The following is a 45,936-nucleotide window of genomic DNA, read 5'->3' as shown; positions in this document are numbered from 1 at the left end:
ACCCCTTCCTGCCCAAGCCCTCCTCCGTGACCAAGGTGGTGGAGTGCATCGAGACCCACCTGGCCAACGCCCTGCCGGCCGCCACCGGCTGACGCGCCCTCCTCACGACTCCATCCCGAAACCATCCAGCCGCGACGGGAATGAAACTCCAGATTGCCACCTCCAGGATCGCCTGGGTGACCCGGCGCGAAATCATGGAAGGGGAGGTTCTGCCCTCGAACCACGCCTGGGGGACGGACCACCTCTTCGCCCAGGGAGCGCAGCGCGTGCCCACCCGCCGGCTGGCGGCGCTGGACCGCGTGGGGGAGCATCTGCGCCTGGGCCCCAACATCACCGAGCAGATCTGGCTCTTCCTCCATCTCGACCGCTACGACTTCATCATCGCCAAGGACACGGATCTGGTCTGCATCCTCTGCGGGCTGCTCTCCCTGACGGGCAGGAGGAAGCCGATCTATGCCTTCCTCCACTTCCCGCTCCGGCACTCGCTCAAGGATGCGTGGCTGGAGTCTGGATGCAGCACCCTGCTGGCCCTGAGCGCCAAGATCCAGCAACTCTCCCTGGTGGAGCACCCTCGTGCCGCAGCCCAACTGACCACCCTGCCCTGGGGCGTGGATGTGCCCTTCTACGACCGCTTGCGGATGGAGGCCGGAGGCCCGCCACCGCCGGAGAACGGCCGGCTCAAGATCCTGCTCAATGGCATCACCGGCCGGAGCTTCAGTGCCTTTGTCGAGGCACTCGCAGGTGACATGGAGGTGGAGGTGCGCGTGCTGACCGACTCGGCGGAATTCATGGCGGAGATCCAGGAGATCCCAAACTTCAGCTCCATCCGCCGTTCGCAGGGGGAGCCCGTGCCCTACCGGGATCTGGTGGATCATCTGGTGGAGTGTGATGTGGTGGCCCTGCCGCTCAATCTCCCCCGGGCGACGGATGCGGAACTGATCGCCAACCGGGCCACGCTCTGGGGGATCACCGCGCTGCTGGAGGCCGCCGCAGTGGGTCGGCCTGTGTTGATGACCCGCAACCCGCTCATCGACCTCGACCTGGAGGCGGAGCAGTGCGGCCGGTTCGTGGAAACCGCCGATGCCACGGGCTGGCGTGAATCCGTGCAGTGGTGCCTGGCCAACCGCGCCGCCCTGCCCGAGATGGGGGCGAGAGCCCGGCGGCACGTGCTGGCACACCGCTCCATGCAGGACTTTCAGAACCGGCTGCAGCAGATCGTTGAGTCCCGTCTCGACGGAAGCTGAAGCCACCCACCCGTGCAGGACCATGGAAACAACGGTCTGGATCAACGCCCGCTTCCTCCCCCGCCCCGTGACGGGAGTGGAGCGGGTGGCGCGTGAGCTGATCACCGCGTTGTGCGACCGCCTGGATGACGAGGGGGCCTGGACTGGCCCGCAAGGCCTGCGATTGCACTTCCGGCTCATCACCCCGGCAGATGACCAGACGCCCTCGCCCTGGCCCAAGCTCCCAGTGGACCGGGTGGGCCGCGGGGGCGGTCACCTCTGGGAGCAGACCAGCCTGCTGGCCGCCACCCGGGCAGGATGGCTGCTCTCTCTCTGCAACACCGGTCCCATGCTGAAGCGCCGCCAGCTGCTCTTCATGCACGATGCCCAGACCTTCGCCATCCCGGGGAATTTCACCTGGAAGTTTCGCCTCTGGTACCAGCTCCTCTTCACGGTGGCGGGACGCATCTCCAGCGCCATCCTGACGAACTCCAGCTACTCCCGCGAGGAGCTGGTGAAACGTGTGGGGCTGGACCCCGCCGCCATCACGGCCACGTGGCTGGGGGTGGAGCATGTGCTGAGGGAAGCACCGGATGAAGGCATCTTTGACCGGCACGCGCTCCCGGCCGATGGCGGCTACCTGCTGGCCGTCTCCAGCAACAACCCCAACAAGAACTTTGCGGCGGTACTGAAAGCCCTCCAGCTCCTGGGTCAGGAGGCACCGCCCTGCGTGATCGCCGGTCATCATGATGCCAGGATCTTTGGCGAACTCCCAGCGGATGATTCCCGCATCGTGCAGGTGGGCCACGTGACGGATGCGGAGCTTCATGCCCTGTACGCCCGCGCCATCGCGCTGTTGTTTCCCTCCTACTATGAGGGCTTCGGCCTCCCGCCGGTGGAGGCCATGGCGCTGGGCTGTCCCGCCATTGTGTCCAGCACCAGTGTCATGCCGGAGATCTGCGGGGATGCCGCCCTGTACTGTGATCCCGCCATCCCGGAGACCCTGGCCGCCGCCATCCGCAGGTTGCACCTTGAACCCGGTCTGAGACAGCGGCTCATTGCCCGCGGCCGGGAGCGGGTGCAGCTCTTCTCCTGGGCCAACTGTGCAGAAGCCGCCCTGCAAACGCTGGCCCGCGAGGTGCGAACCCGCCAGCGGCAGGCGGGGGTGGTCGAAGCCCCCACGCGACCCAGCAAGCCGCCTGCCCGGCCCAAGCCCCAGCCCACCGCAGACAACATCATCCTGGCGCATGACTACCTCATCCAGATGGGCGGGGCGGAGCGGCTCTTCGCCTCCCTGCACCGCGCCTGGCCCCAGGCCCCCATCTTTGTGAGCGCCACGGATTATGAGCACCTGCTGCCCGGCTTCGAGGATGCCCACATCCACAACACCTGGATGCAGAACGTGCCGGGGCTGAACCGGCATCACAAGTCGTTGTTTCCTCTGTACCCGATGGCCTTCCGCTCGTTTGGCCGGCTGGACGGGGCCGCGGCGGTCGTGAGCAGCAGCGGCTTCTCCAAGTGGCTGCGGTTCACCCCGCGCACCCGCGTGTTCTGCTACTGCCACACCCCACCGCGGTTCTTCTGGCAGACGGACCATTACTTGAAGAATGAACTGGGCAGCCGGTTGCTCAAGATCCTGGCCCGCCTGTTCATCCTCTGGCTCCGGCCCGCTGATCACGCCTGCGCCCAGCGGGTGCATCATTTCATTGCCAACTCCGAAACGGTACGCCGCCGCATCAAGGACTTCTACGGACGGGAGTCCGTCGTCATCCATCCGCCGGTGGAGGTGGAGCGCTTCCGCCCCACGGCCGATCATGACGGTTATTACCTCATCCTCTCCCGGCTCGTGTCCTACAAGGGTGTGGACCGGGCCATTGCCGCCTTCCTGGAAAGCGGGCGGCATCTGGTCGTTGCAGGAAGCGGTCCAGACCGGGGCCGCCTGGAGCGGCTGGCCCGGGGCGCGGTAAACATCGAGTTTCACGGCAGGGTGGATGAGGCCCGGGCGGTACGACTGGTGGAGAGATGCCGCGCCTTTGTGCTGCCGGGCACGGAGGACTTCGGCATCACCCCGCTGGAGGCGCAGGCCGCCGGGAAGCCAGTGCTGGCCTACGCCGATGGCGGGGCCCTCGAGACCGTGGTGGAAGGTCAGACGGGGTGCCTGTTCACCGATCCCAGTCCGGCGGGCATCAACCGTGTCGCCTCCCTCCTGGAGGCCACGGACTGGGACCCCGCGGTGATCCGTCATCATGCCGAGCATTTTGCCGAGCCGCGCTTCATCCAGGCGATGCAGCAGTATGTGGACGAGCAGTTGCATGAACCTGTGCCGGTTCTTGAGGAGCCGCATTTCGCAGCGATCCGGTCATGAAGGAAACTCCTCCGCCCTGCTTCAGCCTGATCATCCCCACCCTGCACCGGGATGCGGAAGTCGCACGGCTCTTCCAGTCCATTCGTCAAAACACCCTGCAGGATCTGGAGGTGATCCTCATTGATCAGAACGAGGATGCCCGGCTGGATGACCTCTGCGACACCTATGCCAAGGTCTTCCCGTTGCAGCGGGTGAAGATCCAGCCGGTCGGAGTTTCCCATGCCCGGAATCACGGGCTGCAATTTGCCCGCGGCAGGCTGCTCAACTTTCCCGATGACGACTGCGAGCTTACTCCCGGCCTCTTGCAGCAGGCTGCGGACCGCTTTGCCGCCGATCCCGGCCTGGATCTGTTGTTTGCTCGATCCGTGGATCCGCAATCGCTCCAGAGTTCGGTCACCCGGTTCTCCACGCGGGCGCAGGCCGTGACGCCGCGCAATGTGTACAGTACCACGGTGGAGTTCACGATGTTCCTGAAGCGGGAGATCTTTGCCCAAGTGGGCCCGCTGGATGAGCGGTTGGGCGTAGGCACCACCTATGGTGCAGAGGAAGGTGCGGACTTCGTGCTACGCGCGCTCTATCTGGGGAAGAAGCTCCACTACGACCCGGCACTGGTCTTTCACCATGCACAAAAGACGGAGGGGTACGACGCCTCCGCTCTCGCCCGTGCCTACAGTTATGGCCGCGGCTTTGGGAGGCTCTCCCTCAAGCACCTGGTGCATCACCACCAGCCGGGTGCGGCCGTGAGGTTCGTTCACTTCCAGTGCCGGGCTGCCGCGGGCATGCTGCTGCATGCCGTGCGGCGTGACCTGCCCCGGAGCCGTTTTTACCTCGAATCCATCCTCGGCCGAACTGCCGGGCTCTGGAACGCCTGGCAGGACTTCCGCCGTCAGGGGGCGGAGGCCTGGGCATTGGAAGGAAAGGCTGCATCCCCATGAAAATCACGCTGAACGGCTACTACGGCTTCTCCAACTACGGGGACGACCTCTTCAACCTCACGAGCGTGCTGGGGGCGGCTCGCTGGTGGCCGGGGCATGATGTGGACATCCTGGGGCCGCCGGTTCATGGAATTGACGCCCACTTTCGGGTGCCGTCATGGTTTCCCAATGAACTCTACACCGCCCCGGGACTGGGAGGAAAGCTGAGCCGGCTGGCCTTTCTGACAGGCGCGCTGGCCGCCCGGGATCTGCTGGTGTATGCCGGCGGCTCCACCCTCTCCCACGGCAGCCTGCTCAAGAAACTCCAGCGCGTAGCCGCCGAGCGGGGGTGGACGAAGTTCGCCGCCATAGGTGTCTCCGTGGGGCCCTTCTCCGATGCCGCGGATGAGGCGGAGGCCGCGCGATTCCTCCGGCAGTTCTCGTACGTCGCGGTGCGGGACCAGCAGTCCCTCACGATGCTGGAGCGCATGCGAGTGCCCTACCAGCCGGTCATGGCCCGGGATCTGGTGGGGGCTCTGCCCCTGCTCCTGCCCGGGAGTTTCTGGGAGGAGCCCGCTCCCGCCGCCCCACCCACGCTGGGGGTGTCCTTCCGGTTCTATGAAAGTCACTCCGGTGGTGATGTAGAACGTGAACGGGTGCGCAATGCGGCCCTCATGGAAGGGATCTGCCGCCATGCGAAAAGGAGGGGGACGAGGGTGCGCATCTTCTGCCTGAACACGCACCCGCGCTGGGGTGACATGCCCCTCTGCTGCGAGCTTCAGGACCGTCTGGCATCAGAGGGCCTGTTTGCCGAGATCATCACCAGCGATGACCACCTGCTCGGCTGCTGGCACAGCCTGGCTGCCTGCCACGCCGTGCTCTGCGTGCGCATGCATGCCGGGATCACCGCCTACCTCAACAACGTGCCCTTTGCCCTCGTGGAGTATCACGAGAAATGCACCGACTTCCTCGACGACATCGGACAGCCCTCCAGCCTCCGGGTGCTGGCTGATGCCGCGGATCCAGAGGAAGTGGCGGCATTGATCGAGCGGCTCCTGCGCAAAGAAGGACACCCCGCGCTTTCGCCGGAGACCTATGCGCTGGAGGCGGCGGCAAACTTCACGGCGGCACCGTGGGCGACCCCGGCGACACCGAGGCCGGAGGCGATGCCCGTCGCCGTACGCTGAACCACTCTGCCACTTGAAACTCCTTTCGTGCGATCATCCACGCCACCAGCAGGAAAGCCCATGCGGCAAAGGTGCGCCCGGTGGTGAGGTAAAAGATGCGCACCTGGTCCGTGAGCCCCATGAAGAGAAAGGGATAGAGGAACAACCCGGCAAGCGATCCGCGCCGGAAGGCCCGATAGAGGAGCATGACCACCCCGCCAAAGGCCGCCCAGAACACCAGCCCCGCCGGCACTCCTAAATCGGTGAACACCACAAAGATGCCCGTGGGGTTGTTGAACTCCGGATTCCCATCCTCCGCCACCAGGACGGCGGCCAGCTCCGCCGGATCATCCGAGCCGCCGAGGAGGTTCCTCAAAGGCCTGCCCAGCAGCGGAAAACGCCAGAGCCACTCCAGGGTGGCATACGGGAAATAAAGCTCGCCCATCCCGTGCCAGAGCAGGGCGCCGTTGTTCAGCGCGGTCACATAGTACCCGGACAGCCGCACCAGGCTGAAGCGCAGCAGTGAAGTCTCGCCCTGCGCCGCGTAGTAGCCCCATGACCGGAAGTACTCGCTGGCCGTAAACATCCCGTAAAGGAGCACGATGCCCAGAAACGGCACGAGCTGCAGCAGCAGCTTGCGCGCTGGCGAACTCCGGGCCACCACCCCCAGTCGCAGCCAGAGTAGGAAGCCCGGCAGCAGCATCTCGATCAAAGCGAGGCGCTCCGCCAGAAACACCGCCCTCACGAAAGTGAGCCCCAGCAGCAGGAGCATCGGCCAGCGCACCCGTCGCCACCCCAGGTGATGGGCCAGGAACACGCCCACCAGCCAGGTGCCGATGCCCGTCTGGGTGAAGCTGGTGATGCCGGTGATCGCAGCGTCCTTCCGCAGGCGGATCAGCTCAAAGATGCTCCCCTGCTCCAGGCGCAGCACGCCGACGAGAATGCCGGGCCCGGTTTCCCGCAGGATGAGGGCAAACCAGAGCAAATACGCCGCCGAGGTCACGGCCACGCCGATGTAGAACCAGAGCAGCAGCAACTGCCAGCCAGGCTCGACCTCACCGGAAGCACTGACGCGGAGACGCGGGCGGAGCATGGCCCGATCCACGGCGATGGCCACTAAGGCCCCCAGGGCAAAAGCGGCCGCCACCGCCAGGCACAGCTGGAGATCGGCACCCGTGAAAAACTTGGGCATGCGCCAGTAGGCCTGGTAGTCGGTTTCAGGAATCACCCAGGCCGCCCAGGCCACGGCCAGGAGCGGGAGCACCAGCACCCAGCAGGGATTCCACCACCACAGACCACCCGTCGTGTCCGGTGCTTTCATGAGGTAACCTGCGCCTCCGGGAGCGGGTTCCTCTGGAAAGGGTTGAGCCCCTGCCGCCACAGCAGGATGAAGACCGCAAAGGTGATAAAACCCTCCGCTGCCAGTACGGCCCAGGCGGCCCCCGCCGCCTGAAAAGCGGGCACCAGGAGAAACACGAGGCCCACGTTCAGGGCCGCCCCCGCCATGACGATCCGGTTGTAGATGCGGTCAAGGCCCAGCGGGAACATCCACCGGATGCCCATGACGCTGTTCACCGCCGCGAAAGGGCAGACCAGACCGAGCACCCGCAGCACGGGCACCGCCGCATCATAACCGGAGCCCAGGAGCCACGGCACCCACCAGGCGGCCCCCAGGGTGAGGACCAGTCCCAAGCCGGTGCCAACCACGGCCACCAGCAGTGTCCCCTGGCGCACCGTGGTGCGGGCAGCGGGCAGATCGTGTTTCACCAGCCAAGCCAGTCGCGGATACAGCACCTGATTGACCGGCCCTGTGAGACTCAGGATGCCGCGCATCATCCTCTCCGGCCCGCCGTAGAAACTCACCGCCGCGGGCGGGGCCAGGAGTCCTAGGAAAAAACTGTTGGCCCGGGTGTACACATTCACCAGTGCCGCAAAGAGGAAGAAGCTCCAGGCCTCCCGCAGAGACCGCCACGCCCCGGAGAGAGTGCCCAACCCGGCCCCGGTCTGCCGGTACATGATCCCCAGCGTGATCAAGAGGGAGCAGGACAGGGCCGCAGCCTGATACACCAGCACCATGGCCGCGTCCTCCGGCGACCTGACCCAGATGAACACCGCCAGCACATAGAGCACCCGGCACGCCACCTCCAGCACCGCAGGCAGGCGCATGCGCTCCATGCCCTGAAAGTACCACAGGGGGCTCAGCCCCTGGGCCAGCCCCAGCCAGCAAGTGCCCACCATGAGAATGTGCCCGCCAGCGCGAAACTCGGGCACACTCCACCAGAGCACGAGTGCTAATACGACGGCCAGCAGGCACAGCCCCAGGCGACCCGCCATGACCTCGGTCACGATCTGCCGCACCTTCTCCGGCTCATCCGCATGGCGGGCCACCTCACGCGTTGCGGAGTAGGTGAACCCATACTCCACCAGCAGGCCCAGCCAGATGGCCGCGGTCTGCGCAAAGAGCACCGTGCCCCACGGCCCTGGACCAAGCACCCGGGCCACATACGGGATGAGCACGAGGGGCAACAGGGCATTGGCAAACGTGACGCCATAGAGCGCCAGGGCATTCTGCACCAGTCGCTCACGGCAGAGGCGGGTGATTCGATGAAACATCGCAGCAGGGAGGGTTCTGGATGTTCACTTGTAGTTGCCGTAGCTCCCGTATCCCAGGGAGCTCCGGGGGACCTGATTGAGCACGAATCCCGCCGGAGGCCCGCCCGCTGCCCGGGTGAGCATCTGCTGCGCCCTCGCGACGGCCCGGCCGGACGTGGCCCCGGCCCGCACCACCAGGCAGGTGTGATGGGAATGCCCCACGAGCCGCAGGGTGTCACTCACCGGCAGCACGGGGGCGGAATCCATCACCACCCGGTCATAGGAAATAGCAGCCTCCTTGAGCAACTTCTCCAGAGCGGGCGATGCCAGCAGCTCGGAAGGCCCCGTGATGCTGGCCCCGGCGGTGAGCACAAAGAGATGCTCCAGCTTCGTCGGGCGCACGGCCTCCGCCAGCGTGGCCCTCCCCTGCAACACCTCCGCCACACCAGGATGGGCATCCTTCCCAAAGAGCTGCAGCCCCACCCCGGGCACTCGCAGGTCAAAATCCACCAGCAGCGTGCGGTGCCCTTCCAGCGCCAGAGACGCGGCAAAGTTCACCGCGCAGAAGGTCTTCCCCTCCCCGGGCAGGGCACTGGTGAAGATGTAGGATCGGCTGTCTCCGTTGGAGCCATGCAGACTCAGGACTGCCCGCAGGGAGCGCAGGGCCTCCGACGCAGGAGCCGCTGGCTGGTCCAGCAGAAAGATCCGGTGCTGCCCTTCACGCAGACGGGACTTGGGCACTGCGGCGATGGCGGGGATGCCCAGATGCCGCTCCGCTTCCTCCACACTGGTGAGGGGCGCATTAAACCATGCCGGGACCAGCGTGGTCAGCGTGCCTCCTGCCAGACCGAGCAACAAGGCCACGGCCAGGGCGGCCGCCTTTCGCGGACTGACAGGACGGTCCGGCACGGTGGCGGGCTCCACCACGCGTACCGCCCCCTGCTCCACCCCCTGGACGATCTGCGTTTCCTTGAACTGCTTGAGCACCGCATCATAGAGCGTGCGGTCAGACTCCACTTCTCGCACCAGGGTGTTGTACTGGATGGAGATGTGGCTCAGGTCCAGCGCCTGCTTTTCCTGGGCCTTGAGGGCCGCCTCCAGCTTCTGCTCCGTCTCCTGCGCAGCATGCAGCGAGGTCTTGAGATGCTCGGCCGCGCCTTGGGCCGCCTTGGTGAGAGACAGGTTCAACTTGGCCAGTTCACTCTGCGCCTGGAGATAAGTGGGATGCCGCGCGTCATAGCGCTCTGCCAGACTGGCCAGCGCCGCCTCCTTCTCCGCCACGCTCTGTTTCAGGGCCACCACATCAGGGAGGTTGCCGATGCCCGCCATCGCGAGCAATTGAGCCGGACGATCCTGTGCCTGGGCGACCGCGGCCACGTCCGCCTCCAGCTTGATGCGGGCGCTCCGGGCTTCACTGAGGCTCTTGTTCAGATCCTTGAGCGACTCCACCACAATGTTCTGCGTCTGCTCCAGCGACACCGCCCGTTTCTCCTCCCGATAAGCTTGCAGCTTCTGTTCCGAGTCCTCGAGCTTCCGCTTCAGGCGTTCCAGTTCACCCGTCATGTAGCCATGCGCCGGCCGGGAGGCCTCCACCTTCTGTTCAAAGTTCAGGCGCGTGTACTCCGCCACCACCGTCTGGCTGAGCTGGGCTGCGAGCGTGGGGTCCTGAGCGCTGACAGTGATGTCAATCAACCGGGTGCCGCGTCGCAATCCCACTTTCACCCGGTCATTCATGAGCCGGATCAGGCTGGCATCTGAAGGAGCCTCCGATTTCCCGCGTGGAAGCAATGCCATGAAGCGTGCCATCACCCCTGGACGTTCGTTCTTCAGCCGCGGGTCATTCAACAGATCCATGCCACGGGCGACCCGCAAAAGCAGCTCTGTGCTGCCCAGATTCTGCTCAATGGTCCGCAGGACATCCACGGTGCGGAAGTCCTCCCGCTCCACGTCCTTGCCTCCCACCAAGGTGGGGCCCTGCTGCTCCACCTGCACCACCGTCCGTGCCTCATACACCGGCGGAGTCAGAGCCAGCCACCCTACTCCCAATCCCAAGGCCAACACCACCACGGCGGCCAGCCACATCCATCTTCGTCGGAAAGCACCAGTGAGGGCCGTCCAATCCCAAGCCCATGATGGATCTCCCGGGAGATCGCCTCGCGCAGAAGGGGTGCTGGAAATCATGCAAAGGAGCCTCCAAATGCGCTGCCCGTCGTCCGACTGGAACGACAAGCATCGCGATTGGAAGAGGGGCTCCTTCCAATTGTTTTGATTTGATAAAAGATACCAAAAAAACGATCGGCGTTAAAGCGTAATCCCTCTCCTCGGATAGGGCACGTTCGGGCAGGTCCATGAGGTGCCCGACTTTCGCCCGTTTCCACGCTCGAGCGCTCGTTCTCAAAGCCGTCATAAACGGGCTTTTTACTACCCTCTGTGGGTGAATACCTGACAGCCATGTCAGGAAGCCGCGTCAGGGCATCCTGGGGCATTCCGGCCTGCTCCTTGGAGCAGCGCGCAATAGCCTGACGGACAACAGCGGGCAAAACCTGCCCCCCGGTTGTAGGCAAAACCTTGCGGGGTTTTCATCCCTGTTGACGGACAGACAAAATCCAAGGCCCGTGTTTTGTTGATGTCCTAATGGGTTTGCAGGGATCAAGGGGACAATGGCCGGCCGTTCCAGAACGGAGCCGGACGAATTGTGAACGGCGGCAGCGAACTGCCGATGCCCTCCCCGTGCCGCACCCCGATGCCGGATGGGACCACCCTGCGGCATGCCCAGCCCTCCGCAGACTCCCCGCCGGACTGCCGCGTCTTTTGTTTCCTCTAACTTCAGCCGTCCACCCCTCATGATGATGAAAGTGCCCACCTCCATCAGGCCAAATGGCAGCCCCTGCCCTCCTCAATCCCGCCCAGGCCGCTGTGCCCTGCACCCTCTGGCGGTGACACTGGTCTCGACACTGCTCCTCTTCACCGTCTCCACACCCTTGGCCGCCCATGATGCCGGCACCACCGGCACGGCCAGTACCGGAAAATCCGGCGGGAGCACCTACGGCGGCCCGTACAATCCTGAAAGCGGTGGTGTGCCGCCGATGATTGCCGAGCTGCGCAAAGCCATCGATCCAGATGAGGCGGTCGATGAAGCCCTCGGTGGGAAAACCATCCGTGGAACCCCCGTTTACCCGCGCACGGCGGAGTGCTTTCCCGCAGAGCAGCGCGATGTCTTCTGGCAGATGGACTGGGTGGCAGATCCCACCTCGGGGGTTTTGAAGCCGCTGGACTATGACGTGAACCGGGACGGCAAGGTGGATGACAAGGAGCGTAACGCGATTCGCGGACGAAACACCTGGCTGCTTTGGGGCGGCGGGAACGACACCTTCTGGGGCTGGCTGCAGGAGCAGGGCTACGGCATCACGGATTTCCTCGTCCTCATGGATTCCCGGCAGCGGAACAACCGCTTCAAGTCCGCAGGCATGATCAACCAGCCCGGTTTTCGAGGTGCTGGGCCCGATGAACGCATCCTGGGGCTGTACATCGACCGGCCAGACGGAGACAAGGCCCTGCTCCGGCCCAAGACCTTCAACGCTGAGAATGAGGAAACAACGGACGCCCAGGGCCGGGCGGTGAGCCCGCCCGTGGGCCTGCCCAAGCCGCCCTCCAGCCACCGGGGCACGGATCTCTTCAAGCCCGGCGACCCGGATCTCTACTACAAGGTGCAGGCCATGATGCCTCGCGACGGGCTCGACTACACTGTCTATGGCTACCCCAGCGGCATCTTCGGCCTGCGGCTCATGCTCAACCCGGACTTCTTCGGCGATACCGATGACGCAAAGCAGGCCCGGGCCTACTGGAAGGAGCGAGTCGAGAGCTCCACGCACTCCAGCTTCTACACTGACCCGAAGATCAACAAGGACCGGAACCTCATCCGACCCTTCCGCGTGAGCATGTCCTGCGGCTTCTGCCACGTGGCCCCACACCCGCTCAACCCACCGGCTGACGTGGAGAACCCTAAATGGGAAAACCTCTCCTCTGTGATCGGTGGCCAGTACTGGGAGGCCCAGCCCATCACGGCGAACTTGCTCCCACGCAACAACTTCCTGCACCACTTCCTGGCGAGCCAGCCCCCCGGCACCATCGACACCTCCCTGGTGAGCACGGACCAGCTCAACAACACCAACGTCATCAACGCCGTGTTTGACCTGCCGGCCCGCATTGCCCGGGCCAAGGTGAAGCCCCCGGAAAAGCAAAGCCCCACCAACCTGCTGCTGGAGAGTCTGGAGGATGGGGAGCCAGCTCGTTACACCCTTGAACCTCCACCGGCCGGCAAAGACCTGCGTCACTTTCCCATGGTGCTCTTCCCCGGTGAAGACAGCTGCGGGGTCTTCGCCGCCCTCGCCCGAGTGCCGCTGAACATCGGCGTCTTCTCGGAGCAGTGGGCCCGCTGTGACAACCCGGTGATCGGGTTCACGAAACAACGGCCCTTCTCCATTGCCACAAACCGGACCAACTCCGTGTACTGGAACGTGAACGAGAAATACCGCGTGGGCTACATGGCGGACTTCTTCCTGCTGGGAGCCAGCGGTACCGTGCCGAAGAGCACCGCGCCCATGAAGCTGAAAGACGCTGGCCCGCAATGGCTGCCCGATGGTGCGGCGACGGTGGACGGCGCAGGCAAAGCGGTCACGGAAGGCGGCAAACACCTCACCACCGATGCCAATCTCCTGGCCAAAGGACGACGCGTCTTCCTGAACAACTGCTCCATCTGCCACTCCAGCAAGCAACCTGATGGCTTTGACCTCCGTTTTGCCGAGGACTGGGAGAGCAAGCCGGTGCCCAAGCTGGATGAGCCGGCCGTGTACACACTCCCCTCCCGCTACGGGGAATGGGAGGCCTTCCGCGCCAGCCCGATGATGGCGGACTTCCGTGCCCGCATGCAGGCCCTGGCTGGTGACGGACCCGCTACCCCGGATGCCGAGGATGCGTTCATCAAGGACAACTTCCTCTCCACTGAACTGCGCGTGCCAGTGACCCTGGTAGGCACCAATTCTGCCCGCGCCATGGCCACCAATGCCATCCGCGGCAACGTCTGGGACAACTTCTCCTCGGAGTCCTTCAAAAATCTGCCTTCCGTGGGGGACATCTACTTCTACAACGTCGCCACCAAGACGCCCGATGACCGCTACAACGATGGTCGGGAAAAAGGCGGCCCAGGGTACTATCGGCCCGCCTCGCTCATCAGCGTGTGGAGCACGGCACCGTACTTCCACAACAACGCCCTCGGCCTCTACAACCAGGATCCCTCGGTGAAGGGCCGCATGGAGGCGTTCGACGACGGAATTCGCAAGCTCCTCTGGAATGAGAAACGCCCCACCTACACCACGTACGGAGATGGCAAAGCGCTCTATGTGCCGCCGGGCGACCTGCGTCGCGACGGCGGCCCCTACAAGGAGGACCCCGGCTACATCTACCGTCTGCCCAATGACACGATGGTGGAGTTTGCCCCCTCCTTTACCGAACCCCTGATCACCGGCGTGGCGGGCAAGTTTGCCTTCCGCCTGCTCAGCGTCTGGCTCTGGGTGATCCTGGCTCTGCTCTTCCTGGCCGGGTTCTTCTGGGGTCGGGCGCGTCATGCGGGCATCCTGGTGATCCTGGTGGCCGTGCTCATCGCCGGCGTGCTCGCAGGCACGGGATTGGGCGGCATGGGTGGCACCGTGCCGGGTGCCCTGATGATGGCCGCCAGCGGCATGCTGGAAATGGCCCACTGGCTCTGGTGGCTGGCAGTGGTGGCGGTGGCCGCGGTGGGCTTGTGGCTGCTACTCACCAACAAGGAGCCGCGCAAGCTGGTGAGGTGGCTCTTTGCCCTCCTCTTCATCGGCACCTTCCTGGGCGGCATTCTGGCCAACAAGTTCCTGACCGGTCGCCTGCGCGATGTGCCCCTGCCCCTGGCCGTCCTGCCAGACAGCCTGCTCAGCGGCGACTACAAGGGCGTGAACGTGGGGCCCATCCCGCGCGGCACCCCGGTGGACCTCCTCATGAACCTGGATCCGGAGAAGAAGGGCAAGCTCCCGGCCGCCATCCTGGGGCTGGTGCGCGCCACGGTGGACATCAGGAAACAACACCTGACCGGGGACGACGCCTACAAGGTCTTCAGCGAGAAAGCCCTGCCCGGCCTCGTGGAGGCGAGCAAGTGCCCGGACTACGTGCTGGATCGCGGCCACTTGTTTGGGGAGCAGCTCAAGCCTGACGAGAAAGAGGCGCTCATCGAGTTCCTCAAGACCCTCTGACCTCATTCCTCCAGATCCCGTCATCTCATCTCACCTCACGTCACGCCCCGCATGAGCCAGGAACTCCTTCAACAGGCACAAAGTCCCACCGACACCCCGTTTGACTACATCATCGTCGGCTCCGGGGCCGGCGGTGGGCCGCTGGCGTCCCGTCTGGCGCTGGCGGGCAAGCGGGTGCTGGTGCTGGAGGCGGGGCGGGACCCGCTGGAGCACAAGTCCAGCGTCTTTCCCACTGCGGGACCCGGGGAGGTCAACCAGGTCCCGGGCTACCACGGGGCGGCCACCGAGGACCTGGAGATGAGCTGGCAGTTCTCCGTGCGGCACTATGCCGATGACGCCCGGCAGAAGCTGGATGACAAATACAACCGGCTGAACCAGCCGGTGCCCAACGGCCAGGCGGCTGCGGATGCCCCCGACGGCAAACCTGCGGACACGCCTTATCCGTATCACGACCGTTTCCTCGATCCCACCGGCTGGGACAAGAAGGGCAAGGGCGGCGTCTTCTACCCCCGGTCCGCCGGCCTGGGGGGCTGCACCGGGCACCACGCCATGATCATGGCCGCGCCCAACGACAAGGACTGGGAGTACATCGCCGAACTCACGGGGGACAACACCTGGCGGGCGGAGAACATGCGGGGCTACTTCGCCCGGATGGAGCGCAACCTCTACCGCAAGGCGTATGACCAGTGGTTCCGCAAGCTGCTGGGCATCTTCTACAAGGGATACCAGTGGATCGTGCTCCAGTTCGACCCGCGCGCGGTGCTGGATGACGGCGGGCATGGCACCAAAGGTTGGCAGCCCACCAGTTTCATCGATCCCAACCTCGTCACCGGAATCGCCCGGAAGGACCGGAACTTCTTCAACGTGCTCATCGGCACCGCGCTGGCCGTCCTGCACCAGGACAAGCCGCTCATCGGCATGCTGAAGCAGGCCCTGGTGAAGCTGCGCATCGTGCAGCACATCGACCCCAACGACTACAACACCCGCCGGACCAGTCCGGAGGGTGTCTTCCTCATCCCCACGGGCATTGAGAGCAGCGATGCCATGGACTACAAGGGGCGGTTCCTCCTCGGCCGCCGCGCCGGGGTGCGGGAGCTGCTCTTGAAAACGCAGGCGCGCTTCCCCGAACGCCTCGTGATCGACCAGGGCGTACACGTGACCAAGGTTCTCTTTGAACAAGCGGAGGGCGAAGCCCCCCGGGCTGTGGGTGTGGAGCTGGCCCGCGGCGACTACCTCTATGAAGCCAGCCCCCTGCAGACCAAGGGCAACGCCCCGGGCGAACGCACCCGCTACTTCGCCGCACGGGAGGTCATCCTCTGCGGCGGGGCCTTCAACACCCCGCAGCTCCTGACCCTCAGCGGTATCGGCAATGAGCAGGATGTCAATGCGATCAAAGCCAGCCAGAAAGGCGGCAAAAACGCACTTCCCACCCCGGCGCTGACGGGGATCGACGGTCAGCCCCTCAAGAAACCGGGCAGTGCGGAAAATACCGGGTTCATCCATCTCCCCGGCGTGGGCCGGAATCTGCAGGACCGGTACGAGGTCACCATCGTGAGCGAGGTGGCGGAGGACTTCTCCACCCTGAACGGACTCTCCTTCACTCCCGGCGATGACAACGACCCGGCCCGTCTCCAATGGCTCAAGGACAAGAGCGGTCTCTACCGCACCAACGGCGGGGCGGTGGCCGTGCTGCGCCGCTCCAAGGTGGTGCAGGAGGCGGAGGAACCAGAGCCGGACCTCTTCACCTTCGGGGCACCTGCCGCCTTCCGCGGGTACTACTGGGGCTGGTCACGGGAGCTCTTCCGGCCCACCCTCGGTGCCGCGAAGGATCAGCGCAACATCTGGTCCTGGGTGATCCTGAAAGGCTACACCCGGAACAACGACGGCTACGTCAAGATTCGTTCCTTGAACCCGTTCGACGCTCCGGAGATCTGCTTTGACTCCTACAATGAAAAGGCGCGGGAATTGCAGAACCGGATGAAGGCCTATCAGGCCACCGGACTGCCCATCCCACCCGCCCTGCTGGAGCAGCAAGAGTCCATCGACCTCAACCTCAAGCAGAGCGAGCGCGATCTGGAAGCCATCGTGGATGCGGTGAAGTTCATGCGGGACATCAACCGGCGGAACCCGCGGGAGTTCGTCCACGAGATTCAGCCCGGGCTGGACAAGGAGGACGGCTCCAATGCGCTGCGGGAGTGGATTCAAACGCAGTCCTGGGGTCACCACGCCTCCTGCACCTGCCGGATCGGGGCAGATGCCTGGCAGGCGGATCCTTCCAAACTTGTGGACAAGGAGGCGGTGTTGGACAGCCACTTCCGCGTGCACGGGGTGCAGGGCCTGCGCATCGTGGATGCCTCCGTCTTCCCCCGCATTCCCGGTTATTTCATCCTCACGCCCATCTTCATGATGAGCGAGAAGGCGGCGGACACCATCCTAGCGGAGGAGGATCGCGCGAGCTACCCCGCCATTGTGGAGGACCGCGAAGCCCGCGCCATCCTGAGCCGGCGCAACAAGGCGTATCCCGACCGGCCACCGGTGCCCGTGGCTGCCAACGCCCTGGAATCTGGCAACCCTGCCAATGATGAACTGCCGGCCGTGCGCCATCCGTTGATCAAGCTGCCCAAGGACGCCGTGGGCCTGGCTTTCTCCGGCGGCGGCATCCGGAGTGCCACCTTCTGCCTGGGTGTGCTGCAGGCGCTCGCCACCCGGAACCGGGTGCGGGATCTGGACTTCCTCTCGACCGTCTCCGGCGGCGGGTTCACGGGTAGTTTCCTCGGACGCCTCTTCACCCGCCCCACCGTCAATGCTCCGCCGCCCGGGGAAACCGGTCCGGCCGACCCCTGTGGGGCCGTGCAGGATGTGTTGAAGAACACCGCCTCACCGCCGCTCTGGTGGCTGCGCACGAATGCCAACTACATCTTCGCCACAGGAGGCGAGGATCTGCGGCTGAATCTGGCCGTCTTCTGGCGCAACATCTTCACCGTTCATCTGGTGGTGGGCTCGCTGCTCTTCGGCCTCTTTGGTCTCGCGGCGCTCGTGACCAAGAAGCTGGGTCTGCCCAATGGCCCCTTTGTGCTCGTAGGCGAGCTTTCCCCCTGGTGGATCCTGCCCGCCCTGGCGCTGGCGTTGGGCGTCCTGCCCGGCACCCTGGCGTATTGGCTTGCACCCAAAGGCGGCTCCACTCGACCGTATTCACCCTACGGCCTCTTTGCCTGGCTCGTACTCCTCACCGGCTCGGTGGCCGCGCTGACGAGCCCGGAATCCCTCCCCTACGGCGCAGGTGCCGGAGCCATCCTGCTCCTCTCCTGGTTGTGGCAGGAGGTGGTCCGCTGGGGGGCAACCCGGGGTCTCCCGGCCAAAGTTGCCCCGCGCATCCTGGGCACCATCGTTCGCAATCGGCTGAGCCTGGCGCTGGGGGAGGTGGCCATCATCTTTGCCGCTGTCACGGGCTGGGCGCTGTTGGACACGGTGGCCCGGCTCGCCGCTGAGAAGACGGTGACCGTGCTCTTCGTCGGCATCATGGCGGCGGTGGGCCCCGGTTTGCCCATCCTGCGCTGGCTGGGCATGAAGGCGCTTCAGCAGGTCAGTGCGGCCGGGCGTGAAGGCCTGTCCCTGGCACGCCTTTCCAAGCTCGTCGGCATTCCCCTGGCGATCATCCTCGTCTTCATGGTGGACCTGCTCGCTCATGAGCTGGTCATGGCGGATGCGGGTATGTGGGGCGTGGGCTCCATCGTCCTGGCGCTCATCTTCTCTTTTGTGATCGGCAGGGCCTTTGATTTCCTGAACCTTTCCTCGCTCCACACGGCGTATGCAGCCCGCCTCACCCGCACCTTCCTGGGTGCCTCAAATGAAGAGAGGGTGTACGGGGGCACCGCCGATGATGCCACGGATGTGAAGCAGGCTCATCCCATGGACGACGTGCCGTACGACCTGTACCATCCCGAGCGCTCCGGGGGCCCGCTCCACCTCATCAATGTCTGCCTGAATGAGACCGTGGACCTCGCCTCAGATCGCGACATCCGCAGCCGGAAGGGACTGCCCATGTGCGTCACGCCAGAAGGGGTCACCGTAGGTCGGCGCTACTTCGCCGAATGGACGCATCCCGACGCCTGGCCGAAGTGGCAGAAACGCCGCCGCTGGCTGGAAGGTCTGGACAGCGATGATGCCAATGCCGTAGGCAAGCGCCGCAAGATCGCCCTGCGCGCTTTCCCTGTAGGCAGCAACCCCAACGCCTTTCACGTCCTGGCCAGCAAGGAGAGCGACAGCGCCGAGGTGGAGCCGCTTTCCCTGGGTGCCTGGACCGCCGTCTCCGGTGCCGCCTTCTCCACCGGATCCGGCCGCAGCACCACGTTCACCATGTCCCTCTTCCTGGGTCTGCTGAATGTGCGGCTGGGCTACTGGTGGGACTCCGGCATCCTGGCCAGTGAACGGCCCGGTCGATTCCCCGACACCATCTGGCGGCGCATCAAGAGACTGCCTGTTTCCTTGTACCGCATGCAGAGCATGCTGCTGTCTGAGTGGCGCGGCCGATTCCATGGGGCCTCGCGCTGGTTCTGGTACCTGAGCGATGGCGGTCACTTTGAGGTGACCGGGCTGTACGAACTCGTGCGCCGACGGCTGCCCTTCATGCTGCTGGTGGATGGCGGCGAGGATCCCAAGTACCAGTGGACGGATCTGGCGGATCTCACGCGGACCGTGCGCACCGACTTCGGCGCGCAGGTCGAGTGGCTAGAGCCGAATCGCGATGCCGCCTGTCCCCTGCGTCCCGCTGGCAATGGCTCACCCGGAGAAGCCGACCAGCCGATCGTGCCAGACCCCTGGGATGTGTGGGAGGATGCTGCCATCCGTCTGCCGCAACCCACCTGGGTGGAAGGATCCCCCCCGCTGCCATCAGAGATGGTCAGGGCGTGGCTGGACCCCGAAAGGCTCGGCGGCATCCGCGAACTCCAGCGCGGCAGTTCCCGCCACGCGGCACTCGCCCGCGTGACCTATGCCTCCGCACCGGGGGTGGTCTCATGGCTCGCCGTCATCAAGCCCGGTGTGGGCGGCACGCTCACGGAGGACATCCGGAACTACGGCGACCGCTACCCGGACTTCCCCCAGCAGTCCACTTTTGACCAGTTCTTCGACGATCCGCAGTGGGAGAGCTACCGGGCCCTCGGCCAGCAGGTGGCACTCCAGGTGTTGCGGTCTTGAACCCCGTCTCCGCACCGCTTCCGCCCCTCTTTAGTTTTCAGACTGAACCCTGCCTTCACATGACACCGCCCACCGGTTTCCGCCGCGCCGTCGCCGCACTCATCGCGTTGTGCCTCCTCCCTGCCTGGGGGCCGGTCCATGCCTCTGATCATGCCGACCCGCTGGACCTCAATGCGCTGAACCCGCCGAAGGATGGCGAACCGCGCATCACCGACCTCCACGTCTATCTGGACAAGGACCAGAACCCTGCCCTTCCCGAGGCAAAGAACCTCATCGTGAGCATCTGCGTCTTCCCCTCCATGGCGAGACTGGAAGAGGTGCCCAAGGACCAGGTGGACGCCCAGAAACAGAACCTCGTGATGGTGGGCACCCAGCTCCCGACCATGAACGGCGGTGACCCTGCGGCACCGAAGTACAAGCACACACAACCCCGACCGCTGAACCTGAAGAGCTACCGTTACAACATCTTCATGGACCTCAATGCGCAGCTCGGGTTCAACTCCGTGGCTGACCGCGAACGCTACGGAGCCACGATCCTGCAACCTGACGACATCTCCCCGGAGGTCGAGCTCCAGTTCACTCTGAACAACGATGGCGGCATGGACCCGGCCAACTTCAGAATCACCGGGCTGCCCGCGGGCCGGGCCGTGGTGAACGCTCCCTACCGGGACAAGGAGATCAACGTCCGCACCGGGGTGTTTGACGATCCCTTCATCTTCCCGCGCTTCTTCCGGACCAACATCATCGGCATCGTCGTGAGCATCCCGCTGGACCGGTTCGCGCCTCAACAGCGGAACTTCCTCGTCTGGGCCACCACGACCAAGGACGGGAAGCAGATCGACCACGTGGGCCGCTCCCAGCGCACCCAACTGCCCCGGTTCGATGGGCTCAACTTCCTGCCCCCCTCCAAGCATGTGGCCGATATCAACCGCCGCCACAACAACCCCACCATCCTGGAGGACTTCAACCGGACCTTCTTCTCCCCGCTCTTTGCCCGGCGACCCTATGATGCGATGCCGGACGTGCTCATCTTTTCCCGGAGCCAGCCCACCCGCTTTCCCAATGGTCGCGTGCTCTCGGATGACGTGGCGGCCCTCACAGCGATGGCGGGCGACACCCAGCTCTGGGAGGCCTCCTACACCGATGACAACCGCTACCCGCGCGTGACCATGAACGACGGGGAGTACCGCATCAATCCCGCCACGGGAGCCCCGCAGAGAAATCCCCAGGGGCAGCTGGAACAGTTTTCCCTGAAACCCTTTTCCAACGAGTTCCCCTACTTTGCCTCCCCGTGGCTGGTGGGGGAGAAGCCTGAGTACGCCCGCCCCCGGCTGGGCCGGCCCAACCTGACCAACAACACCTGGCGCATCTTCTGGCTCGTGGAGGTAGTGGGCCTGGTGGTATTGGGTGCCCTGCTCTTCTTTCTCGTACGTTCGCGGGTACTGCGAGGCTTCATCGCCCTGGTGGTGCTCTACACCCTCTGGAAGCTGGGAGGCGTGTATGCGGTCAACGATCCCATGATGCCGATGCAGGCCTCTTCAAAGCTCTGTCGGCTCATCGGCGGCGGGGGCGTGCTGGGGGCGCTGGTGCTGGGCATCTTCTATGCACTGGGCTGGCGACACGGCATCAAGCGCCCGCCTGCCGATGCCGCGCTGCCGGACAACAACCAGGACCTGACACTGCACGACCGCCAGTTCACCCGCTCCACCTTTGCCGAGGTGAAGAAGCAGCTCTTTGATCCCGCCCTGCGCGACGGTGCGAGCCAACAACCCTACTATCACACCTGGGGCGGGCCGAACGAGAAGCCCCTCCCCGTGTACTCCATCACCGCCGGCCGGCTGGTGACCAGTCTGCTCGCGGCCTCCCGCCGCACACTGCGCACACGGGCGGTGATGCGCTGGGGGGATGATCACAAGGGTTTCCGCCGTCTGCTCCACCCCAATGGCATCATCCTCTCCGGCGAGTGGAAGATCAACGACGCCCCGCCCGGGACGAACTACACGGGTTATTTCAAACCGGGCAGCCGAGCCCTCGCGCTCGCCCGCTACTCCACCACCGCCAAGGAAACGCACGCGGGCAAGTGGCGCTCCCTCGCGCTGGTGGCCAATCTCTACCCCACCACCGACCCCAACGACGCGGCGGCCTATCCCACGGCCAGCCTCATCACCCAGGAGGATCTGGGCGGCACCACCACCTACAGCATCCGCGAGGCCGTGCTGACGAACTCCCCACCTGTCACTCCATGGCGACGCGGCGCCGGCATCTTCAGCTTCATCATCACAGCGCTGAAGCTCTTGCGCGCAGACAAACAGCCGCTGGAGCGCCAGCTCTATGAAATCTCCGAGTTCACCACCGGTGCACCGGTGTCGAATCCGTCCTGCCCACGCTTCATCAAGCTCACCACCGCCAAAGGAACGGTCGAGGTGGGCGGTGAAGGAGTGGACTTCCGCGATGAGATCCTGGCCATCATGTACGACCGCGGCGACGCCACGCCCAAGCGACCGCTGGTGTTTGACGTGGCGGTCTCTGACGTGGGCGAGCGCTCCAACATCACCCAGCGCGTCCACGGGCAGAAGTGGACCACCATCGGCACGCTGACCTTCACAGAAGCGGTGGCCTCCTACAATGGCGACTACGTCTTCCATGTTCCGCATCCGCGCTGGCGGGATGATCGCAACGATCCGAAGTCCGTGGCCCGCGAAGACCTGCGCTGACCGCCCTCATTCCCACCCACCCCACTGCTGCCGCCCATGCAAGTGTCCATCACCCATCTCTCCACCGCCGGGGTGCTGCTGGAGATTGGCTCCTTGAGAATCGTCACCGATCCCGTGCTGGACACAGGCATGAGGCGCTACCCGGCGGGCCTGGGCCTGCATCTCACGCGCTACCGAGGCACCTCCCTCACCGCCGCGGAGCTGGGCCCGCTGGACGCCATCCTGCTGAGCCATCCGCATCATGTGGACAATCTGGACGACGGCGGCCGGGCCTTGTTCACCCAGACACGGGAGGTCATCACCAACCCCCACGGCAAGCACCATCTCAAGGGGGTGTCGAACGTCACCACGCTGGCAGACTGGAGCACCACCACGCTCTTTGGGCAGGATGGGTTCAAGCTCACCGTCACTGCCACCCCGGCCCTGCATGGGCCCCGGTGGCTGCCCGGCACCCGTCATGTGTCAGGCTTCGTGCTGCAGTGGGAGGGGCAGAAGCACGGCGTGCTCTACCTGTCTGGAGACACCGTCTTCTTCGACGGGATCCGGGAGGTGGCCAATCGGTTCGAGGTGCACACCGCCGTGTTGCACCTCGGTGGCGTGAACCTGTGGCCCCCGCTGCCGCCAGCGATCAAGTTCACGCTGACGGCCAAGCAGGCCGTTCAGACCATCCAGATGCTCACTCCGCGCCAGGTCATCCCCATCCACTACGAGCAGGCGGTGTGGGCGCACTTCAAGGAGGACATCTCCGCTTACGTCCAGGCCTTTCAGACTGCAGGCGTGGATCATCTGGTGCGCTGGATCCCAAACGCCTTTTCCTGGCCCGCCGCCGATGGTTCCGATGATCGCCGCTATGTGTTTGAGATTTGAGATCTGAAAATGGAGATCACTCCACCTCGATCTCCACAGCCAGACGCCAGGTCTCTCCCGCAGGCAGGGTCACGGCATCGTCCGCTGCGAAGCCGGTCTCCACGCAGGCAAAGTAGGGCCACTGGTCCTCCCCCAGATCTTTCAACGCCCGCGCTTTCTCCGTCCAGGGATTCCAGACAATGGTACTCTTCCATCCTTCCAGACCGGTGAGGCGGATCACGCGAGCCCCCTCGCGCAAAGTCAACGGTCCGGGTGAATCCACGAAAAGACGATCCGTCTCTTCAGCGAACACCAGGTCCCCTTGCTGAACCTTGCGACGAAAGCCTTCCGTCTGGTCCAGATAGGTCTTCCCATCCAGTCCCTCCACACTGGCCTGCTGCACATCCCCAAGAGCGAAATAGGAATGCAGTGCGGTTTCAAACGTGAACGGAAACTCGCCCGTGTTCTGCACCCGGAAGTCCATCAACAGCCCTTTCTTGAGCAGTTGCAGGCGATACGTCACCACAAAGGCGTGCGGCCACATCGCAAGCGTCTTCTCGTTGGACTCCAGCTCCAGCACCGCACAGTCACCTGCCGACTCCTTCAGCGTCCACACCGAGGTCCTGGCAAAGCCGTGCGAAGGCAGGTCAGGATTCGTCGCATGCGCATTGAACCACGGAAAACACACCGGAATCCCGCCGCGGATCGCCTTGCCCGACTCAAACACCGCCCGGGGACTGAGAAACAACACCGGCTTCCCATCAAGTTCCCACGTGGCAAGATGCGCCCCCTGCAGATGGAGCGTGGCTGTGGCGTTGGACCGGTGAAGGGTGAGCGTATTCATGTCAGGCGACGGAGCTGAAAAGGAAGCGAATCCCGTGCCGCAGGCAATCTACAATTATTTAACCACAGAGGCACAGGGAGCGCAGAGCAAAAATTAGGAATTAGGAATGAGTTGCCCAGCCCACAAGCGAGGGTCTTCGGATGATTCATTCATAATTCCTAATTCATCATTCCAAATCTTAGGAACTCCCTCTGTGCCTCTGTGGTTAAATTGATTTTAGGCTCCTGACATACTGTTGTCACCAGCCCGTTGCATACTGTGTCCATCATGAACATGAACACCCGTTTGCAGTCCCTCCAAAAGTCCTTCCTTGCGCTGATTCCCGTGATCGCGTTCACGTTGCTCATCTCCGCCGTGCCGGGATCTGACCCCGGCCCGTCCACCAAGGGCAAGATTCACCACACGGGCTACATCTGGCTGAAGGAGCCGGGGAACAAGGAGCATCAGCAGCGGATCATCGATGCGGCACACCGCTTCGCCGCCCAGATTCCCGAAGTCAAAGGCCTTTCCGTCGGTAAATCCGTGCCAAAAGGCAGCGCCCTCATGGACACCACCTTCGACATCAGCCTGACCATGCACTTCGACGACCAAGCCGCCATGGACCGCTACAACAAGCATCCCGTGCACGAGAAAGCCGCCAAGGAAGACTTCCTGCCGCTGTCAGCAAAGATCCTGTTCTACGACTTCGTCAGCGAATGAACCAAGCTTCCAAAAATTAGGAATGTTGAATTAGGAATTATGAATGAATTTCCTTGGGGGGGCAGCAGATCTAGTCTCCGTCGTGCCACCTCATCGCAGAAGCTCCATTTCTAATTCATAATTCATAATTCATAATTTTTTCCTACTGGATTCTCACTCTGACTCCCGCCGTCACCAGCGGTCTAAGTGCCGCAGCGTCCCAGTTGGAAAGGCGGATGCAGCCGTGGCTGCCGGAGCGGCCGATGGTTTCAGGAGTGGACGTGCCGTGGATGCCCACGCCGGGGCGGTTGAGTCCCATCCAAACGACGCCGACCGGGCTGTTCGGGCCGGGAGGCAGGTTGTAGAAGTTTTCCGTGCGCTCGCCGCGCTTCAGCACGCCCTCATCCCAGCGATACCAGGGAAAGGTGGTGATGCCGACGATCTTCCAGTCGCCTTGCGGGGCAGGATGTTCTGAGGATCCGGGGGTGATGGGGAAGGCGGCGATGAGGGGGCCGCCTTCCGCGTCATAGACCTCCAGCATCTTCACCCGCAGATCCACCACGATGAAACGATTCGCCAGCGCAGGGTCCTGCACCCGGGCGGTCTTGGAGGTGGCGGGAATCTCTGTGACAAACAACGGCCGGGCGACATTCGGCACTGTCAGGCTGGCACCCGCGGGTGCGGCGTCCACATTGACACCGGGGTTCAGTCTGGCAACAAAGGCCTTGGAGGTGTGGAACCGCTCCGCCAGCAGCTCCGTCAGTGACGTATAGGGCTGTGTCTTCTGAAGCACCACCACGGAGGGGCTGCCGCCCTGCACTCCAATCTTGCTCACATCATCCGCCGTGACGGTGTAGGTGGTGTACGCCTCAATCGAACCCAGATCCGGGAAGGCATCGCCCGCCAGACCGTGTGCGGTGTTGTAGCGGGCCAGAGCCTTCTTGGTGAACTCGCCTTCACGCCCGTCCACGATGCCGGGTCCAAAGGACTGGTTGTCGAGGTGGATTTGCAACTTGACCACATCATCCTGCACCATGTCCTCCGGACGCGGCGCCGTGGCCACACGGGGTGCAGTGGTGCTGCAGCTGGCGCTGATCAAAGTCCAGCCGGCGAGCAACGTCGCAGCCCACAGGCAGGGTGTGATTTTGGAGAGGCGATGGCCTGAAGCAGGAGCAGCGGTCAAGGAAGGGAGCGGAGAGCCTAAAGTCATGAGGGGGGTCTAGGGGGATAGAACGATGAACAGGCAAAAAACGAAGCCCGGCGGCTGGGTGCCGTCGGGCCTCAGGGTGAACTACGATCCGGACGGCGGTGCCGGTTGCATCACGTGCGGGGTGCGGGTGGTGGCGACGACGAGGCTGGCCTGGACGGTGACTGACTTCAGTGCGAGCCCGAGCTGGCGCGGGTCTTCGAGATTTCCTTGAACCGGAGGACAGAAGATGACCAACAGATCATCGTTCTCACCCGGCACAGGCCTGCGCCGGCCCTGACCATCCTTCGGTGCAAAGACCCAGTGCCCGGGCCGGGAGGCGTCTTTCTCGATTACGAGGGGGGTGCGGTTCCACCAGAGCCGGATCTCTCGTGCTTTCAGCGGGCGGGCCTCGATGAACTCCAGGGTGACCTGGGGCACCTGATCCATCGGCTTGAACCGCCAGAGGCTGATGGGCGCGGTCCATCGGAAGTCGGTGCCCTCATGGTGCTCCAGTGCATGACAGCCTGCCAGAAAGGCAGCATCCATCTCACCCACATGGCAGGGTTGGCTCGCCTCGATCCGGCGCGGCAAGGGGTGGGCCTCATCGCGCAGAGGTCCCTGTAGGGCGACTGAAAGGTCGCCATAGGTCTGCCACACCCTTTTGAAGATCGCATAGGCTGCCTCTTCACTGAGTCCGGGGTTCTTGAACTTAAGCCAGGTCGCGACAAACTTGAAAGCGATCCGGGGTACTTGCATCATCCGCTGCCAGAGCAGGAGACCTTTCCCGGGGATCGGCGGGAGATCCGCCATGTGGGCCATTTCCTTGCGGGTCACCAGATCCCGCACATGACGGCGCATCGCGTTGGAGGCGGCAAAGGCCTCCGCCAGGCCGGGATCCGCTTCGGCGCGGGAGATCGTTCCCCTCGCCACCTTGCGCGTGCGGGCGACCTCCCTCTCCTTTCTTCTGAACTCCCACACGTATCCCAGGAGCTCACCCATGTCGGTGGGATTGTAGTGCGTGATGGCGGCGTCGGGGGTGTAGCCCAGCGTCAGCCCCATCTCATGCAGTCTGGCCGCGAGCGTGGTTTCACCGTACCTGAGATGTCCCTTCGGGAATCCTCCCGCCGCAAGGTAAGCCGACTTCTTTACGAGCGTGCCCCGCTTGGTGAACTTCCTCCAGTCGCCCTCCTTCGTCCAGATCGCGGCGGCTTCCTCATACAGGATCGCCTCCATGCGGATCATGCGGTGCCTGTCCAGCGGTGTCGGCAGCGTACGCACACAGGCACCTGCCAGGTCATGCGTCTCGCTGTACCGGATCAGCGTGGCCAGGCACTCGGGCTCGGCCACACAGTGCGGTTCGGTGAACATGATCCAGGTCCCTTTGGCCGCCTGCACCCCGGCATGATACATGGCCATTTCATCCCGCGTCTTCAGCCGGATGATCTGGTCTTGCGGGCGCAGGATTGCTGGCACCTGACGCTCAAACCAGCGATGACGGCCCGAGGCGACCACGATCAGCTCAGTCTGGGCCCCTTCTGGCAAGGTCTGCTGGATCCAGCTCTCCAGGCACTCCACGGGCCTCTCTCTGGGGTACTCCAGAGTGGTCACGATGGAAACCAAGGGGGCGGGGGCGGTCATGCGCGCCCACTCAAAAAGCACTCCCTGCTTTCTGCAAGGCAAAACGGAGACACCCGCCCGCCGCTCCGGCGCACTTCCCGCTTGATCCTGACCCGGCCTCCCGGCAAAGGTTGGCCCCATGGAACCCTGCACCCATGCCCTAGAAGGCTCGCTGGTCATCACCCCGGCCGAGCTGGATGCAAAGGCCCTGTCCGCAGAGCACCTGCGCCAGGCCGCCCTCCTGCTCCATACGCGAGGGTACGTCATCCTGAAGGGGGCCATGCCCCTGCTGATCGCCCACGCGGCGCGGGACGAGTTTTCCCGCATTTTTCAAGACTGCGTGGCCAGCAAGGAGGGAGACGGCTGGTACCAGGTGGCCCGCGAGACCCAGGCGGTCTTCTGGGAGCGCAACTTCCGCTGGCGTATTTTCCCGAAACTGCGCGGCACCTTCAGCGATGCGTGGATCGTGGCCAACCCGCTGGCCATGCAGGTGGTGAACCATCTCCTGGGCAGTGAGCTCTACTGCAAGTTCGTCTCCAGCGATACCTGTCTGAAGGGCGCCGTCATCCAGTCTCCCCACCGCGAGCTCGGCAGCGGTGATCAATGGAGCCCCCGCGCCTATGTGGTGAATGTGCCGCTCGTCCACTGCGGGCTGGAAAACGGCCCGCTGGAGGTGTGGTACACCGGGAGCCATCTCTGGCGCAACGAGGTGCTGCGCGGTCTAAGCTATGATGATGATGTGCAGGACGGCCGCAACCCTCAAGCAGAGGAACTGGCCGACCTGTTCCCCTCCCGCCGGGTGGTGCTGGAGCTGGGCGATGTCTTGATCCGGGACCCTGGCCTGCTGCATCGGGGCACGGTGAATTTCACCGATGACCCACGCTCCATGCTCACCGTCTGCCTCATGCGGCAGGGCGAAAGCCACAGCTATGGGGAGGCCACCTACAGCCTGGATCGTGAAATGTGGCAGGCGCTGGACCCAGCGGTGCAGCCGCTCTTTGCCCATGCTTTCCGCGAACCCGAGCCAGTCACGCCGGCTGAGCTGCCCGCACCGGCATCGGCCCCCACTCCGTCTCCTAGGGAGACCAAGAAGCCCGCCAAGGAAAAAGCCTCTGGCAACAAAAAGGAAAAGACCCAAAAGGCCAAACCCCGGCGCGGACTCCGGGCCTGGTGGCCCTGGACACGTGGTTAGAGGAAGAACTCCTGCGTCCTCATCCCGGCTGCCAGCCTTACGCTTGCGGCCGGCGGATCAGCAGCACCAGCGCCCCTTTCAGAAATCCCCACGCGTACCACAGCCGGATGAACCACGTGGGGCGCTCATTGCGGTACTTCACACACCCCAGCCAGAAGCGCCGGAGCACGGTCATCAGATCCTGCCAGGCCCACCCAACCGCCCTGGCGCGGTTGGCCAGGGTGAAGGGTTGGCGATCCCCCAGCAGTCGGAGATAGGCTTCTACTTCGCCAAAGCCCTGGTGCAGAGGGAGCAGATGCCGCAGGGGCATGCGCTCCTTGGGGATCCAGTGACGCAGCTTCAGATCGGGGCAATACCACATCGTCCCGCCCGTATTGCGGACGCGCAGTTGCACCTCCGTGTCCTCCCCGGCCATCAGCGACCGGCCCCGGCGACCGCTGAGATGCCCCAGTTCCAGGTAGCCGCTCTTCACCACGGCCTGCCGGTTCAAGACCAGGCCCGCCCCGCAGAATGCCCGCTTTCCTTCATCGGGCACCTGCATGGGTTCATCCCCCCAATCCTGCCGGGCCAGACTCTCCCCATAGGCCTCGCAAAGGGCTGAAGGAGGCTCCTCCCACAGCAGCACATTGCGTCCGCCGATGACTCCCACGTGAGGATGCTCCGTCACAAAGCGTGAGGCATGCACCAGCCAGTCGGCCTCCATCAAACAGTCATCGTCCACAAACACCACCCAGTCTCCCCGGCTGGCAGCGATCCCACTGCGGCGCGCATACGCCGTCCCCAGTCGGGGTTCGTGATGCAGCCTCAGTTCCGGTGTTTCACTGCCTCCTGCCGTCGCCAGGCTCCACTCGGCTTGCAGTCGCCGGATGAGTTCGCTCGTCCCGTCGTGGCTGGCATTGTCCACCACCAGCACCTCCCAGGTCACCCCGGCCGGACGCTCGAGCTTCATGAGTTCGCGTACACATCGCTCCACCAGAGGACGGCGATTGTGCGTGCAGATCATGAAGGTAAACAGCATGGGGGTGCGGCTCTTCGGTCTTTTTTTGTGCGGCGGCGCCCACACTGGACCAGCCCTGGCGCTCCTGCATGCAGGATCTCGTCATTTCCACCATCCCTGCACCCAGCCGTGCTCCGGCACCGATTGCATTTGGAAAAATCCATGCTGACGTTTAGGCTTCATCCACTTCCGGCGGGCCCAAAAAACACCCCTGCGACCCTCCTGGTTGACTGAATCACCGATTTACTGATCCACCGACATGCTCACCACCTCCACTTACGATCAACTGTGCACCGCCGCCCGTGAAGTCTCCCTGCTCCACGGAGCCTCCGCCGTGTTGGGCTGGGATCAGGAAACTTACATGCCGCCCAAGGGCGTGGAGCACCGCTCCCGCATCCTCGCCCAGTTGAGCGGGCAGGCGCATGAGCAGTTCACCTCCCGTCGTTTCCGGAACCTTCTGGAGAAGGCCGAGGACGAGGTGGACGATCAGGCCGCTGCCCGCACTTCCATCGTGAAGGCCAACATCGAGCAGCTGCGCCGGGAACTGGACCGTGCGCTGAAGCTCCCCAAGAAACTCGTGGAGCAGAACAGCCAGGCCATCTCGCTCGGTCAGGCCGCCTGGGCCAAAGCCCGCGCCGCCTCGGACTTCGCCTCCTTTGCCCCGCATCTGGAGCGCCTCGTGGGTCTCGCCCAAGAGATGGCCGCCCGCTGGGGCGGGAAGAACGAGCCCTATGACGCCCTGCTGGATCAGCATGAGCGCGATGCCACCGCGCAGGACATCGACAAGCTCTTCACCGCCCTCCGCCCCTCCGTGGCCAAGATTGCCAAGGATGCCGTAGCCCGCTCCGCAGCCGAGGCTCCCCCTCTGAAGGCCATGCTGGGCAACTGCCCGGTGGAGAAGCAGCAGATCCTGAACCGCGAGGTCGCCGAGGCCGTGGGCTTCGACTTCGACGCCGGCCGCATCGACACCACCTCGCACCCCTTCTGCTCCGGCTTCGGCCCCGGCGATGTGCGCCTCACCACCCGCTACGATGAGCGGGACTTCCTCTCCTCCCTCTTCGGCGTGCTGCATGAGACCGGTCACGGCCTCTATGACCAGGGCCTGCCCGAAGGCGAGTGGGGCCTGCCCTCCGGCAGCGCCGTCTCCCTCGGCATCCACGAGTCCCAGTCCCGCCTCTGGGAGAACCACGTGGGCCGCTCCCGCACCTTCTGGGAGCGCTGGTTCCCCCGCGCCGTGTCTCTCTTCCCGCACCTGAAAAAGCTCACACTCGACCAGTTCCTGCTGGGCGTGAACCGCGCCGAGTACTCCTTCATCCGCGTGGAGTCAGACGAGGCCACCTATGACCTCCACATCATGCTGCGCTTCAGCCTCGAGCGTCAGCTCTTCAGCGGCAAGCTGAAGGTGTCCGACATCCCTGATGCCTGGAACGCCGAGTTTGAGTCCTCCTTCGGCCTCACCCCGCCCAACGATGCCCACGGCTGCCTCCAGGACATCCACTGGTCCATGGGTGGCTTCGGTTATTTTCCCACCTACACCCTCGGCAACCTCAACGCCGCCCAGCTCTTCGCGGCAGCGATGAAACAACGCGCCATCAAGAACGCCACGACCAAGGCCGAGTACGCCCCGCTCCTGAAGTGGCTGCGCGACAACGTCCACGCCGCCGGCTCCTGCCTCTCCCCCGCCGAGCTCATGGAGCACGCCACCGGGAAGACGACAGAGTCAGGGCCTTATCTGAAGCATTTGAAGGCTCGGTTTGTGGGGTGATCCCAAGTTCTTCCTGGAAAAACGTTATTAATTCTGGAACTGCGTCCTCGAATCTGATTTGATACTAGGACGCAAGTCTCCCGATCAAAAACTGTTCACGGAAACATTGTAAAATTGTGCAAGAAGCTTCTTGTCCACCAAGGAGGATGTCGCCTGTCGCAAACAACTCGAAACCCAGGGAGTACAGCTCCGAAGCCTGTCTGGTTAGTGATCTTGAGGCCATCATCCGCAGCGGCACCGGCCCAGTTTTTTGTTCTTCCGTCGTCCCAGAGTTTGATTTTGTCTCAGGAAGAACGGATCTCGTAGGCCTAAATCCAGACTCGACCCTCCACGCGTTTGAAGCAAAACTTCAAAAATGGAAAAGAGCTCTAGAACAAGCGAGACGAAGCCGCAATTTCGCCCACTACTCATATGTCGTGCTTCCTCAATGTGCCGCCCAACCGGCATTGAAGGCCAGAGATGAATTTGTCCGTCAGGGAGTCGGTCTCGTCATTGTTGTGGAAAAAAAAGCTAGACTTGAAATTGTTCCGAAGCGAAAAGATCCGCTTATGCCTTGGTTAACGGCCAAGGCGCTTACCCGACTTTCTGACGATGGATCCAAACCACATCGCAGCAGCAGAAGAAGTGGCCCTTAAGCTGGGTCTAAAACTGATTTCCTTTTGCGGCGCTGGGGCATATAAAGTCACCTACAAAACTGCCACAGCTGAAGGCCAAATCGTAGCCCTTAAGCTGGCGGATCGATCCAAATGCACAAGAGAACGAACAGAGAGGGAGACTGAAGCACTTAAGAAATGCTCAAGTGAGTTTGTTGCAAAAGTCATCAGCGTCTCCGAACACACATCCGACAGAGGGACATTTGATGTAATTGTAGAGGAGTATCTTGATGGGGGCACGCTGGACGAAAGACTACTGACAGAAAAGCTTGGACGGCAAGACATTGTCGAGCTTCTGAAAGGGCTGGTTCACGCGCTGGCCGTACTACGAGAAGCCAGGCTTGTTCATCGCGACATTAAACCAACAAACGTGATGTTTAGAAGTGGGCATCACGCTCCTGTACTGGTGGATTTTGGCCTAGTAAGAGATTTATCCCAATCTTCCATGACAGTATCGTGGATGCCCAATGGACCAGGCACTCCATATTATTCGTCACCCGAACAGCTTAACAATGACAAAGCACTAATCGGCTGGCATTCCGATCAATTTTCAGTTGGCGTAATGATTGCAGAACTGATTCTAGATCGGCACCCCTTTCAATCGCTTTCTATGACCTCCGCTGAAGCAATTCAGTCTGTTGTGGATAGAAAATTCATACCTCCTTGTTCGGCTGCTGCTTTTGAGAAAATGCGTATGCGTTGCCTAGTTCAAATGCTCAAGCCATGGCCAGCACTCAGATACCAACGACCTGAAGATCTAATCAATGCAATAGAAATAGAATAGGAGCTTCAATATGGGAAGTTACATGCAGATGGGAGCGAATACCGCAGGCCTTGTTTCCGAAGAAGGGCTAGATGGCTATAGCGGCGTCATTCTCAGCCCGGTAAACCAATCACAAGCTGACCTAAGAGACCATGTCAGCAAGTTTTATGATAAAGGCGTAGCGGACATTCGACTTGACCCTCAACTTTACTCCCCGAAAGCCGCCTACCGTCACCTCCCGACCCACGACTATTTTCCTTCAGACATCGAGAGCCAGGAGATATCCACTACCTCTTGGTGGAAAAAATTAGGAAAGCAGGTAGCCAACTATGCGGCAATGGAAATTGGCTGCACAAGCGTGTGTTCGCCAGCAATACTTCCGAAGAAATGGACCGATGACTACTACCTCCGATGCTTTGAGGGCTACGAAAGCCTTACGGACTCGTTATCTACAACCAAATTGAAATCCATCTTGACCGTATGTGTGGGTTACGAACAGCTTTCTACCGCCGACGACGCCCTTCGCATCGGATCCCTTGTTGCTCAAACCAAAGCAGAAAATTGTTATTTGGTTATTGTATCCGACGTCGAGCCCAGACGTGAATTTTCTAGCGTGGAGAGCCTAAGCGCCATTCTGGCTCTTATTTACCTTCTCGAAAAAATGTCATGCAAGGTTACTGTATCTCATTGCGGTTCCGACATGATGTTATTTAAGTCCGCACAGGCGACAAATTGCGCAACGGGAAAATGGTGGAACCTCCGCAGATTTGCGAAGTCCAGATTCGAAGAGAGCGATGACGAAGGGCGTCAAATTGCCTACTGGTTCGAACACAAACTTGCAGCATCGATAAGGACCGCTGACATTCTCCTGCTCCAGCGCGACAGTCCCAAAAGCTTTGGATCCGATTTGTCGGTCAACTCGTTTGGAAATGCAATCCTGAGCCAATTTCAGTCCGAACCTGCAAACCCTTGGATTGGTTTGGGATGGCGCCAATATTTGCGCTGGTTCTATGACACGGAGTCCACGCTGAACAGTCCCGAATCCCTTGAGATAGTACGAGGTTGGCTTAAAGATGCAGAGCAAGAATGGGAACACATGGAAGACAAAGATGTAATACTTGAAGAGTCACGAAACGATGGTCGCTGGATACGTGCCTGGCGGAAGGCGTTGTCGGAGTTCACCAAAATCACAAAGGGATGGTAAGATTGACCTTCGATCAATCCACTCTGCTCATCATCGATCTCGAGGCCACCTGCTGCGATCGCGGTAAGGTGCCTCGGGATGAGATGGAAATCATCGAAATCGGGGCCGTGCTTCTGGACGGCAAGACCATGGAGACGGTGTCGGAGTTCTGCACCTTCATCAAACCGGTACGGCATCCGGTGCTGACGCCGTTCTGCACGAAGCTGACCACCATCACCCAGGCTGATGTCGATGGTGCGCCGGAATTTCCTGAAGCCCTGGCCAATCTCAAGGCCTGGCTGGAGCCTTATCCCGACTGCTTGTTTTCGTCATGGGGTGCTTATGACAAAGGCCAGTTCCAGCAGGACTGCGCCTTTCATGGTCTGCCCTACCCTTTCGCTGAAGCGCACCTGAACCTGAAGAAAGCCTTCGCCGAAGCCAAGGGGCTCAAGAAACGCCCCGGCATGGGTCAGGCCTTGGGTATGCTCGGGCTGGAACTGGAAGGCACGCATCATCGTGGGATCGATGATGCGCGGAACATGGCGAGGATTGTCAGGGGGCTCGGTAAGGGGTAAGTGGTGGCAAAGTGGAGGGATTTCTCCGTTCACCTGTATGTTTTGTGAGTACTTGTCGCTATGACAACTCTGCGCACATCTACCGGCCCAACCCGCGGCCAGTTGGAGATTCAGTTCGAGGTGGACGATGAAATTGCCGAGTCTGGAGGATGGTTGGTGGACTACCTCAACCACTCGATCCACACCGGAACACTATATCAGGCCGGAGAAACCATCCAGATCGGATGGATGATTGCATTACTGGATCACGGTGCCCTCACTGAAGAGTCCCCATGTCTTGAGCTCTGGGAGCCAGATTTTCAAACCGTTCCCATCCAATGGCAGCGAGGTTTGAATCAAACATTCAGGCACCTTGTCTTGCAGAGTTCGGTTTGTGAGTCACTCCAGTGCGAACCGATGTTTCCTGAGATTCGCTCTGCGGGAATTGTTTCACCAAGTTTTCCGCATAGCCAGCAATTTGCCATGTGGCGGGAAGAGACAAGCGGGTCAGACAGTGGCTGGATGTTTGATCACTTCACGCAAGACAGCAGCCAGGGTGAGTTCCAATCGCTGTACCACATTGTCCTGGCTAAGCCTGAGATCGTTCCCTTCCTTGCTCTGCCTGTGGGATCGTTGATCACTTGGAACGAAATCGGCGTGGTAGTTCAACTAGAGGAGAAACGAATCAGTTCTAGTGACGCCCCCGTGCTCGACGGATGGTTTCGCAAGCACACCTCGGCGTGATGAGTTCGGTGAGAAGTTGAATGTACTTCCAGTCTCGAAAGGCGCATGCATGTCAGATTAATAATGCACCTCACTTCGCCATGAAGCATCTCGCCACCCAGCGCGCTGTAGGGCAAGCGCTCCGCTTGCCGCGCGCCACCCCTGACGCAGCAGACCTCAGCTCACCCAAGCGCCCATCGCGCTGCATTCCTCCGCTCCCGAAGCCGGTTGGCACAACCGGACTACGCCGCAGGCGGCAGCTGAAAGTAGTGCAGAGTCCCGCATACGGGATCGGTATTGGAAGACGTGGGTAGCGCGACCGACGATCCCGTGACTGCGGGACTCTGCACTACTTTGCTCCGTCCCCGATTCGGTCGCCCTACAACCCGGGGCGGCGAAACATCAGGTGGAGCTAGAGGCCTCCCGGGACGTGCGCGTCGGAGCTCATCACAGACGGTCAGCCTCCATGGCACCCGCTCGCGCGACGCCTTCCTCCGCTCACCCGCGGGGCCGGAGACCCCGCCTCCTTTACTCTGCGGCCATTTCACCTTGTGGCTTGTCCCCAGCCCCGCTCAGTCGCCTCCCCCCCTCGCATCCGTCTCCCCCTGACCTCAGGTCTGATGTCTGGCGTCTGGCAGTCTGGTGTCTCCGGCGAAGCCGGACTGGCTTATTCCGCGCAACACGGTATAGTGACGGTTCCCCCGGCGATCCCGCCCTCCGAACTCTCCATTCCGCATTGATTTTGAAGACTTTCCAAGACCTCGGTATCTCCGAAGCACTCGTCCAGGGGCTCGAAGAGCTCGGCATCACCAAGCCCACGGCCATTCAACAGCAAACGATTCCGCACGTTTTGGCCCACCGCGGGGACTTGATTGCCCAGGCCCAGACGGGCACGGGGAAAACGGCCGCCTTTGGGCTGCCCATGCTGGAGCGGATCATTCCCCACGCCGCCAAGGCGAAGGCCGGGCAGATTGACGGCCTGATCGTGGCCCCGACCCGGGAACTGGCCAAACAGATCGGCAAGCAGCTCTTCAAGTTCACCAAGCATGTGCCGGACAAGATCTTCGTGGAGACGATCACAGGCGGGGACGACATGGACCTCCAGATTTCCCGGCTGCGCCGCCCCACGCACATCGTCGTGGGCACCCCCGGCCGCCTTATGGACCTCGTGCAGCGGGAGGCTCTGAACCTCTCCAAGGTGCGCTACCTGGTGCTGGATGAAGCCGACGAAATGCTCAGCCTGGGTTTCAAAAAGGAACTCGAGCAGTTCTTCCAGCTCACCGCCAAGTCCCGCAAGAACACCTGGCTTTTCTCCGCCACCATCCCCGAGGGCATTCAGGAGCTGATCGAGGGTTACATGGAGCCCGAGGCGCACCGGATCACGATCGACAAGGCGCATGTCGTGAACCGCGACATCACCCACCGCTACATCATCTGTGACCGCACGGAGAAGCTGGATCGCATCTCAGAATTCCTCGAAGACCGCACGGAAGACCGCGGCGTCATCTTCTGCCGCACCATCGCGGGCTCCATCAACCTGGCCAAGGAACTCGGGACCCGGAACTTCTCCGTGGGCGTGCTTCACGGCGACCTCTCCCAGCTGGAGCGCGACAAGGTGATGCGCGCCTTCAAGAAAGAACGTCTCCAGTACCTGGTGACCACGGATGTGTCCGCCCGCGGCATCGACGTGGTGGGCCTCGCCTTCGTCATTCACCACCAGCTCCCGGAGCAGACGGAATACTACACCCACCGCAGTGGTCGTACCGGCCGGGCGGGACGCAAGGGTATGTCGCTCGCTTTCATCGAACCCAAGGAAAAGTCCGCGATCACGCGTCTGGAGAATGAACTGGGCGTGGAGTTCTCTGAGCGGAAATAGTGGAGGAGGGAGTCAGAGGTGGGAGGGAATGAGGAAAGAACCACAGAGGCACAGAGGCTGATTTTTTAGACAGAATTAACGGAATTTACAGAATTGGGATTCCGCTTCGGCGCATGCACGTCAGGTTAATGGGTAGACCCTTTTTTAGGCGCGCATGCTCTGACGCCAAGGGCGTCAAACAAGATAGCCCAGGGTAAGGTGAGGCACGAGCCGCCACCCTGGGTATATGGGCAGGTGAACCAGAACTCCGAAGTGAGTTCTACAAACCGCGGCAGCATCCCTGAGGTGGCGACCGCTTCGCGGTTTGCCCCCGCGACTGCGCATGCGCATCAGGTCAAGAGTCTGATGCGTTCATTCGCCGATTCACGGCCGTGATGCCAAAGGATCCAAGGAGCGGCGGTTTGTGCTTGCACAACCGCCGGTGGTTGCCGGAGGAAGCGTGCTTCCAAATAAGAAGGCAGCGACAAGACCACATAAGGTGGTGGCTGTTTGGCGATCGAGCACTCCGTTTTCCCTCGGCGGTTGTGCAAGCACAAACCGACGCTCCTTGTGGGCGTCCGGCCTTGCTCAGCTGTGTAGCAAGTTGTCCGCCGCCCCTTTAACCTGACTCGCATACGCTTCGGCGGGTCTTGTTTGAGCTTGCTTCTGCAACGGGGCAAGCAGACTGCAGAGACCTTCTGAGACACGACGTCCTCATCCAACAGTTCCGAATTCTAATTCCGTAAATTCTGTTAATTCTGTCTAAAACTCCACCCTGAAGCTCGCCTGAAAGTAGTCTTCATTCCCCGCCCCGACTGACGTCAAAGAGTCCCCGGCTTCGTGGTGGGTGTAGCCCAGGAAGAGTTCGGTCTTCTCCGTCATCTTCCAGGTCAGCGCGGCATTGAAGGCGGTGCCGAGATAGCGTTCTCCATCTGGGGCTGGCCCGGCGAGGCGTTGCAGGGGCGGAGCATAGACATCGTCCTCCGCGCTGAAACGCCAGAGGAAGTTCACACCGAGTGACGCTTCCAGTTTCGGGTGCGGCTTGAAGCTGAGCACCGGGTTGAGGTTGTACAAATTGGAAGGCGAGAGAAAGCCGCCTTCGTTGAAGTAGTTGTTGGCCTGGAAGAGCGGGTGAAACGTGTGCAGATCTCCATCCGGACCGCCGCCAGAGATGAGGTCCGCCCGCAGCATGAGGGTGGGTTGCCAGGGAGTCTGGGTAAACTCATACCCCAGGCCCAGGCTGCCTGCACCGGCCACAATGTCCCGGTCCCCCACCCGCCCGAACTGGAAGATGAGCTCGGTGTTGTAGATCACCGGGCGGGTCTTGTTCCACCAGCGTGTGCCCACGGTGTGGCGCAGCTCACGCCCGCCTTCTCCATTGGGTTCAAGGAAAACAGAATCCTCATCGTGAAGCCCGATGTAATACAGGTCCACCGCATGCCCCTCCCCCAGGGGTGAAGGAAACACGCCATACACACTCCAGAACCGCACCCGTTCCGGATGCGAGGTGTTGTCGAAAGCCCCGTCCTCGATCTCAACCGGCGAGGCCACGAAGGCATCCACCTGATACGTGTCACCCCGCTTCCATGAAAGCAGCAGTGCATCATGCGCCAGACGCTGGTTGGCCCCTTCCCGCGCCGCCAGAAGCCGGCCAGAGCCATAGTAGAGCGTCTGTCGGCCCGCCTTGAAGGTCAGTGAATCCTCCTCCCCCCAGTGCAGGCGGTACTGCGCGTAGAGCTGGAGGAAATCCACTTCGTCCTGGTCCGGGGGAGCGAGCGGGGAATCCTTGCCCCACATCCGCCCCCAGGTGAATTCCGAAGCCAGCCGGAAGGTTTCCTCATAGTCCGCTGTGAGTAGCACCTGCACCCTCTGATGCACCCACGCGTCATCCTTGACCGGACCCAGCCCAAGGTCGAGGCCTTGGTAAGTCTCCTGCATGGTCCGGGCATGACCTGAGATCGACCCCGTCCAGCCGTCCAGCGGCCCCGCTGCGATTGCCGACACCCCTCCCAGACAAGTGACCGCGATCACGGCCATCCGAATGGGAGAGGTGCTGGATGACATGGGACACGTCCTGCTAGGGACTTGGGAACTAGAAGGCGAAGCAATCGCAACCCGAACCCCAGAAGGATCCAAAGGGGTTGCTCCCGCTGTCGGCCGTGCTGCTGATCGAGCGCGCCTGCGCCCGGCCGGTGCGGGCCGGATGCTCCAGCGGCAGCGGCACACCAGCGCGCGCGGCTTTCTTCACATCCAGCGGAGCGCCATAGCCACCGAAGACGCTGATGGGCGACCACTCTGGCAGCACAGGCAGCGGCCCGGGGGCATGCGGGCTGAACTCATCCCGTGCATGCACCACCTTCCCACCCACCACCGTGAGCACGGACTCAATGCCCTTGATGGCCTCATCCGGTACGCTGAAATAGTCGTCAGTGAGGACCACCAGATCCGCAAGCTGACCGGCTCTCAGTGCGCCCTTTTTCCCCACTTCCGTGGAGAACCAGGAACTGCCCTGCGTGTAGAGCCGCAGAGCCTCCTCCCGCGTCAGGCAGTTCTTCTCCGGATACAGGGCGGTGCCACCCACCGTGCGACCGGTGGTAAGCCAGTAGAGGGAGACCCAGGGATTGTAGCTGGCCACCCTCGTGGCATCTGTGCCAGCCCCCACAGGCAGACCCATCTCCAGCATGCGACGCACGGGCGGGGTGCGCTCCGCGGCGGCCTTGCCATAGCGGTCCAGGAAATACTCACCCTGGTAAGCCATGCGATGCTGGATGGCCACACCACCGCCAAGCGCTTTCACACGCTCCAAGTTTCGGTCGGAGATCGTCTCGCAATGGTCGAAGAACCAGTGGATGTCCCCAAAGGGAATCTCGCGGTTCACCTCCTCAAACACATTCAGGAAGCGGGAGATGCTCTCGTCATAGGTCGCATGCAGGCGGAAGGGCCAGTGATTGGCCGCCAGCAGGGAGACCACCTCCTTGAGCTCCGTCTCCAGTGTGGGAGCCAGGTCGGGACGAGGTTCCAGGAAATCTTCAAAGTCGGCGGCGGAGAACACGAGCATCTCACCAGCCCCGTTGCAGCGGTAGTAGTCATCGCCCACGCCGGGGCCGGTCATCTTGATCCAGCGGGCGAAGTCCTCTTTCTCCTCCTTGGGTTTCTGGGTGAAGAGATTGTAAGCCACTCGCAGGGTCAGCTCACCGCGCTTGTGGAGTTCATCAATGACGGCGTAGTCCTCCGGATAGTTCTGAAAGCCGCCGCCGGCGTCAATGATGCTGGTCAGGCCGAGCCGGTTGAGCTCCCGCAGGAAGTGGCGGGTGGAGTTGATCTGGTGCTCGGGCGGCAGCTTGGGCCCCTTCGCCAGCGTAGAATAGAGGATTGTCGCATTGGGCCGGGCAATGAGCAGACCGGTGGGGTTGCCATCCGCATCCCGCTGGATCTCCCCACCCGGAGGATTGGGCGTGTCCCGGGTGTAGCCGCAGGCGCGTAACGCGGCTTTGTTCAGCAGAGCCCGGCAGTAGAGATGCAGAATGAACACGGGCGTGTCCGGTGCCGCGGCATTCACCTCCTCCAGCGTGGGCATGCGTTTTTCCGCGAACTGAAACTCGCTCCAGCCGCCGACGATACGGACCCACTGCCCGGGAGGGGTGCGGGCGGCCTGGGTCTTCAGCATGCGCAGCCCGTCTGCCAGGGAGGGTACGCCGTCCCAGCGCAGCTCCATGTTGTAGTTCAACCCTCCGCGGATGACGTGCAGGTGGGAGTCGTTCAACCCCGGGATGACCCGGCGTCCCTGGAGGTCGATGACCTTGGTCTCAGGGCCTGCCGTGAAGTCACGGGCATTGTCCACGCCGACGATGCGACCGTCTTTGATGACCAGCTCCTTTGCCTCCGGATGTGAGGACTCCAGGGTGGTGATGCGGCCGTTGATGAGGATCAGATCCGGTGCCGGGGAAGCGCTCATGGCGAAAAGAGTTTGGGGGTATGGGAAATAGACGTTTTCAGTTCCGCCCGGGCGGATGAAGCCAGCGATGGGCCAGCTTCACCAGCAGGGGCATGGCCACCCACGCGAGGGTGGCGGTGATGCCGGCGGCGACCACGCCCGTCAGCAGGAGCTTGGGCAGGAAGCCGCCCAGCAGGGGAATCAGAAGACGGGGCACGATCATGCTCACCGGCCAGACAGCCACCCACGTGAGCAGGGCCATCTTCCACTTGGGCGGAGGTGGTCGGCCTGAAGGGTCCCGAAACCAGGCCTCCAGGCCGTGGAGGTCCCGGCACTCGGCCTCGCCCTCCACCAGCGGTCTCACGCTCTCCTGCCAGTTGAGGTAGAGGGGCGACGTGTAGAACGCCTCCCGGGCCTCTTGACTGGAGAAGGTGCGCAGAATGCCGTACTCGTTGGACCCCGAACCCGGAGCCGGATAGAGGAACTGCACGCCCCGGGTGCCCGGGGCATGGAGTGAGTCACGGGCAAACTCCGTCAGCGCCTTTTCAAAAGCGCTGACGTGTTCCGGCCGGACCCGGCGGGTGATGGCGACATGCACAGCGTCGTCCATAGTCCTGAAGTTCTCAGGTTAGGGGTGAATGAGTGGAGGGATCGATCAATGATGCGCGGAAGCGGGCACCACCTGCGGCTTGATGGCCGACTGCGGAGCCTTGTGCACCATGGTGTACGCGTACTCCACGCCCACGCCATAGGCGCCGCCCTGGCCTTTGATGAGGCCCATGAGGTTGTTGTAGTGCTCGCGCTTCGCCCAGTCGCGCTGCCACTCGAGCAGGGCGGGGATGGTGGTCACGCGCACCGCACCGGCCTGGACCATGCGGGAGAGGGCCGCCTCATGCGCCGCCGGGGAGGTGGCGCCGCAGCAGTCCTCAACGACGTAGATGTTATACCCTGCACCCAGCATCTCGATGGTGGGCCAGGTCACACAGACCTCCGTCCAGAGACCAGTCATGAGGATGTTCTTCTTCCCGGTGGCCTCGATGGCGGCGCGGAAGCCGGCATCATCCCAGGAGTTCATGGAGGTGCGTTCCACCACCGGCTGGCCGGGGAACACGTCCAGAAGCTGCGGCCAGACATAACCGCTGAAGGATTCCGTCTCCACCGCAGTGAGCACGGTGGGGATGTTGAACTCCTTGGCCACCTTGGCCAGAAGGGTCACGTTATTGATCAAAGTCGCACGATCAATGTTGGCGACGCCAAAGGTCATCTGCGGCTGGTGGTCGATGAAGACAACCGCGCTGTCCTCGGGCGTGAAGAGTTTGTGGTAGGGGCTCATGGCGTGTGGGATGTTTCCTATACCTTCCTTGGAAGCGGTGGATGAGCCTGCCGAGACCTGTCTCAGGCCTGCGCCATCCACCTCGTCTTGCAATGTCGGGTCTTGTCTTTTCCCCGGTCAGGGGAACGCACCGATCATCTCACCACGGGCACTTTTTGACCAGATGGCATGGGGATGATCTTTGCGAACGACAGGTGGATGGGGGTGGACTCATCCTTTTGGATGAGCTGGCAGAGGGAAGGAAGGATCAAAATTCAATCTTCAAACTCCAGGGGAGTGCGTGGTGGATACGAGGGCGAGGTGGAGATCACTCAATCATTCTCCCACAGGTGATTGGCCGCCATCCACCCAGCGCCAATGTAGTTGTCGACGTGAGGAGGCACTAGCTGAAGCTTCTATCGCGGGAGATTCACATCAGGTTGCCATAGCATACTTGGCGCGCCGGTCTGGCGGACACCTTGGCCATTTGATCCTCTTTCCCGCCACACCACCACATACCGGGAAATCAGTGCCTCCTTACGTCGACAACTACAACCGGTGTTGTTTGCCTCAAGGCAGAAGGTGTTGTCCATCTGCTATTGCGTCCGCACACACCCTGGTGACCGGTCAGAACGCCATCGACTTCACCCAAGAATCCCTCCGCTCCCGCTCCGACGGGGACCGTCGGACTACTCCCGCAGCGAGGCCTCAGTCCCACCACTTACCATTCACCTCTTACCGAACTAAACCCTCACCAATCCTTTCCGGCTCGCCACGGCGATTGCCTCGGTGCGGCTCAGGACATCGAGCTTGCTGAACAAGCTCCGCAAATGGGTCTTCACGGTGGGTTCGCTGATGCTCAAGGTGCTGGCGATCTCCTTGTTGCTCCGTCCCTTGGCCAGCAGCTCCAGCACCTCTTGCTCCCGGCGGGTGAGAGGTTCATTGCTGACGCTCGCGGCCAGCTTCTCCACCAGGGACGGCGCCAGGCAGGTTTCCCCGCGATGCACCCTCCGAATGGTGTCCACCAGCTCTTCCCGGGGGCCGTCTTTCAGCAGATAAGCCCGGGCGCCTGCTTTGACCGCGCGGTAGATTTCATTGTCGGTGTCACAAGTCGTGAGCACGATCACGCGGGCTGAATTGTCCAGCCGCCGGATCTCCTCGATCACCTCCACGCCGTCCAGGCCGGGCATGCGGATGTCCACCAGGGTCACATCCGGCCGATGCTCCTGCCAGAGCATCACCGCCTCAGTGCCGTCTGCCGCAGCAGCCACCACCTGCATGTCCTCGTTGCGGTTGATGATGACGGTGAGTCCCTCCAGGACGGTGACATGATCGTCCGCGATCAGCACGCGTATGCGCGAATCAGATCCGGTGCCGACAGGGGGTTGTTTCATGCAAACGTGCCGCTTTCCGCCTTGGGCCGCCCCAGACGGATGCTGATGGAAGTACCCCGCCCTGGCTTGCTGCGCAAGCAGAGACGTCCCCCCATGCCTTCCACCCGCTCACGAATTCCCGTCAGGCCAAAGCCATCGTGCTGCTGGTCTGGATCAAAACCCCGGCCATTGTCATGCAGGTGCAGACGGATCGCGGGGGTGGAAAAGATGAGCCGCCCCGTGAACCGGCTCGCCCCGGCGTGGCGGATGGCATTGGTCAGCACCTCCTGCCCGATCCGAAGGATATTTTCCTCGCACCGGTTGGGGATGTGGTAGGGATCGCCCCGCAGCGTCACCTCCGCCTGCAGGCCGGTGCCCTCTGTCATCTGTTTGAAGAGGGCGCTCAGAGCCTGCGGAAGGTCCTGCGCCTTGAGCGCCTGCGGTCGCATGGCGCGCACGGACCGCCGGGCATCTCGCAGCGTCTGCCGGGCCAGCTCCCGGGCGCGCTTCACATGAGGGTCCACATCCTCCATCAACCCACGGGCGGTCGCGTCTTCCGCCAGCTCCAGCTGCATGATGACGGCGGTGATTCCCTGGGCCAGGGTGTCATGCAGCTCCCGCGCCATGCGGTTGCGCTCCGCCAGCACCGCGAGCCGATGCCCCTCCTGCGTCAGGCGGATGAGCTGCAGTGCCAGCATCACCTGATGCGCGAGCGCCTGGGCCAGCTCGATCTCCTCTGTCTGAAATTGAGGCGGGCGCGTGAACCGGATGCTCAGGAAACCGGTGACACGACCGGCCAGGAGCATGGGCACCACCAGGGTCGATTGCACGCCCTGCTCCAGGAGCCGCTGGACCACAATCGGCACGTTCGGATTCTCCACCTCATCAGCATGCCAGGGGTACCACGGACCATCGGTGCCATCCAGTGTCTGCACGCGGATGTCTCCGCCGTTCCAGTCACCTGCCACACAGTTCTTGCCAGTGGCAAAGAAGTCCGTCCAGATGGGGTGAGGTTCTTCATCCTCCTTGTTGAGGGATTGAGGCTCCGATTCTTCCACGGTGGTGAGGTGCAGCTCACCACCCTCCCAGCTGGCCACCAGCTTCACCACGGCGGTTTCCTCGTTCTTCTGCCAGACGCCCAGGCTGTGGGCGTTCAGGGTCGAGGTGATAACACACAACACATGCGCCAGGAGCCGGTCGGGATTGGCCTCGCGCGAGACGGCGGAGAGCGTCTGGGTGAGCGCGCTGATCTGGCCGCGTGCCAGGTGTTCGGACTTGCGGCGTTCTTCCACATCCGTGTTCGTCCCGTACCACTTCACCACTTTCCCCTCCGCATCATAGAGCGGCACGCCGCGGAAAATAAACCATCGGCACGCCCCGCTGTGATGCCGGAGTCGCGCCTCAAAATCGCCCGCCACCCCCTCGGCGATGATGGACTTCCAATAAGTCACCAACCGGTCGAGATCGTCAGGATGAATGGCCGTCTGCCAGCCCCATCCAGACGCCTGATCCAATGTCAGGCCGGTGTAGTCCAGCCAGCGTTTGTTGAGGTACTCGATGCTCCCATCGGGCAGGGAGCTCCAGACCAGCCCTGGGATGGTATCGATGACCAGGCGCAGGTTGTCCTTGTTCCGCCGCAGCGTCTCCTCTGCCCGGCGACGTTCTTCAATCTCGCGGATCAGGGCCAGATTGGCCGCCTCAAGCTCGGCAGTGCGTTCCTCGATCCGCAGTCCCAGTCCATTGTTGAGCTGTGCCAGAGCCTCTTCCGCCCGCTTCCGTTCCGTGATGTCCAGCACTGATCCGATGAAGCGCACGGGCGCTCCCGCCTCATCAAAAAAGGCCTGTCCACGTGCCAGCACCCAGCGCCCCCCGGTTGCCTCCGGTCGCAGCGTGCGGTACTCCAGGGCGTAGCGGCCGCCATCCCGGCCCATCAGCGCCCCTTTCACCGCCGCGTCCACCATCTCCCGGTCTTCCGGATGCACGGCGGTGAGGAACATGTCATGCGTCACC

The 45,936-nt window shown here is 62.6% G+C and carries 30 protein-coding genes; 17 read left to right on the top strand and 13 right to left on the bottom strand.

Annotation, left to right across the window (positions count from 1 at the left end; translation table 11 throughout):
• Window positions 1–140: 140 nt before the first annotated feature.
• The 4 genes from BV106_RS38165 to BV106_RS07215 are packed head-to-tail and all read left to right on the top strand — an operon-like array spanning window position 141 to window position 5,689.
• The gene (locus tag BV106_RS38165; protein ID WP_038162626.1) at window positions 141–1,244 is read left to right on the top strand and encodes a glycosyltransferase; all 1,104 of its coding nucleotides are present in this window, start codon (window positions 141–143) and stop codon (window positions 1,242–1,244) included.
• A gap of 22 nt (window positions 1,245–1,266) precedes the next feature.
• Window positions 1,267–3,588, top strand: a complete 2,322-nt coding sequence (locus BV106_RS37125) for a glycosyltransferase (RefSeq protein ID WP_051945327.1) — start codon at window positions 1,267–1,269, stop codon at window positions 3,586–3,588.
• A complete protein-coding gene (locus BV106_RS07220) occupies window positions 3,585–4,523 on the top strand; it encodes a glycosyltransferase family A protein (RefSeq protein ID WP_051945325.1) in 939 nt (312 codons plus the stop codon). The genes BV106_RS37125 and BV106_RS07220 overlap by 4 nt, the downstream gene beginning before the upstream one ends.
• A complete protein-coding gene (locus tag BV106_RS07215) occupies window positions 4,520–5,689 on the top strand; it encodes a polysaccharide pyruvyl transferase family protein (RefSeq protein ID WP_038162623.1) in 1,170 nt (389 codons plus the stop codon). Before BV106_RS07220 ends, BV106_RS07215 begins: the two co-directional genes overlap by 4 nt.
• On the opposite strand, the gene BV106_RS07210 is transcribed toward BV106_RS07215, so the two are convergent.
• From BV106_RS07210 to BV106_RS07200, 3 genes are read right to left on the bottom strand one after another with little or no spacing between them, the layout of a single operon-like run.
• Window positions 5,622–6,989: an O-antigen polymerase gene (locus tag BV106_RS07210; RefSeq protein ID WP_038162621.1), complete on the bottom strand. Its 1,368-nt coding sequence runs from the start codon at window positions 6,987–6,989 to the stop codon at window positions 5,622–5,624. The genes BV106_RS07215 and BV106_RS07210 overlap by 68 nt on opposite strands.
• On the bottom strand, window positions 6,986–8,281 hold the full coding sequence (locus BV106_RS07205) for a flippase (RefSeq protein WP_051945323.1): 1,296 nt from the start codon (window positions 8,279–8,281) through the stop codon (window positions 6,986–6,988). Before BV106_RS07205 ends, BV106_RS07210 begins: the two co-directional genes overlap by 4 nt.
• Window positions 8,282–8,305: 24 nt before the next feature.
• Window positions 8,306–10,441: a polysaccharide biosynthesis tyrosine autokinase gene (locus tag BV106_RS07200; RefSeq protein ID WP_081891578.1), complete on the bottom strand. Its 2,136-nt coding sequence runs from the start codon at window positions 10,439–10,441 to the stop codon at window positions 8,306–8,308.
• Between the two features lie 662 nt (window positions 10,442–11,103).
• Here BV106_RS07200 and BV106_RS07195 point away from each other — a divergent pair.
• The 4 genes from BV106_RS07195 to BV106_RS07180 are packed head-to-tail and all read left to right on the top strand — an operon-like array spanning window position 11,104 to window position 23,315.
• The gene (locus tag BV106_RS07195) at window positions 11,104–14,538 is read left to right on the top strand and encodes a hypothetical protein (protein ID WP_038162616.1); all 3,435 of its coding nucleotides are present in this window, start codon (window positions 11,104–11,106) and stop codon (window positions 14,536–14,538) included.
• A gap of 51 nt (window positions 14,539–14,589) precedes the next feature.
• Window positions 14,590–19,734, top strand: coding sequence for a GMC oxidoreductase (locus BV106_RS07190; RefSeq protein ID WP_038162613.1), 5,145 nt, complete (start codon window positions 14,590–14,592; stop codon window positions 19,732–19,734).
• Window positions 19,735–19,793: 59 nt separating this feature from the next.
• The gene (locus tag BV106_RS35205) at window positions 19,794–22,448 is read left to right on the top strand and encodes a hypothetical protein (protein WP_051945321.1); all 2,655 of its coding nucleotides are present in this window, start codon (window positions 19,794–19,796) and stop codon (window positions 22,446–22,448) included.
• A gap of 36 nt (window positions 22,449–22,484) precedes the next feature.
• Entirely contained in the window at window positions 22,485–23,315 is an 831-nt protein-coding gene (locus BV106_RS07180; RefSeq protein WP_051945319.1) for an MBL fold metallo-hydrolase, read from the top strand.
• Window positions 23,316–23,331: 16 nt separating this feature from the next.
• Here the strand turns inward: BV106_RS07180 and BV106_RS07175 are convergent, their stop codons facing one another.
• A complete protein-coding gene (locus tag BV106_RS07175) occupies window positions 23,332–24,138 on the bottom strand; it encodes a D-hexose-6-phosphate mutarotase (RefSeq protein WP_051945317.1) in 807 nt (268 codons plus the stop codon).
• Between the two features lie 273 nt (window positions 24,139–24,411).
• Between BV106_RS07175 and BV106_RS07170 the strand changes: the two genes are divergently transcribed.
• A complete protein-coding gene (locus BV106_RS07170) occupies window positions 24,412–24,837 on the top strand; it encodes a Dabb family protein (RefSeq protein WP_265595420.1) in 426 nt (141 codons plus the stop codon).
• Window positions 24,838–24,979: 142 nt separating this feature from the next.
• Here the strand turns inward: BV106_RS07170 and BV106_RS07165 are convergent, their stop codons facing one another.
• Window positions 24,980–26,026, bottom strand: coding sequence for a L,D-transpeptidase family protein (locus BV106_RS07165; RefSeq protein ID WP_051945315.1), 1,047 nt, complete (start codon window positions 26,024–26,026; stop codon window positions 24,980–24,982).
• An 81-nt stretch (window positions 26,027–26,107) separates the two neighbouring features.
• A complete protein-coding gene (locus tag BV106_RS07160) occupies window positions 26,108–27,643 on the bottom strand; it encodes a glycosyltransferase (protein ID WP_038162605.1) in 1,536 nt (511 codons plus the stop codon).
• Between the two features lie 118 nt (window positions 27,644–27,761).
• Here BV106_RS07160 and BV106_RS07155 point away from each other — a divergent pair, with 118 nt between their 5' ends.
• Window positions 27,762–28,814, top strand: a complete 1,053-nt coding sequence (locus BV106_RS07155; RefSeq protein ID WP_038162602.1) for a phytanoyl-CoA dioxygenase family protein — start codon at window positions 27,762–27,764, stop codon at window positions 28,812–28,814.
• Between the two features lie 37 nt (window positions 28,815–28,851).
• On the opposite strand, the gene BV106_RS07150 is transcribed toward BV106_RS07155, so the two are convergent.
• Window positions 28,852–29,832: a glycosyltransferase gene (locus tag BV106_RS07150; RefSeq protein WP_265595419.1), complete on the bottom strand. Its 981-nt coding sequence runs from the start codon at window positions 29,830–29,832 to the stop codon at window positions 28,852–28,854.
• A 238-nt stretch (window positions 29,833–30,070) separates the two neighbouring features.
• Here BV106_RS07150 and BV106_RS07145 point away from each other — a divergent pair, with 238 nt between their 5' ends.
• From BV106_RS07145 to BV106_RS07125, 7 genes are all read left to right on the top strand, one after another.
• On the top strand, window positions 30,071–31,576 hold the full coding sequence (locus tag BV106_RS07145; protein ID WP_038162596.1) for a carboxypeptidase M32: 1,506 nt from the start codon (window positions 30,071–30,073) through the stop codon (window positions 31,574–31,576).
• A gap of 146 nt (window positions 31,577–31,722) precedes the next feature.
• A complete protein-coding gene (locus tag BV106_RS38160; protein WP_265595418.1) occupies window positions 31,723–32,211 on the top strand; it encodes a hypothetical protein in 489 nt (162 codons plus the stop codon).
• Window positions 32,168–33,013, top strand: a complete 846-nt coding sequence (locus tag BV106_RS37120; RefSeq protein ID WP_081891576.1) for a protein kinase — start codon at window positions 32,168–32,170, stop codon at window positions 33,011–33,013. Before BV106_RS38160 ends, BV106_RS37120 begins: the two co-directional genes overlap by 44 nt.
• Before the next feature lie 22 nt (window positions 33,014–33,035).
• On the top strand, window positions 33,036–34,196 hold the full coding sequence (locus BV106_RS07140; RefSeq protein ID WP_265595417.1) for a hypothetical protein: 1,161 nt from the start codon (window positions 33,036–33,038) through the stop codon (window positions 34,194–34,196).
• The gene (locus BV106_RS07135) at window positions 34,190–34,750 is read left to right on the top strand and encodes a 3'-5' exonuclease (RefSeq protein WP_038162590.1); all 561 of its coding nucleotides are present in this window, start codon (window positions 34,190–34,192) and stop codon (window positions 34,748–34,750) included. The genes BV106_RS07140 and BV106_RS07135 overlap by 7 nt, the downstream gene beginning before the upstream one ends.
• A 60-nt stretch (window positions 34,751–34,810) precedes the next feature.
• Window positions 34,811–35,473 (top strand): hypothetical protein, encoded by a 663-nt coding sequence (locus BV106_RS07130; RefSeq protein WP_051945312.1) that lies wholly within the window; start codon window positions 34,811–34,813, stop codon window positions 35,471–35,473.
• Between the two features lie 721 nt (window positions 35,474–36,194).
• Entirely contained in the window at window positions 36,195–37,328 is a 1,134-nt protein-coding gene (locus tag BV106_RS07125) for a DEAD/DEAH box helicase (RefSeq protein WP_038162630.1), read from the top strand.
• Window positions 37,329–38,069: 741 nt separating this feature from the next.
• Here BV106_RS07125 and BV106_RS07120 read toward each other — a convergent pair.
• The 6 genes from BV106_RS07120 to BV106_RS35200 form a co-directional block, all read right to left on the bottom strand.
• Window positions 38,070–39,371, bottom strand: coding sequence for an alginate export family protein (locus BV106_RS07120; protein WP_081891575.1), 1,302 nt, complete (start codon window positions 39,369–39,371; stop codon window positions 38,070–38,072).
• Window positions 39,372–39,399: 28 nt separating this feature from the next.
• The gene (locus BV106_RS07115) at window positions 39,400–41,262 is read right to left on the bottom strand and encodes an amidohydrolase (RefSeq protein ID WP_038162584.1); all 1,863 of its coding nucleotides are present in this window, start codon (window positions 41,260–41,262) and stop codon (window positions 39,400–39,402) included.
• A 37-nt stretch (window positions 41,263–41,299) separates the two neighbouring features.
• Window positions 41,300–41,851, bottom strand: coding sequence for an antibiotic biosynthesis monooxygenase (locus BV106_RS07110; RefSeq protein WP_038162581.1), 552 nt, complete (start codon window positions 41,849–41,851; stop codon window positions 41,300–41,302).
• 45 nt (window positions 41,852–41,896) lie between these two features.
• Window positions 41,897–42,574: a hydrolase gene (locus tag BV106_RS07105; protein ID WP_038162578.1), complete on the bottom strand. Its 678-nt coding sequence runs from the start codon at window positions 42,572–42,574 to the stop codon at window positions 41,897–41,899.
• A 722-nt stretch (window positions 42,575–43,296) separates the two neighbouring features.
• Complete coding sequence (locus BV106_RS07100) at window positions 43,297–43,947, bottom strand: response regulator transcription factor (protein WP_038162575.1); 651 nt, start codon at window positions 43,945–43,947, stop codon at window positions 43,297–43,299.
• Window positions 43,944–45,936, bottom strand: a 1,993-nt coding sequence (locus BV106_RS35200; RefSeq protein ID WP_265595416.1) for a PAS domain-containing protein, incomplete at its 5' end; no start/stop codon positions are given. The genes BV106_RS07100 and BV106_RS35200, both read right to left, overlap by 4 nt.

Origin of the sequence: Verrucomicrobium sp. BvORR106 (assembly GCF_000739655.1) — a bacterium.
GTDB lineage: Bacteria > Verrucomicrobiota > Verrucomicrobiia > Verrucomicrobiales > Verrucomicrobiaceae > Verrucomicrobium.
This window is presented reverse-complemented; position numbering and strand designations above follow the sequence as displayed.

What these genes read in the sequence shown, in the direction of transcription:
- BV106_RS38165 (WP_038162626.1), top strand. Translation starts at nt 141, where the DNA reads ATGAAACTCCAGATTGCCACCTCCAGGATCGCCTGGGTGACCCGGCGC.
- BV106_RS37125 (WP_051945327.1), top strand. Translation starts at nt 1,267, where the DNA reads ATGGAAACAACGGTCTGGATCAACGCCCGCTTCCTCCCCCGCCCCGTG.
- BV106_RS07220 (WP_051945325.1), top strand. Translation starts at nt 3,585, where the DNA reads ATGAAGGAAACTCCTCCGCCCTGCTTCAGCCTGATCATCCCCACCCTG.
- BV106_RS07215 (WP_038162623.1), top strand. Translation starts at nt 4,520, where the DNA reads ATGAAAATCACGCTGAACGGCTACTACGGCTTCTCCAACTACGGGGAC.
- BV106_RS07210 (WP_038162621.1), bottom strand. Translation starts at nt 6,989, where the DNA reads ATGAAAGCACCGGACACGACGGGTGGTCTGTGGTGGTGGAATCCCTGC.
- BV106_RS07205 (WP_051945323.1), bottom strand. Translation starts at nt 8,281, where the DNA reads ATGTTTCATCGAATCACCCGCCTCTGCCGTGAGCGACTGGTGCAGAAT.
- BV106_RS07200 (WP_081891578.1), bottom strand. Translation starts at nt 10,441, where the DNA reads ATGATTTCCAGCACCCCTTCTGCGCGAGGCGATCTCCCGGGAGATCCA.
- BV106_RS07195 (WP_038162616.1), top strand. Translation starts at nt 11,104, where the DNA reads ATGATGATGAAAGTGCCCACCTCCATCAGGCCAAATGGCAGCCCCTGC.
- BV106_RS07190 (WP_038162613.1), top strand. Translation starts at nt 14,590, where the DNA reads ATGAGCCAGGAACTCCTTCAACAGGCACAAAGTCCCACCGACACCCCG.
- BV106_RS35205 (WP_051945321.1), top strand. Translation starts at nt 19,794, where the DNA reads ATGACACCGCCCACCGGTTTCCGCCGCGCCGTCGCCGCACTCATCGCG.
- BV106_RS07180 (WP_051945319.1), top strand. Translation starts at nt 22,485, where the DNA reads ATGCAAGTGTCCATCACCCATCTCTCCACCGCCGGGGTGCTGCTGGAG.
- BV106_RS07175 (WP_051945317.1), bottom strand. Translation starts at nt 24,138, where the DNA reads ATGAATACGCTCACCCTTCACCGGTCCAACGCCACAGCCACGCTCCAT.
- BV106_RS07170 (WP_265595420.1), top strand. Translation starts at nt 24,412, where the DNA reads ATGAACACCCGTTTGCAGTCCCTCCAAAAGTCCTTCCTTGCGCTGATT.
- BV106_RS07165 (WP_051945315.1), bottom strand. Translation starts at nt 26,026, where the DNA reads ATGACTTTAGGCTCTCCGCTCCCTTCCTTGACCGCTGCTCCTGCTTCA.
- BV106_RS07160 (WP_038162605.1), bottom strand. Translation starts at nt 27,643, where the DNA reads ATGACCGCCCCCGCCCCCTTGGTTTCCATCGTGACCACTCTGGAGTAC.
- BV106_RS07155 (WP_038162602.1), top strand. Translation starts at nt 27,762, where the DNA reads ATGGAACCCTGCACCCATGCCCTAGAAGGCTCGCTGGTCATCACCCCG.
- BV106_RS07150 (WP_265595419.1), bottom strand. Translation starts at nt 29,832, where the DNA reads ATGCTGTTTACCTTCATGATCTGCACGCACAATCGCCGTCCTCTGGTG.
- BV106_RS07145 (WP_038162596.1), top strand. Translation starts at nt 30,071, where the DNA reads ATGCTCACCACCTCCACTTACGATCAACTGTGCACCGCCGCCCGTGAA.
- BV106_RS38160 (WP_265595418.1), top strand. Translation starts at nt 31,723, where the DNA reads ATGTCGCCTGTCGCAAACAACTCGAAACCCAGGGAGTACAGCTCCGAA.
- BV106_RS37120 (WP_081891576.1), top strand. Translation starts at nt 32,168, where the DNA reads ATGGATCCAAACCACATCGCAGCAGCAGAAGAAGTGGCCCTTAAGCTG.
- BV106_RS07140 (WP_265595417.1), top strand. Translation starts at nt 33,036, where the DNA reads ATGCAGATGGGAGCGAATACCGCAGGCCTTGTTTCCGAAGAAGGGCTA.
- BV106_RS07135 (WP_038162590.1), top strand. Translation starts at nt 34,190, where the DNA reads ATGGTAAGATTGACCTTCGATCAATCCACTCTGCTCATCATCGATCTC.
- BV106_RS07130 (WP_051945312.1), top strand. Translation starts at nt 34,811, where the DNA reads ATGACAACTCTGCGCACATCTACCGGCCCAACCCGCGGCCAGTTGGAG.
- BV106_RS07120 (WP_081891575.1), bottom strand. Translation starts at nt 39,371, where the DNA reads ATGTCATCCAGCACCTCTCCCATTCGGATGGCCGTGATCGCGGTCACT.
- BV106_RS07115 (WP_038162584.1), bottom strand. Translation starts at nt 41,262, where the DNA reads ATGAGCGCTTCCCCGGCACCGGATCTGATCCTCATCAACGGCCGCATC.
- BV106_RS07110 (WP_038162581.1), bottom strand. Translation starts at nt 41,851, where the DNA reads ATGGACGACGCTGTGCATGTCGCCATCACCCGCCGGGTCCGGCCGGAA.
- BV106_RS07105 (WP_038162578.1), bottom strand. Translation starts at nt 42,574, where the DNA reads ATGAGCCCCTACCACAAACTCTTCACGCCCGAGGACAGCGCGGTTGTC.
- BV106_RS07100 (WP_038162575.1), bottom strand. Translation starts at nt 43,947, where the DNA reads ATGAAACAACCCCCTGTCGGCACCGGATCTGATTCGCGCATACGCGTG.